The 57,671-nt window shown below is 63.7% G+C and carries 46 protein-coding genes (1 of these 46 running past the window's edge); 19 read left to right on the top strand and 27 right to left on the bottom strand.

The window, feature by feature from the left end; all coding sequences use genetic code 11:
- The 3 genes from ACN0T5_RS10195 to ACN0T5_RS10185 all read left to right on the top strand — a co-directional run.
- Positions 1-5, top strand: partial view of a saccharopine dehydrogenase NADP-binding domain-containing protein gene (locus ACN0T5_RS10195; protein WP_417768523.1) — the 3' portion only. It extends 1,120 nt beyond the left edge of the window; the window shows 5 of its 1,125 coding nt (coding positions 1,121-1,125); the start codon falls outside the window, past its left edge; the stop codon is at positions 3-5.
- Positions 6-164: 159 nt separating this feature from the next.
- Positions 165-2,213: a potassium/proton antiporter gene (locus ACN0T5_RS10190; protein ID WP_417768522.1), complete on the top strand. Its 2,049-nt coding sequence runs from the start codon at positions 165-167 to the stop codon at positions 2,211-2,213.
- Between the two features lie 177 nt (positions 2,214-2,390).
- Positions 2,391-2,762: a hypothetical protein gene (locus tag ACN0T5_RS10185; protein WP_417768521.1), complete on the top strand. Its 372-nt coding sequence runs from the start codon at positions 2,391-2,393 to the stop codon at positions 2,760-2,762.
- Positions 2,763-2,791: 29 nt separating this feature from the next.
- Here the strand turns inward: ACN0T5_RS10185 and ACN0T5_RS10180 are convergent, their stop codons facing one another.
- Positions 2,792-3,922, bottom strand: coding sequence for a helix-turn-helix transcriptional regulator (locus ACN0T5_RS10180; RefSeq protein WP_417768520.1), 1,131 nt, complete (start codon positions 3,920-3,922; stop codon positions 2,792-2,794).
- A gap of 402 nt (positions 3,923-4,324) precedes the next feature.
- On the opposite strand from ACN0T5_RS10180, the gene ACN0T5_RS10175 reads away from it, so the two are divergent.
- Positions 4,325-4,687, top strand: a complete 363-nt coding sequence (locus ACN0T5_RS10175; RefSeq protein ID WP_417768519.1) for a hypothetical protein — start codon at positions 4,325-4,327, stop codon at positions 4,685-4,687.
- 39 nt (positions 4,688-4,726) lie between these two features.
- Here the strand turns inward: ACN0T5_RS10175 and ACN0T5_RS10170 are convergent, their stop codons facing one another.
- The 3 genes from ACN0T5_RS10170 to ACN0T5_RS10160 form a co-directional block, all read right to left on the bottom strand.
- Positions 4,727-5,731 carry a ChaN family lipoprotein gene (locus tag ACN0T5_RS10170; protein ID WP_417768518.1) on the bottom strand — a complete coding sequence of 335 codons (1,005 nt, stop codon included), beginning with the start codon at positions 5,729-5,731 and terminating at the stop codon, positions 4,727-4,729.
- A 124-nt stretch (positions 5,732-5,855) separates the two neighbouring features.
- Positions 5,856-7,049: an acetyl-CoA C-acyltransferase family protein gene (locus tag ACN0T5_RS10165; RefSeq protein WP_417768517.1), complete on the bottom strand. Its 1,194-nt coding sequence runs from the start codon at positions 7,047-7,049 to the stop codon at positions 5,856-5,858.
- A gap of 216 nt (positions 7,050-7,265) precedes the next feature.
- Positions 7,266-7,775 (bottom strand): winged helix-turn-helix transcriptional regulator, encoded by a 510-nt coding sequence (locus ACN0T5_RS10160; protein WP_417768516.1) that lies wholly within the window; start codon positions 7,773-7,775, stop codon positions 7,266-7,268.
- A 96-nt stretch (positions 7,776-7,871) separates the two neighbouring features.
- Between ACN0T5_RS10160 and ACN0T5_RS10155 the strand changes: the two genes are divergently transcribed.
- Entirely contained in the window at positions 7,872-8,537 is a 666-nt protein-coding gene (locus ACN0T5_RS10155; RefSeq protein ID WP_417768515.1) for a dihydrofolate reductase family protein, read from the top strand.
- A gap of 64 nt (positions 8,538-8,601) precedes the next feature.
- Here the strand turns inward: ACN0T5_RS10155 and ACN0T5_RS10150 are convergent, their stop codons facing one another.
- Positions 8,602-8,991, bottom strand: a complete 390-nt coding sequence (locus ACN0T5_RS10150; protein ID WP_417768514.1) for a VOC family protein — start codon at positions 8,989-8,991, stop codon at positions 8,602-8,604.
- A gap of 173 nt (positions 8,992-9,164) precedes the next feature.
- On the opposite strand from ACN0T5_RS10150, the gene ACN0T5_RS10145 reads away from it, so the two are divergent.
- Both ACN0T5_RS10145 and ACN0T5_RS10140 read left to right on the top strand, forming a co-directional pair.
- The gene (locus tag ACN0T5_RS10145; RefSeq protein WP_417768513.1) at positions 9,165-10,100 is read left to right on the top strand and encodes an AraC family transcriptional regulator; all 936 of its coding nucleotides are present in this window, start codon (positions 9,165-9,167) and stop codon (positions 10,098-10,100) included.
- A gap of 177 nt (positions 10,101-10,277) precedes the next feature.
- Complete coding sequence (locus tag ACN0T5_RS10140; protein ID WP_417768512.1) at positions 10,278-10,820, top strand: carboxymuconolactone decarboxylase family protein; 543 nt, start codon at positions 10,278-10,280, stop codon at positions 10,818-10,820.
- 111 nt (positions 10,821-10,931) lie between these two features.
- Here the strand turns inward: ACN0T5_RS10140 and ACN0T5_RS10135 are convergent, their stop codons facing one another.
- Entirely contained in the window at positions 10,932-12,431 is a 1,500-nt protein-coding gene (locus ACN0T5_RS10135) for a CoA-acylating methylmalonate-semialdehyde dehydrogenase (RefSeq protein WP_417768511.1), read from the bottom strand.
- 231 nt (positions 12,432-12,662) lie between these two features.
- On the opposite strand from ACN0T5_RS10135, the gene ACN0T5_RS10130 reads away from it, so the two are divergent.
- Positions 12,663-13,544, top strand: a complete 882-nt coding sequence (locus ACN0T5_RS10130; RefSeq protein ID WP_417768510.1) for a LysR family transcriptional regulator — start codon at positions 12,663-12,665, stop codon at positions 13,542-13,544.
- A gap of 31 nt (positions 13,545-13,575) precedes the next feature.
- Here ACN0T5_RS10130 and ACN0T5_RS10125 read toward each other — a convergent pair whose 3' ends face one another.
- The gene (locus ACN0T5_RS10125) at positions 13,576-14,703 is read right to left on the bottom strand and encodes a Gfo/Idh/MocA family protein (protein WP_417768509.1); all 1,128 of its coding nucleotides are present in this window, start codon (positions 14,701-14,703) and stop codon (positions 13,576-13,578) included.
- Positions 14,704-14,880: 177 nt separating this feature from the next.
- Between ACN0T5_RS10125 and iolG the strand changes: the two genes are divergently transcribed.
- A complete protein-coding gene (gene iolG, locus ACN0T5_RS10120; RefSeq protein ID WP_417768508.1) occupies positions 14,881-15,879 on the top strand; it encodes an inositol 2-dehydrogenase in 999 nt (332 codons plus the stop codon).
- Between the two features lie 91 nt (positions 15,880-15,970).
- Here the strand turns inward: iolG and ileS are convergent, their stop codons facing one another.
- From ileS to ACN0T5_RS10090, 6 genes are all read right to left on the bottom strand, one after another.
- Positions 15,971-19,108 (bottom strand): isoleucine--tRNA ligase, encoded by a 3,138-nt coding sequence (ileS, locus tag ACN0T5_RS10115; protein ID WP_417768507.1) that lies wholly within the window; start codon positions 19,106-19,108, stop codon positions 15,971-15,973.
- A 162-nt stretch (positions 19,109-19,270) separates the two neighbouring features.
- A complete protein-coding gene (locus tag ACN0T5_RS10110) occupies positions 19,271-20,584 on the bottom strand; it encodes a nucleotide sugar dehydrogenase (protein WP_417768506.1) in 1,314 nt (437 codons plus the stop codon).
- A gap of 110 nt (positions 20,585-20,694) precedes the next feature.
- The gene (locus tag ACN0T5_RS10105; protein WP_417768505.1) at positions 20,695-21,894 is read right to left on the bottom strand and encodes an AGE family epimerase/isomerase; all 1,200 of its coding nucleotides are present in this window, start codon (positions 21,892-21,894) and stop codon (positions 20,695-20,697) included.
- 69 nt (positions 21,895-21,963) lie between these two features.
- A complete protein-coding gene (locus ACN0T5_RS10100) occupies positions 21,964-23,463 on the bottom strand; it encodes a phosphomannomutase/phosphoglucomutase (protein WP_417768504.1) in 1,500 nt (499 codons plus the stop codon).
- Between the two features lie 66 nt (positions 23,464-23,529).
- Positions 23,530-24,960, bottom strand: coding sequence for a mannose-1-phosphate guanylyltransferase/mannose-6-phosphate isomerase (locus tag ACN0T5_RS10095; RefSeq protein ID WP_417768503.1), 1,431 nt, complete (start codon positions 24,958-24,960; stop codon positions 23,530-23,532).
- Between the two features lie 117 nt (positions 24,961-25,077).
- Positions 25,078-26,223, bottom strand: coding sequence for a hypothetical protein (locus ACN0T5_RS10090; protein ID WP_417768502.1), 1,146 nt, complete (start codon positions 26,221-26,223; stop codon positions 25,078-25,080).
- Between the two features lie 265 nt (positions 26,224-26,488).
- Between ACN0T5_RS10090 and ACN0T5_RS10085 the strand changes: the two genes are divergently transcribed.
- A complete protein-coding gene (locus tag ACN0T5_RS10085; protein WP_417768501.1) occupies positions 26,489-31,702 on the top strand; it encodes a glycoside hydrolase family 99-like domain-containing protein in 5,214 nt (1,737 codons plus the stop codon).
- Positions 31,703-31,775: 73 nt separating this feature from the next.
- Here the strand turns inward: ACN0T5_RS10085 and ACN0T5_RS10080 are convergent, their stop codons facing one another.
- The 6 genes from ACN0T5_RS10080 to rfbC form a co-directional block, all read right to left on the bottom strand.
- Entirely contained in the window at positions 31,776-32,501 is a 726-nt protein-coding gene (locus ACN0T5_RS10080) for a class I SAM-dependent methyltransferase (protein ID WP_417768500.1), read from the bottom strand.
- Positions 32,502-32,526: 25 nt separating this feature from the next.
- The gene (locus tag ACN0T5_RS10075; protein ID WP_417768499.1) at positions 32,527-33,636 is read right to left on the bottom strand and encodes a rhamnan synthesis F family protein; all 1,110 of its coding nucleotides are present in this window, start codon (positions 33,634-33,636) and stop codon (positions 32,527-32,529) included.
- A gap of 40 nt (positions 33,637-33,676) precedes the next feature.
- Positions 33,677-34,546, bottom strand: coding sequence for a glucose-1-phosphate thymidylyltransferase RfbA (rfbA, locus tag ACN0T5_RS10070; RefSeq protein ID WP_417768498.1), 870 nt, complete (start codon positions 34,544-34,546; stop codon positions 33,677-33,679).
- A 131-nt stretch (positions 34,547-34,677) separates the two neighbouring features.
- Positions 34,678-35,553 (bottom strand): dTDP-4-dehydrorhamnose reductase, encoded by an 876-nt coding sequence (rfbD, locus tag ACN0T5_RS10065; protein WP_417768497.1) that lies wholly within the window; start codon positions 35,551-35,553, stop codon positions 34,678-34,680.
- A gap of 8 nt (positions 35,554-35,561) precedes the next feature.
- A complete protein-coding gene (locus tag ACN0T5_RS10060; protein ID WP_417768496.1) occupies positions 35,562-36,584 on the bottom strand; it encodes an NAD-dependent epimerase/dehydratase family protein in 1,023 nt (340 codons plus the stop codon).
- A 64-nt stretch (positions 36,585-36,648) separates the two neighbouring features.
- Positions 36,649-37,206 (bottom strand): dTDP-4-dehydrorhamnose 3,5-epimerase, encoded by a 558-nt coding sequence (gene rfbC / locus ACN0T5_RS10055; RefSeq protein ID WP_417768495.1) that lies wholly within the window; start codon positions 37,204-37,206, stop codon positions 36,649-36,651.
- A 297-nt stretch (positions 37,207-37,503) separates the two neighbouring features.
- Between rfbC and ACN0T5_RS10050 the strand changes: the two genes are divergently transcribed.
- The 6 genes from ACN0T5_RS10050 (at position 37,504) to ACN0T5_RS10025 (ending at position 43,980) form a co-directional block, all read left to right on the top strand.
- Positions 37,504-38,604: an NAD(P)/FAD-dependent oxidoreductase gene (locus ACN0T5_RS10050; protein ID WP_417768494.1), complete on the top strand. Its 1,101-nt coding sequence runs from the start codon at positions 37,504-37,506 to the stop codon at positions 38,602-38,604.
- A 156-nt stretch (positions 38,605-38,760) separates the two neighbouring features.
- Positions 38,761-39,546 (top strand): ABC transporter permease, encoded by a 786-nt coding sequence (locus ACN0T5_RS10045; protein ID WP_417768493.1) that lies wholly within the window; start codon positions 38,761-38,763, stop codon positions 39,544-39,546.
- Positions 39,543-40,196 (top strand): ABC transporter ATP-binding protein, encoded by a 654-nt coding sequence (locus ACN0T5_RS10040; protein WP_417768492.1) that lies wholly within the window; start codon positions 39,543-39,545, stop codon positions 40,194-40,196. Before ACN0T5_RS10045 ends, ACN0T5_RS10040 begins: the two co-directional genes overlap by 4 nt.
- Before the next feature lie 18 nt (positions 40,197-40,214).
- Complete coding sequence (locus tag ACN0T5_RS10035) at positions 40,215-41,480, top strand: hypothetical protein (protein WP_417768491.1); 1,266 nt, start codon at positions 40,215-40,217, stop codon at positions 41,478-41,480.
- 43 nt (positions 41,481-41,523) lie between these two features.
- Positions 41,524-42,873 carry a hypothetical protein gene (locus tag ACN0T5_RS10030; protein WP_417768490.1) on the top strand — a complete coding sequence of 450 codons (1,350 nt, stop codon included), beginning with the start codon at positions 41,524-41,526 and terminating at the stop codon, positions 42,871-42,873.
- A gap of 63 nt (positions 42,874-42,936) precedes the next feature.
- The gene (locus tag ACN0T5_RS10025; protein WP_417768489.1) at positions 42,937-43,980 is read left to right on the top strand and encodes a hypothetical protein; all 1,044 of its coding nucleotides are present in this window, start codon (positions 42,937-42,939) and stop codon (positions 43,978-43,980) included.
- Positions 43,981-44,016: 36 nt separating this feature from the next.
- Here ACN0T5_RS10025 and ACN0T5_RS10020 read toward each other — a convergent pair whose 3' ends face one another.
- Entirely contained in the window at positions 44,017-44,853 is an 837-nt protein-coding gene (locus ACN0T5_RS10020; protein ID WP_417768488.1) for a class I SAM-dependent methyltransferase, read from the bottom strand.
- A gap of 182 nt (positions 44,854-45,035) precedes the next feature.
- Between ACN0T5_RS10020 and ACN0T5_RS10015 the strand changes: the two genes are divergently transcribed.
- Positions 45,036-46,268, top strand: coding sequence for a DUF2793 domain-containing protein (locus ACN0T5_RS10015; protein ID WP_417768487.1), 1,233 nt, complete (start codon positions 45,036-45,038; stop codon positions 46,266-46,268).
- A gap of 27 nt (positions 46,269-46,295) precedes the next feature.
- Here the strand turns inward: ACN0T5_RS10015 and ACN0T5_RS10010 are convergent, their stop codons facing one another.
- The 7 genes from ACN0T5_RS10010 to ACN0T5_RS09980 form a co-directional block, all read right to left on the bottom strand.
- On the bottom strand, positions 46,296-47,060 hold the full coding sequence (locus ACN0T5_RS10010) for an ABC transporter permease (protein WP_417768486.1): 765 nt from the start codon (positions 47,058-47,060) through the stop codon (positions 46,296-46,298).
- Positions 47,057-47,848 carry an ABC transporter ATP-binding protein gene (locus tag ACN0T5_RS10005; protein ID WP_417768485.1) on the bottom strand — a complete coding sequence of 264 codons (792 nt, stop codon included), beginning with the start codon at positions 47,846-47,848 and terminating at the stop codon, positions 47,057-47,059. Before ACN0T5_RS10005 ends, ACN0T5_RS10010 begins: the two co-directional genes overlap by 4 nt.
- Before the next feature lie 132 nt (positions 47,849-47,980).
- The gene (locus ACN0T5_RS10000; protein WP_417768484.1) at positions 47,981-48,991 is read right to left on the bottom strand and encodes an ABC transporter substrate-binding protein; all 1,011 of its coding nucleotides are present in this window, start codon (positions 48,989-48,991) and stop codon (positions 47,981-47,983) included.
- 157 nt (positions 48,992-49,148) lie between these two features.
- Positions 49,149-51,035 carry a sulfate adenylyltransferase subunit CysN gene (cysN, locus tag ACN0T5_RS09995; RefSeq protein WP_417768483.1) on the bottom strand — a complete coding sequence of 629 codons (1,887 nt, stop codon included), beginning with the start codon at positions 51,033-51,035 and terminating at the stop codon, positions 49,149-49,151.
- A gap of 10 nt (positions 51,036-51,045) precedes the next feature.
- A complete protein-coding gene (gene cysD, locus ACN0T5_RS09990) occupies positions 51,046-51,951 on the bottom strand; it encodes a sulfate adenylyltransferase subunit CysD (protein WP_417768482.1) in 906 nt (301 codons plus the stop codon).
- 182 nt (positions 51,952-52,133) lie between these two features.
- The gene (gene cysQ, locus ACN0T5_RS09985; protein ID WP_417768481.1) at positions 52,134-52,988 is read right to left on the bottom strand and encodes a 3'(2'),5'-bisphosphate nucleotidase CysQ; all 855 of its coding nucleotides are present in this window, start codon (positions 52,986-52,988) and stop codon (positions 52,134-52,136) included.
- 56 nt (positions 52,989-53,044) lie between these two features.
- Positions 53,045-54,364, bottom strand: coding sequence for a UDP-glucose dehydrogenase family protein (locus tag ACN0T5_RS09980; RefSeq protein WP_417768480.1), 1,320 nt, complete (start codon positions 54,362-54,364; stop codon positions 53,045-53,047).
- 312 nt (positions 54,365-54,676) lie between these two features.
- On the opposite strand from ACN0T5_RS09980, the gene galE reads away from it, so the two are divergent.
- Complete coding sequence (gene galE, locus ACN0T5_RS09975; protein WP_417768479.1) at positions 54,677-55,675, top strand: UDP-glucose 4-epimerase GalE; 999 nt, start codon at positions 54,677-54,679, stop codon at positions 55,673-55,675.
- Positions 55,676-56,007: 332 nt separating this feature from the next.
- Positions 56,008-57,671: type I polyketide synthase (locus tag ACN0T5_RS09970; protein ID WP_417768478.1), on the top strand; the 1,664-nt coding region annotated here is incomplete at its 3' end.

Here is a 57,671-nt window from a genome sequence, read left to right as displayed (position 1 = left end):
CCTGACCCGCGAGCCGGCATCCGGACAGGGCGGTGACAGCGCCCGCCCTGTCATTTTTTCGCGAACCGGCACGCGCCCCGGTTCGGACCCGATTGCCCTATAATCAGAAGGACGACACGATTCCCGGATGACGCGGGGCCGCCCGCGTCCGGAGGCGCGACTGCATGCTCGAAACACTGAACCTGGTGATCCTGATCGCTGCCGGCCTCGTCGCCGTGTCGGTGTTCACATCGCTGGTCAGCTTTCGGGTCGGTGCGCCCTTGCTGCTCGTCTTCCTGCTGGTCGGCCTTGCCGCCGGCGAGGACGGGCCCGGCGGCATCGCCTTTTCAGACACACGCACGGCCTATTTCATCGGCTCGATCGCGCTGGCGATCATCCTTTTCGACAGCGGTTTCCGCACGAGGCTCGCGACCTTCCGGCTCGCCGCCGCGCCGGCGCTGGCGCTGGCGACGCTCGGCGTCGCGATAACGGCAGGCGTCGTCGGCGCCGGCGCGCATTACCTGTTCGGCTGGGCCTGGACGGACGGGCTGTTGCTGGGCGCCATTGTCGGCTCGACCGACGCGGCCGCCGTGTTCTTCCTGCTGCGCGTCGGCGGGGTAAACCTGCGCGAAATGATCTCCGCGACGCTGGAAGTGGAATCCGGCTCGAACGATCCGATGGCGATCTTCCTGACGATGACGCTGGTCGGCATGATTACCGCCGGCGCGGTGGAGGCGGATGTCGCCGCAGGTGCGGACCTTGCGCTCGAACTTGTCCAGCAGATGGGACTCGGCCTCATCGCCGGCCTTGCCGGCGGTTATGCCATCGTGCAGATCGTCAACCGGGTCAACCTGGAGCCGGCGCTCTACCCGATCGTCGTTCTGGCGCTGGCGCTGGCGCTTTCCGGGGCCACCTCGCTCGTCGGAGGCAGCGGCTTCCTCGCCGTCTATGTCGCCGGCATCGTGTGCGGCAACGTGCGCATCCGCCAGCAACCGGCCCTGAAGAATTTCCAGGGCGGCATGACCTGGCTCGGACAGATCGGCATGTTCGTGACGCTCGGCCTGCTTGCGACGCCCTCGCAGTTCGGCGAGTTCGCACTGGAGGGCTTTGCCCTTGCCGCCGTACTGATCTTCGTGGCCCGGCCGTTTGCGGTATGGCTCTGCCTGCTGCCCTTCGGCTTCACCCGCAGCGAGATCGCCTTCGTCTCCTGGGTGGGACTGCGCGGCGCGGTCTCCATCCTGCTTGCCATCCTGCCGCTGATCTACGGCCTGCCCAACGCCCAGGAAATCTTCAACGTCACATTCATGATCGTGCTCACCTCGCTGGTGCTGCAAGGCTGGACCATACGCCCGATGGCGCAATGGCTGAAGCTGACGGTGCCGGCGCGCATGGGGCCGGTGGAGCGGATAGAACTGGAACTGCCCGGCGGACAGGACCATGAACTGGTCGGCTATACGGTGCATCCGGCGAGCGCGGTCGCCCATGGCGAGCGCATCCCCCGCTGGGCCCGGCCGGTGCTGATCCTGCGCGACGGACATGCCGTGCGGCTGCAAAAGGCCGGCAAGCCGCAGCCCGGAGACCGGATGTATATTCTCGCGACCGCCCGGCAGGTGCCGGTGCTCGATGCCCTCTTCGCCGGCGCAACGGCACAGGAACACGATCCGGCCCTGTTCGGCGATTTCGACCTCGACCCGGACGCAAGGCTCGCCGATCTCGGCGCGATCTACGGGTTCCGTGTCGAGAAGGGCGATGCGGGCCTGACCGTACGCGCCTTCCTCGCCCGGGAACTGGGCGACGACATCGAACCGACCGACCGGGTCGCCTATGGCGATATCGACCTCGTCGTGCGCGACATCGACGAGGATCACGGCATCACCGCCGTGGGACTGGCGGTGGAACATGTGGAGCCGGCCGAACCGGCCTTGCCGTTCTTCTTTTCGCGCGAGGACTTTTCCCGGGCCGGGCGGCGGATCGTCAACAAGGTGCGACGGCGGCGGGCACGGGCCAAGGTGCTGGCGCGGCGGCGCGCCGCCTATGACAAGCAGGAACCGGCACCGGAGGACGATACGCCCGGCGCGGGGGACGACGAGACGAGGGCGGACGCGGACTCCGCCGACACGCAACAGGGCGGCGATCCCCCGGACGAGGCTCCAGAACATGACGCGGCCAGGGACGGGAAGCCGGATGGGGAGCCGGACGGAAAGTCCGACATCTATCGCGGTCCGCTGTCTTGAGTGGCACATTTCGCGACGGGTTCAATCTCCGACCACGCAGACGGTTCTTGATCCACCCCGGCAGTAACCCCTCAAATGGGGGGTGATGTTTCCCGGATCTTTTCCCAATCTGGGGCCACTCAACCGTGAGCTGCCGTGACACTGGCGCCCCGGGGAGTCTAGACGGGAGGTTGACAAATGAAGCATTCGGGAATTTTTGCGGCCGCCGTATTCTGCGCCGCCTTGTTGGCCGGGTCGGCAACCGCGACCGCCGCCGGCCTCGGCGCGGACGAGTTCAAACAGGAACTCGTCGGCAAGACGATCACCTGGCACGGGGAAAAGAACCCTTCGGTCGGCGGCAAAGCCGTGTTCACCAACGACGGCGTCCAGAAGATTTTCGATCTCAAGGGCATCAAGGGCATGACGGAAGACACCGGCAAATGGTGGTTTGAGGGAAACAAGATCTGCAATCAGTTCAAGAAGATACGAAAAGGCAAGAAAGCCTGCCAGGACGTCACGAGTTTGGGCGGCGGGAAATACCGGATGGGTTCTTCCATCTTGCAGAAATAACCGAATACTTCAGGCGTTTCATTAAAACTTCAGGGCGTCAGCCAGCGATCGAGCAGTCGAACCAGTTCTGACTGACGCCCGACATTCATTTTTGCGAAGATCTGCTTGAGTGTCGACCGGCCGGTTTCGTAGGTCCACGACAACTCCTCGGCCGCCAAGGACACGGTCAGCCCGAGGGACAGCTTCTCGCAAAGCCGTTGCTCCGCTCCCGTCAAACCGTAGGCGGACGCCAGACCGCCGAGACCTGCAGAATGCGCCACCGCGGTCATTTTCCTGAAACGGACAAGCACCAGTCGGTCGAACAGGATCGGCACCGCGCTATCAGAACCGGGCAGGCGCGTGTAACTCACGGCCCAGGCTCCGCCGGACCCGACAACGCAGGAGCGCTCGACATCGACAGCGGGAGATCTCGCCAGACGCTTCACATCCCGCCGCATCCTCGCGCAGGCACCGCTTTCCCGAATGCCGATCATCCCCTTGAAACAAAAGAGAAATTCTCCGTCACGCAACAGGTCTTGGCCGGCTGTATTCGCATCCATCACCCGGCAGTCGGCATTGACCACAAAAGACGGCTCCGACCCGCATGCCGAAAGGGCACTCGACATGGACAGGTTCTGCATGGTCCGGACCTGAAGACGCGCGCTACGGAGGGCCCTTGAGACGACCGGACCCAAGTGCCGCGTGACCTCATAGACCTGCCGGTCATACTGCCCCGAAAGGCTGTTCGGGTAGTGGACGGCGAGATGCACGAGTTCGCCGTCGGTCGATCCCGCTTTCAGCCCGACGGCACTGTCGAAATCCCCGGCGCATCGCAACCAGTCTTGATAGAATTCAGTATGTTCTATCGTTGATGTCGGGAAAGTATTATTACAGACATGACAAGCACCCGTCTGCATGTGGAGCCAGTGCGGGTTCCAAGGGTTTATCCCAGAATAATAGTCCGCATAACTCTTCATGTAGGACCGGTCCAGGCCGGCATGAACCACGTTAAACGCCCTGTTCTCACCAAGATCATGCGTGATGATGGCAGCGAAGCTTCCAGCAAAAACATCCGTGTAAATTCTTGTTACCTCGTCCCACGAGCGAATGCCGTACGCGGCATCCTCGATCGCGTCCGCGAGTTCTCTTCTTGTCATATCAATGTCTATAGCATTTGACATGAGCACCGACCACTCACGAGGAAATCGAAACAGAGATAACGACCAAGAATTGCAATCAGAAGTTACTCCTGTCAAGAACAGGTTGTGACGAGCTCGCGACACAAATACTGTTCCCCTTCCCCGTCGACGTCACTTGCGCTGGAGGCAACCGAGATCAACCGAACGGGACATATGCGACATCGGCCTCGTCGCAAGCGATATCGACGAGGACCATGGCAGCACGGGTGCCAGGCTGGCGGCGGAGCACGTGACGCCGGACGGCAAATCGCGGCCCTCTCACCTGAGGTCCGGAGCTGAAAAGCGCTGGATATCGGCCAATTGCAAGATGACAGGCGCGCAACCGAAAACTACTCTGGATTGCGGTTCGATCCGAAGTTCAACAGTCCGGAGATGCTCTTGCCCATGACGCGTTCCCTGCCCCTTCTTGTCGTCGGCCTCGCGCTTCTTGCAGGCGCCTGCCGCTCCACCAACGCGTATGACACCATTCCCGGCGAGTTTCTCATTCTGAGCCAGTGCTCCTCGGAAGTCACCGACAACCGCTTCCTGTTCTCCGTCAAGACGACGACCGGCACTGTCGATCCGTCCAACCCGGTGCCGTTCGACGAGTTGATCTTCACCAGGGAAGAGCTGCGCCCGAGCGAGACCCCCGCAGCCGGCGGCGCAACGCCCGAGCAGGAACTGGCCGAGGCGAAGGAGAAGGTGAAACAGTGCTACACGGCCAAGCGGGCGAGCGGAGACTACCGGAAGCGCCCGAAGGCCTCTTGAGGCGGGCGGGCACACCGGCGGGCTGACGCGGGACACGCCTTATCGGGCGTTCTCGAACCTCTTTTCCAGCTCCGCGCAAGGGTTCGTGCGATCCTTGCGCGCGGTGAACCAGAGATAATCGTAGGGCGCGGGCACCCCGGCTGTCCCGCCGACATAAGTCGCCGGATCGCTCTCGCCCTCGGCCACCTCGACCAGGGCAACCGCAACGACGGTGGCATCGGGTTGCCGCCAGCGCAGGTAGCGCGGCACGCCGAAATCGGTTCGTGCATGACCGGCTCCGGCGATCAGGACCGCGCCGTCCGCGCCATTTTCAACGGCCGAGACCATCGCGTCCGCAAGCGTTGCATCGCGTAGTCGCTGGACGCCGACCAGCGGCATCAGCCCCGCACGCGGCATCATTCCGCAATGCCCTTCGAACAGCGTGTCGAGCAGGCCGGTGTCCGCCGTCTCGCCGAGCGGTTCGTCGAGTTGCAGCGCCTTACGGCGGGCCTTGCCGAGAACGCCGACCCCGCCGCGCGCAACGCCTCGCCGCTCGTCCCTTGGCGTGTCTCCGGCGACAACCGGCAGCGATGCGGCGAGCGCCACATCGAGGATCGGCCGGTAGATCGCATAGTCGGGCCAGCCGAGATCACGCCAGCCGAGCGCCGCACCGAACCCGTCCGCCGTTGCCCCTGCACCGCCCAGATAGGCGTCGACACGCGGCTGCAGGTCGCGAGGCAGCATCTCCAGCACCACGGCCGGTGCGCGCCCGGCCGCGACGGATGCCGCGAGCAAATGCGCCTGCAACGTGTGGTGACGGGGATTGTCGTGAATTTCGCCAAGAAGCGCGAAACGGGCGGCGGCAATTGCCGCACGAACCGCGTCCGGATCGACAAAAGCGCCGTCGGCGACGGACCAGACCCGCTCGTCGAGCGGATGCCGGCCTGCCGCCTCCCCCTCGACGCTCGCCGCTCCGGAGGCACGCAAGGAGGTGCTGCCGGTCAGGACACCTGCGAGGAGACAGGTGCAAAGGGCTGCCGCGAGAAGACCTGCGCTGCGAAACATGCGGCATCACTCCCTGCTGGCCCGACACGAAAAAGGCCGAACCCGTCGCGTCCGGCCCTTGCCCGTCATGGCGCTGGTCCATCACGCCCCGCCACCATGACGATCCGGTCCGGAAGGGTCGGTGTCAGACCGCGTTGAGGTTCTCGATCGCCAGGGCGATGCCCTGCCCGCCGCCGATGCACATCGTGACCAAGCCGTAGCGGCCGCCGGTGCGCTCGAGTTCATAGAGCGCCTTGACGGTGATGATGCAGCCGGTGGCGCCCACCGGATGACCGAGAGCGATGGCGCCGCCATTCGGGTTCACCCTGTTGGACGGGAAGCCCAGTTCCCGCATCACCGCGCAGGCCTGCGCGGCGAAGGCCTCGTTGGATTCAATCACATCGAAATCCGCTGCCGTCAATCCGGTGCGCTCGAACAGCTTCTGCACGGCCGGGATCGGACCGATGCCCATCACGTCGGGCGCGACACCGGCATGAGCATAACCGACGAGGCGGGCCATCGGCTTGAGGCCCCGCGCTTCGGCCAGCGCCCGGTCGGCGAGCACGACGGCGGCGGCGCCGTCATTGATGCCGGAGGAGTTTCCGGCGGTGACCGAACCGTCCTTGCGGAAGACGGGCTTCAGACCGCTCAGCGCCGAGATCGACGTATCGGCACGAACATGCTCGTCGGTGTCGAAAACGCTGACGTTCCGTCCGGCCTGCACCTCGATCGGCAGGATCTGCTCGACAAAACGCCCGTCACGGATCGCAAGGCCTGCCCGGTGCTGGCTGTCGACGGCGAGCGAGTCCTGCGCCTCGCGGCTGATGTTGTGACGCTCGGCGACATTCTCCGCCGTGATGCCCATGTGGCCGCCGCCGAAGGGATCGTTGAGCGCGCCGAGCATCATGTCATGCATGACCGCGTCGCCCATCTTGACGCCGAAGCGCGCGCCGGGGCTGGCAAAGGGAGCCCGGCTCATGGATTCCGCACCGCCGGCAAGGGCGTAATCGGCATCGCCAAGCAGGATCGACTGGGCCGCGCTGACAATCGCCTGGGCGCCGGAGCCGCACAGGCGGTTCAGCGTCAGGGCCGGCGTCTCCACCGGAATGCCCGCCTCCACCGCCGCGACGCGGGCAAGATACATGTCCTTGGGTTCGGTGTTGATCACGTGGCCGAAGACGACATGCCCGACTTCCTGTGCGTCAATCCCGGAACGGCGGACCGCCTCGGCGGCGACCTTTGCGCCCAGTTCCGTCGGGGGAACGGACTTCAACGCCCCTCCGAAGGCCCCGATGGCCGTGCGGACACCCGACAGGAAAACGACCTCGCGCTGCGTCATGAAAACCCCTTTTGCCCATCAAGCTGTAGTACAGGAAACCGGCGGGAACCGTATTGCGGGTTCCTGCAGGTGGCAAAGAAAATTTCAGATTTTCGCAATTTTCTTCATGCGCCAACAATCCCGGCAATGTTGGTCGCCTCAGGGTTACGCAAGGACACCTCGGCGACAACTTGATCGTGGCTCCGGACCTGACCCGCTGCCCCCCCGGTCGCACGCCTATGCCTGCCTTTGGCGCACGTCCTCATAGGCGGCGGTCAGGCGCGCCAGCACGGCGGACGCATGCGCGCCCTGCGCGCCTCCGACCGGGTCCTGGACATGCGTCACGCGCAGTTCCTGCATGAAAGCCTCCCACATCGGCTGCCCGCCCTCTTCCAGCAGCCGCGCGCGAATGCTCAGCTCCTCGCTGACGGGGAGATGCTCGCACCCCCAGGCTCCGATCGCGGCAAGAACCGGAACCAGCCGGATTGCCGGCTCGGTGAGGCTGTAGATCGCCTTCTGGGCATGGCTTGGATCGTCAGTCTTGCTCACCAGGCCGAGCGCAACGAGCCGCTTCAGCCGGGCGGCCAGAATATTGGAGGCGATCCTCTCCTTCGAGCCGGTCAGAAGGTCGCGGAAATGCCGCCGGTTGCCAAACATCATGTCGCGAACGACCACAAGGCTCCACCTGTCGCCCAGCACTTCCATCGTCAGGTTGATGGGGCATCCGGATCGCCGCTCGATCTGCAAGTCTTCACCTCCCGAACAAAACCGGTTGCAACATAGGATCGGCTATGCAACACAACAACCGGTTTCAATCTGCAATCGGAAATACGGAGCCCGACCATGGCCAAGACCCGCGTATCCTGTATCAGCCTGTCCATGGACGGTTTCGGCGCCGGCCCGGGCCAGGACCTTGAAAATCCCGGCGGCATCGGCGGAATTGCCCTTCACGACTGGGCTTTCGCGACCCGCTCGTTCCGGGAGCGGGTGCTTGGCGAGACCGGCAGCGCGAACAGGGGCGAGACCGGCATCGACAATGATTTCATCGAGCGCAGCCTGACCGGCTTCGGCGCCTGGATCATCGGTCGCAACATGTTCGGGCCGGTCCGGGGCGAATGGCCGGACGACACCTGGAAGGGCTGGTGGGGCGACAATCCCCCCTACCACACGGATGTCTTCGTGCTCACCCATCACGCGCGCGCGCCCATCGAGATGGAAGGCGGCACCACCTTCCACTTTGTGACCGACGGCATCCATGCCGCGCTGAAGCGGGCCAAGGCTGCCGCAGGAGAGCGGGACCTCCGCATCGGCGGTGGTGTCAACACGATCCGGCAGTATCTCGAGGCCGGCCTCGTCGACGAGATGCATCTCGCCGTGAGCCCGATCGTGATGGGCAAGGGCGAGAACCTGCTTGCCGGCATCGACCTGCGGGCCTGCGGCCTGACCTGGGTCGAGCGGACGGTCTCGCCAAGGGTGACGCATTACGTCCTGTCGCGCGATCAGTCGTAAGACGGCGCGGCACCGCTCCGGGCGTCAGGCAACGTTCGCAGCGGTGCCGTCAGAGCGGAGACGGTCAGGCGGAAAAGCCCTTGTGAATGACCTCGAGCTTGTTGCCGAAGGGGTCCCGGACATAGCCGGTATAGACGTCGGGAACCGGATAGGCCGCACGCGGCCCCGGCGCGCCCTCGTCCGTGCCTCCGGCCGCAAGCGCTGCCTGCCAGCCGGCATCCACCGCCTCGCGCGAGGGCGCTGCCAGCGCCACATGGGTGCCGTTGCCGCCCGTGGGCGTGCCGCCGTCGAACGGCTTCAGCAAAAGGAACTCCACACGGGCGTCGCCATAGGCGGCAAACCCCTCGCCATCGGCGAGGCAGCGGGCACCCACGGCCGCCATCAGCGGATCGTAGAAGCGGCGGCCGGCGGCAATATCCGGCACGCCGACGCTGACATGATCGATAACAGGCATTGCAATCTCCTTGCGTATCCGACGCCAGCCACAAAGGCGGAACGTCCGCTCCCCGCCGGCATCGGCGACAGAAAGACACGCGACGAGCGGACCGTGAATTCCAGAACGTTCGCAAAATATCTCAGATCGTTCGGGATCATGGACGACCTGACAGGATGCGCTAGAATGCGGCCATGCTCGACCTGCTCAGCGACATCCTCACCCGTCTCTCCCTCAAGGGGACGCTTTATTTCCGCACCAGCTTCACCCCGCCCTGGGGCGTGCAGGTGCCGCAACTCGACAATGTCTGCCGCTTCCACTTCGCCCACCGGGGCGACTGCATGCTGCGGATCCAGGCAACCGGCGAGACCGTCCTGGTGGCGCAGGGCGACCTGGTGCTCATCCCGCATGGCGCGGCCCATGCCCTCTACTGCCAGCACACCGGCCCGGCCGAGACCCTGCCGCTGGACGAGGTTTTCGAGAAAACCGGCTATCGCGGCGAAGGCGTTCTGGTCCATGGCGGCGACGACACCACGCGCAGCACTCAGATGATCTGCGGCCATTTCTCCTTCGCCGAAGGCTCCCGGCACCTGATCTTCGACCGGCTGCCCTCCTGCATCCATGTCAGGGACTACGGGGCGGAAAGCGGCGCGTGGATGGAGGCGACGCTGCGGGTGATCGGCGGCGAGGCGGGATCGACCCGGCTCGGCGGCGACCTGATCGCGCTGAAGATGTCGGAGGCGATCTTCGCGCAGGCCATCCGCACCTGGCTGGAACGGCAGGCCGACGACGGCCACAACCTCGCCGGCTTCGCCGATCCGCAGATCTCCCGGGCGCTGACGGCCTTCCACCGCGATCCGGCCGGCAGCTGGAGCGTGGAAAGCCTGGCGCGCGCCGCGGGACTGTCGCGCACCAGCTTCGCCCAGCATTTCGCGCGCAAGATGGGCGTGACGCCCATGCAATACGTGACCGACTGGCGGATGCAGATCGCCCGCCAGGGGCTGGCCGAGCGCAAGCTGAACGTCTCCGAGGCCGCCGCGCTGGCCGGCTATGCTTCAGACTCCGCCTTCTCCCGCGTCTTCAAGAAGGAAGTCGGTGTCTCTCCGGCGAGCTTTCGAACCGCGCGCTGACAAAGGCCGGTTCACACAAACCTCTCAGATCATCCGTTTTTCGTGATCGGAACCGAACGATCTGCAAGATTTTTCGATGCATCTGAAATAGATGAAACGCGGAGACACTCCCATCTTCCCTTCATCGGCGCCACGGAGGCGCCCGGTTCCCGAACGAACCAACGAAGGAGACAGAACATGGCACGCATTACGCATCTCACCGATACCGAGGCCTCGGGCCGCACCGCCGAACTGTTCGGCGCAATCAGGTCGAAGCTCGGCATGGTCCCGAACCTTTACCGCACTGCCGGGAAGCGGCCGGCGGTGCTGGAGGCGATGCTCGGCCTTGGCGAGACGCTCAGTGGGGGGAGTTTCGACACAAAGACCCGCGAGGCGATTGCGCTGGCGGTTGCCGGCGCCAATTCCTGCGACTACTGCACCTCGGCTCACGGCGCGATCTCGCGCAGCCTGAAGGTTGACGATGCGACCATCGACGCGCATCTGGCCGGACGCGCCGACCAACCCCGGCTCGCCGCCATCCTGCGACTGTCGCTGGCCATCGTCGAGACGCGCGGCCTGGTGTCGGACGCCGACATCGACCAGGCCCGCCGCGCCGGTCTGGACGACGGCGACATCATCGAAACGACGGCCAACGTGGTCGCCAACATCCTGACCAACTACCTGAACCATGTCGCCGGTACGGAGATCGACTTCCCTGCCCGCCGCGCCCGCGCCGCCTGAACGGAACCGCATCCGATCCGGACACGAAAAAGCCCGCCCCGGAGGTACCGGGGCGGGCTTTCAGGTTCAAAGGCAGGGATCAACGCCCTTCGGCGTGACCCTGTACCCAACCTACTTCATGGTCGGAATGACGAACTCGGCGCCGTCCTTCAGGCCCGACGGCCAGCGCGAGGTGACCGTCTTGGTCCGCGTGTAGAAGCGGAACGCGTCCGGGCCGTGCTGGTTGAGATCGCCGAAGCCGGAGCGCTTCCAGCCGCCGAACGTGTGATAGGCGAGCGGCACCGGGATCGGCACGTTGATGCCGACCATGCCGATGTTGATGCGGCTGGCGAAGTCGCGGGCCGTGTCGCCGTCGCGGGTGAAGATCGCCGTGCCGTTGCCGTATTCGTGGCTCATCGGCAGGTCGAGCGCCTCGTCATAGTCCTTGGCGCGCACGACCGAGAGGACCGGGCCGAAGATCTCTTCCTTGTAGATCGACATGTCCTTGGTGACATTGTCGAACAGGCAACCGCCCATGAAGTAGCCGTTCTCGTAGCCCTGCATGGTGAAGTCGCGGCCGTCGACGGCGAGCGTCGCGCCGTCCTTGACGCCCTGCTCGACGAGACCGAGCACGCGGTCGCGGGCCTGGGCCGTGACGAGCGGGCCGAAGTCGACGTCATTGCCGGCCGTGTAAGGCCCGATCTTCAGGCTCTCGACGCGCGGGATCAAGCGCTCCATCAGCGCGTTGGCGGCAGCCTCGCCAACCGGAACCGCAACCGAGATCGCCATGCAGCGCTCGCCGGCGGCACCATAGCCGGCACCGATCAGCGCGTCGGCGGCCTGGTCCATGTCGGCATCCGGCATGATGATCATGTGGTTCTTGGCGCCGCCGAAGCACTGCGCGCGCTTTCCGTTGGCGGTGGCACGCGTATAGACGTATTCGGCAATCGCGGTGGAGCCGACGAAGCCGACCGCCATGATGTCCGGATCGTCGAGAACGCCGTCGACGGCTTCCTTGTCGCCATTGACGACATTGAGGATGCCGGCCGGCAGGCCCGCCTCGATCATCAGCTCGGCGAGCATCATCGGCACGGAGGGATCGCGCTCGGACGGCTTCAGGATGAAGGCGTTGCCGGCGGCGATCGCCGGGCAGAACTTCCACATCGGGATCATGGCCGGGAAGTTGAACGGCGTGATGCCGGCAACGACGCCGAGCGGCTGGCGCATCGAGTACATGTCGATGCCGGGGCCGGCGCCTTCGGTGAACTCGCCCTTCAGAAGGTGCGGCGCACCGATGCAGAATTCAGCGACCTCGAGGCCGCGAATGACGTCGCCCTTGGCGTCCGGAATGGTCTTGCCGTGCTCGCGCGACAGGGCCTCGGCGAGCTTGTCCATGTCACGGTGCAGAAGATCGACGAACTTCATCAGGACGCGGGCGCGCTTCTGCGGGTTCTGGGCCGCCCATGCGGGCTGGGCTGCGGCACCATTCTCGACGGCGGCACGCAGTTCGGACTGGCTCGCCAGTGCGACCTTGGCCTGAACTTCGCCGGTCGCCGGATTGTAGACGTCTGCGAAGCGGCCGGACGTGCCCTCCACGTGCTTGCCGCCAATGAAATGTCCGATGGTCTGCATGGTCGTTTTCTCCCTTGTTCGGCCGGAAAACCGGTCCGAGGCAGTCTTGTGGCCGGCCGGGCCGGCAAAAAGCTCCCCGCCGGGCGCGCCGGCGCGGATCCGATAAAACCTTCGCCCCTGTCTTGCCTTCGTTTTTTGTCAGGCGCAATAGGCGCAAAACCGCATCCGTTGTGCAAAAATAGAAGTCGTATAGGATGAAGGCCAACCGCGCGAACCGAAGACAGGCCACTGATGAACTGGGACGATACACGGATTTTCCTCGCGGTGGCCCGTTCCGGGCAACTGCTTTCGGCGGCGCGGGCGCTTGGCGTCAACCACGCCACCGTCGCGCGCCGGCTGTCGGCGCTGGAGACCGATCTCGGCGTCAAGCTGGTCGACCGGCGCACGACCGGCTCGACACTCACGGCCGCCGGCGAACGGCTGCTGGAAACGGCGGAGCGGATCGAGGCCGAAGTGCTGGCGGCGCGGGCGGAGATCGGCGGCGCGGATGTCGCCGTTTCCGGCACGGTCCGGATCGGCGCGCCGGACGGTTTCGGCGTCGCCTATCTGGCGCCGCGGCTGGGTGTGCTGACCGAGCGCCACCCTTCGCTGACGCTGCAACTCGTGCCGGCGCCGCGCGCGGTGTCGCTGTCGCGGCGCGAGGCCGACATCGCCATCACCGTGGAACGGCCGGACCATGGCCGGCTGGTGGCGCGCAGGCTCGTCGACTACCGTCTCGGCCTTTATGCCTCGCGGACCTATCTCGCCCGTGCCGGCATGCCGGAGACCGCGCAGGACCTGAAGGACCACGCCACTGTCGGCTATGTGGAAGACCTCGTCTATTCCACCGCGCTTGCCTATGCGGAGGAGATCGACCGGGCGTTCCAGCCGCGTTTCGAGATCGCTTCGGCGCTGGGGCAGACCGAGGCCGTGCGCTCGGGCGCCGGCATCGGCATCCTGCATGCCTTCATTGCCCGCCAGGACCGCAATCTGGTGCAGGTGCTGCCCGAGCACACCATCGCGCGCAGCTACTGGCTGGTGCTACATGAAAGCGTCCGCGACCTCGGCCGGGTGCGGGTCGTCGCCGATTTCATCTCGGAAACCGTGGCCGGCGAACGGGCGATCTTCGCCTGACCGCCCTTGCCGGCCCCGTTCGGCGCGAGGCTCAGTCGACCGGGACCCAGCCGCCTGTCTCGTGCGACCGCGCCGCCGCATGCACGGTGCGCTCGATCTCGAGCCCCTCCTCGAAGGTGATCGCGGTGGCCGGCTCGCCGGCGACAAGGCGCAGGAGTTCGCGGCATTCCACAACCTTGAGGTCGTTGAAGCCGAGACCGTGGCCGGGCGCGGGAATGAAACGGTCATAGGGCGGATGGGCGGGCCCGGCGAGAATGCGGGTGTAGCCCTGGCGCGCCGCCGGACCGTCCGCCCGATAGAGCTCGACCTCGTTCATCCGTTCCTGGTCGTAGAGGATGGAGCCTTTCGAACCGAAGACCTGCAACGCGATGCGGCTCTTGCGCCCCCATGCGGAACGGTTGACCAGGAGGCTTGCCTGAAGCCCGCCGGGAAAGCGCAACAGGAGGTTGGCCATGTCGTGGGTCTCGACAGCGCGGCGGCCGCCCTCCGCCAGCGGACGGTCGGGATAGGGCTTCGCCATGTCGCAGAAGACACGCTCGGCCTTGCCGAAAAGCCGGTGAACCAGCGACAACGGATGGACGGCGAAATCGTCGAGCGCGCCATAGCCCGATGTCGCGGCGCTCTTCCAGGAGAAGGGGTCGCCGGGATCGGCCATGAAGTCCTCGTCCATCTCGGCACGAAGCTGGAACGGCTCGCCAATGGCGCCGTCCGCGATCATCCTGCCGATCTCGCGGAAGACGGGGTTCTGGATGTAATTGTAGCCGAGGATGGCGACCCGGCCACTGGCGCGCGCCGCCTCGCGCATGGCTTGCGCATCCTTGAAGTCCGGCGCCATCGGCTTTTCGCACCACACATGCTTTCCGGCCCGAAGCGCCGCGATCGCCATTTCGGGGTGGAACCGGTTCGGCGTGGTGATCGACACGACATCCACCGCCGGGTCCCCGACAAGCGCCCGCCAGTCGGCGGTGGCCCGGGCAAAGCCGAAGCCCGAGGCGCGCTCGCGGGCAAGATCCTCGCTGACCTCGCAAAGAAGCTCCAGGCGCGGCCGCGCGACATCGCCGAAGACGGACCGCACGGCGTTCCAGGCCAGCGCATGGCACTTGCCCATGTAACCGGTGCCGATGAGGCCGACGCCCAGGGAGGAAGGGGTGGAGGTCATGAAACGTGTCCTTGAAGGCGGGACCGGGGGAGAAAACCCCGGCACGCGAGATGTACGCATCGGTGTATAATCACCCGGTGCGGGCGCTTGCCGCCCGGGTTCGGCCTTGCGTGAATGAAACGCAAATTCTATGATTTCGTCAATGTGGAACAGACATTCTCAAAAAGGAACCCGACCTTGCTTTCAGTCACAGTGATCGGTGCGGGACGGATTGGCCAGATCCACGCCGCCAACCTCGCCGCGCGGGCGGCGGAAACCGGCGACGTGCGACTGGCCGGCATTTGCGATGCCATGCCGGAAGCGGCCGAGCGGCTGGCCGGACGGCTCGGCGCCCCGGTCGTCTCCCTGGACGAGGCGCTGGAGGGCCGCAGCTCCAACGCCGTGCTGGTCGCCTCGCCGACGGACACCCATTCGGACTTCATCGAGCGTGCGGCGCGGGCCGGCAAGGCCGTGTTCTGCGAGAAGCCGGTCGACATGTCGGCCGACCGCATCGAGGGCGTTCTGGATGTCGTCGAGACGGCCGGCGTGCCGCTTTTCATCGGCTTCAACCGCCGCTTCGATCCGAATTTCGCCTCGCTCAAGGCGCGTATCGACGAGGGACGCATCGGCGATGTCGAGCTTGTCACGATCCTGTCGCGCGACCCCTCCCCGCCGCCGGTCTCCTATATCGAGCGCTCGGGCGGCCTCTTCCGCGACATGATGATCCACGATTTCGACATGGCGCGTTTCCTCCTCGGCGAGGAGCCGGTGGAAGTGCATGCGGTCGGCTCCAGCCTCGTCAATCCGGAAATCGGCAAGGCCGGCGATGTCGACACGGCCGCGGTGATGCTGAAGACGGCGAGCGGCAGGATCTGCCAGATCTCCAACTCGCGCCGCGCCACCTATGGCTACGACCAGCGGATCGAGGTGCATGGCTCGCTCGGCCTGCTGCGGGCGGGCAACCAGCACGAGACGACGGTGGAACTGGCGACGGGCGCGGGCTTCACCGCCGACCCGGCCCAGAACTTCTTCCTGGAACGCTATGCCCGCGCCTACCGCCTGCAGCTCGACGCCTTTGTCGCCTGCGCGCGCGGCGAGGCTGCCCCCTCGCCCGACGGCCGCGACGGGCTGATGGCGCAGCGTCTGGCGGATGCCGCAACGCTGGCGGCGCAAAGCGGGCAGCCGATCCGGCTCTGACGCCAACGCGATGTTCCAAAGACAAAGGGCGGAGGACCTTCCGGTTCTCCGCCCTTTTTCATGTCCCGATACCACCGCAGGGCCGAAGGCGTCAGCCCTCGATGCGCGCGACCTCGATGGAGACCTCGGCGCCGCCCACCTCGTGCGTGGCACGGAAGGCGCCGTCCAGCGTCCCTCCGATGGAAAGCTCCAGCGCCAGCGTGTCCTGGGCGATGCGGGTGCGATGCTCCTCCACCGCCTGGACGAGCGCGTCCGGCACCACGAGGTTGAGGCGGATGCGGTCGGTCACCTGTAGCCCGCCATCCTTGCGCGTCTGCTGGATGAGGCGGACGATGTCGCGGGCGTATCCCTCGCGCTCCAGTTCCGGATAGACGCGGGTATCCATGACGACGACGCCGCGGCTGGCATCGAAGAGCCCCGTGTCAGAGCCTTCCGGCGCCATCACGCGCATCGTGTAGTCCTCGGACGTCAGCTCGACGCCGGCAAGCTCGACGATGCCGTCGGGGCGCAGCGTCCAGTTGCCGGTCTTGGAGGCGATCATCACCTCCTTCATCTTCTGCCCCAGCCGCTTGCCGATCTGCGGCTTGACGACAAGGCTGTGCTCGCCGACCGAGAGCGGATCGGCCTCCAGCACCAGGTCCTTGACGTTGACCTCGTCGGCGATGAGCTGCGCGTAGGGGCGCAGGTCCTCGATATCGACATGGGCGACGGTCAGCGTCTTCAGCGGCAGGCGGGCGCGCAGGCGCTTGGTCTCGCGCAGCGACATGACCGAGGCGCAGACGTCACGGAGCAGGTCCATGCGGCGGACGAGATCGGGATCGTGCGGCAGCTTCGCCGCCTCCGGCCAGTCGGCCAGATGCACGGAAAGCTCGCCGGTCAGCCCCTTGTAGATGCGCTCGGCGACGAAGGGCATCATCGGCGCCAGGGTGCGCATCAGATGGGTCAGAACCGTGTAGAGCGTATCGAGTGCGTCACGCTTGTCGTCGTTCAGTTCCTCGCCCCAGAAGCGGGCGCGCGAGCGGCGGATGTACCAGTTGTTGAGCGCGTCGATATAGCCCGGCACATGATTGTAGGCCGAGGGAATGTCATAGGCGTCGAGCGAGCCCTCGACCTTCTCGATCAGCTCGCGCGTCTTGGCGAGAATGTAGCGGTCGAGCAGGTTCTGCTGGTCGAAGCGCAGGCGTGCCTTGTACTGGTCCGCATTGGCGTAGAGCGTGAAGAAGTAATAGGCGCTCCAGATCGGGATGATCGCCTGGCGCAGCGACTGGGCGATGCCGCGACCGTCCTTGGCAACCGCAAGGTCGCCGCCGACCAGAAGCGGCGAGGACAGCATGTACCAGCGCAGCGCGTCGGCACCGTAGGTGTCGAAGACGCCGACGGGATCGGGATAGTTCATCAGCCGCTTGGAGAGCTTCTGCTTGTTCTCGTCGAGCACGACGCCGTGGCAGACCGCGTTGCGGAAGGGCGCGCGGTCGAAGATCGCGGTCGAAAGCACCATCAGCGTGTAGAACCAGCCGCGCGTCTGGGCGACATATTCGACGATGAAATCGGCCGGGAAGTTCCGCTCGAAATGCTCCTTGTTCTCGAACGGATAATGCTGCTGGGCAAACGGCATCGAGCCGGAATCGAACCACACGTCGAGCACTTCCGGTACGCGGCGCATCATCGACTTGCCGGTCGGGTCGTCCGGGTTCGGGCGGACCAGCTCGTCGATCATCGGACGGTGCAGGTTGTCGACCGTGACGCCGAAATCGCGCTCCAGCTCCTCGATGGAGCCGTAGACATCGGTGCGCGGGTATTCGGGGTTGTCGCTGATCCAGACCGGGATCGGGCAGCCCCAGAAGCGGTTGCGCGAGATGTTCCAGTCGCGGGCGTTCTCCAGCCACTTGCCGAACTGGCCGTCGCGCACATGCGAGGGAACCCAGTCGATCTCGCGGTTGAGCTCGACCATGCGGTCCTTGAACTGCGACACCGCGACGTACCAGGCGTCGATCGCCTTGTAGATCAGCGGCGTGTCGGTGCGCCAGCAATGCGGATAGTCGTGCAGGTAGGTCTCGTGGCGGTAGACGACATGGCCGCGCGCCTTGAGGTCGCGGATGATGTCCTTGTTGGCCTCGATGACATTCTGCCCGGCATAATCCGCGACCTCGGCAGTGAAGTTGCCGGCCTCGTCGACCGGCACGACGAGCGGGATGTTGCGTTCGCGGGCAAGCTCGAAATCGTCCTCGCCGAAGCCCGGCGCGATATGGACGCAGCCCGTGCCGTCGCCCGCCTCGACGAAGTCGGCGGCAAGCACGGCAAAGGCGTTCTCGGTCCTGGCAAAGTAGGGAAAGAGCGGCTCGTAGGAGGTGCCGGCAAGCGCGGAGCCCTTGAGGCTGTCGACCTTCGTCCACTCGCCGAACTCGCGCTCGTAGCGCTCAAGCGCGGCTTCCGCCAGCACGACGCGCACGCCGTCCTTTTCCAGCACGGCGTAGTCAAGGTCGGGCGAGACGGCGAGCGCAAGGTTCGACGGCAGTGTCCAGGGCGTCGTCGTCCAGGCCAGAAGCCGCGTCGGCATGTCGGCGAAGCGGTCCCCCTTCAGCAGGAAGCCGACGGTGAGCGCCGGGTCCTGGCGCTCGCGATAGGAATTGTCGAGCCGCGTCTCGAAGTTGGAGAGCGGCGTCTGCACCGCCCAGGAATAGGGAACGACCCGGTAGCCGCGATAGACGAGATCCTTGTTCCAGAGCTGCTTGAAGCCCCAGATCACGCTCTCCATGAAGGAGAGGTTCATGGTCTTGTAGTCGTTCTCGAAATCGACCCAGCGGCCCTGCCGCTCGACATAGTAGCGCCACTCGTTGGTGAAGCGCATGACCGAGACCGAGCAGTGCTCGTTGAACTTGCCGATGCCGTATTCGAGGATCTCGTTGCGCCCCGAGATGCCGAGTTCCTTCTCCGACGTCAGTTCCGCCGGCAGGCCGTGGCAATCCCAGCCGAACCGGCGCACGACGCAGTCGCCGCGCATGGTGCGGTAGCGCGGGATCAGGTCCTTGACGAAACCGGTGGCCAGATGCCCGTAATGCGGCAGGCCGTTGGCGAAGGGGGGGCCGTCATAGAAGACATATTCGCCCGAGCCGTCCGCCTTGCGCCGGTTCTCCACCGAAGCCTCGAAAATCCGGTTCTCTTCCCAGAACTTGAGGATGTCTTCCTCGAGCTTGGGGAAATTGGGATTTGGATCGATGGCTTCGTACATCACGAATGTCCCGTTGTTCTTGTCCGCCCGGTTCGGGCAAGGAATGCGACCGCGTCCGGTCGAACGGTGGGTTAGCCGACCGGCGGGCAAAATACAATCACCGGAGCGCAAGAGCCGCGCCCGGCGCCCTCTTGCCGGCCGTCCACCCGGAGCCCCCTGCCCTCAGGCGCGGGTCACTTTCGGGTCGCTTGCCGGATAGCGGCCGCGCGTGTCGACGATCAGCGGCGCGGCACGGGCGATCATCTGGTAGTCGAAGGCGTCATGGTCGGTGGCGATGATGACCGCGTCCTGTGCGGCAATGGTCGCCTCGTCGGCGACGACGCTTTCAAGGCGCGTGCCGCCCTCCAGCACCAGCGCGGGCACGAAGGGATCGGCATAGGAGAGCAACCCGCCGCGCTTGGCGATGCCCTCCATCACCATCAGGCTCGGCGACTCGCGAATGTCGTCGATGTTCTTCTTGAAGGCGGCGCCGAGGACGAGCACGCGGGACCCGTTCAGCGCCTTGCGATGTCCGTTCAGCGCGTCCATCAGCTTCTCGACGATGAAGTCCGGCATGTAGCGGTTGATCTCGCCGGCCAGCTCGATGAAGCGGGTGTGGAGCCCGTATTCGCGCGCCTTCCAGGTGAGGTAGAACGGATCGACCGGGATGCAGTGCCCCCCGACGCCCGGCCCCGGGTAAAAGGCGGTGAAGCCGAAGGGCTTGGTCGCGGCGGCGCGGATCACGTCGAAGATGTCGATGCCCATGCGGTCGGCCAGCGTCTTCATCTCGTTGACGAGGCCGATATTGACCGCCCGGTGGATGTTCTCCAGCAGCTTGGTCATCTCCGCGACGCGGGTCGAGGCGACCGGCACAAGCGTGTCGACCGCCCCGCCATAGAGCGCCATCGCCGCCGCAAGACAGTTTTCCGTGACGCCGCTCACCACCTTGGGGATCTGGCGGATGCCGAAGCTGGCATTGCCCGGGTCCTCGCGCTCCGGCGAATAGACGACAAAGACGTCCTCGCCGACGACAAGGTCGTCGCGCGCCATCTCGGGCAGCATGTCGTCCTCGGTGGTGCCGGGATAGGTGGTCGATTCCAGCGCCACCACCTGACCGGGGCGCAGATGCGGGCGGATGCGCCGCGCCGCATCGAGAATGTAGCCGATATCGGGATCGTGAAACCGGCCGAGCGGCGTCGGCACGCAGATGATCAGCGCATCGCATCCGGCGGCGCGGGCAAAGTCGTCCGTCGCCTCGAAGGCGCTGGCGAAGCGGACCTCCTCGCGGGTCTTGCCGACATAGCGGCGAAAGCCGCGATCGGCATTGAGCTCGGCGATCTTGGCCGTGTCGACATCGAAGCCGACAACCGGGTGGCCGAGTTCGGAAAAGCGCAGGGCGAGCGGAAGACCGACATAGCCAAGGCCGATGACGCCGATCACGGCGGTGCGGTCATCAAGGCGCTGGCGCAGGTCGGTGAGTGCCTGTGGTGCGGTCATTTCGGCTGCCATCGGTGAAAGTTCAGGGTCGGAACCTGCCGTGTCGCACAGGCGGGGCGCGGCGGCAAGGGCGATGCAAACAGGCGGGAGAAAACGGCCCCGCCACGGTCTCAGGGCGTGGTGTCGCGCACCACCCGGTCAAGCTCGGAGATGGCGCAGACGATGTGATAGAGCGAGCTTGCCGGCGCCGGCTCCTCGACGAAGGTGCCGTCCGCGCGCAGCTTGTCGCGCCACAGGCCCGGCGGACCGACGGCAAGATAGGCTTCCAGCGCGGCAACCGCCTTCAGCGCGTCGGCGGCACGGGCCTGCCGTGTCTCGTCGTCGCGCGCCTCCTCCATCATCACGAGCGCGGCCTTCAGCCATTCCGTCTGGGCCCAGAGGCGGGCAAGCGGATCGAGCGGGGAGAAATCGTCGCGCAGCTGCATGATCGCAACGCCCCGGTCCGGGCAGATGCCGTGGCCCGCGGCGACCGTGAAAAGCCCGGACGCGGCGGCCAGCCCCTCCGGGCGGTTGCGGGAGCGCCCCCACATGGTGAGCAGCCAGCACCATTCGAACTGGTGGCCGGGCTCGACGATGCGCCCCTCCTCGCCCGGGGCCGGACGCCAGTCGGCGGCGAAGAATTCCCGCAAGGCCCCTGTCCCGGGATCGATGAAACGGGCGAGCGCCAGTTCCGCGATGCCGTCGGCCATGGCCCGCCAGCGCGGGTCGTCGGACACGTGTTCCCAGGCGAGCGCCGCCTCGAAAAGGTGCATGTGCGGGTTGGCGCGGAGCGGCAGGCGATGCGGCTCATCCTCCTGGAACCCGCCCGAGGGATGGGCAAGGCGGGCGACAAGCCCGTCGCGCAGGCGCGAGGCTTCCAGAGAGAGGCGCTGGCGCATGCCGTCGACGCGGTCCGCCACATGCGCATAGGCAACGAGCGCGAAAGCCTGATCATAGAGATCGAAGGGACGCGGCCCGCCTTCGCCATCCGGTGACGGCGGGCGGAGCGTGGCGTCGCCGCAACGGAAATCGGCATGGAAGGCGGCAAGCCCGCGCCTGGCGATGCCGGCCGCATCGCCCTGCCAGCCGAGCCGCGCGCCTTCGAGAAAGGCATAGATCTGCCGGGGCGGCACGCGCGGGCGCGCCGGGGCATCGCCCGGACGGGCCGTGCCGAGGGCAAGGCTTTCGGCGAACCGCCCGCTGGGCGCATCGACACCGGCCCGCGCCCACACGGGCAGCGACGCATCGATCAGCCAGCCGGCCAGCCGGTCGCGGGCCGCCGCAAGCGCGGCATGCGGACCCTGCGAGGCTGGTTGCAAGGTTGGTGTCACCTGATGCCTCTCTCCTCGTGCGCGCGGCACCGCGACGCCGGCCGAAACGCCGGCGCCGGCTGGTCGGCCCTACAGGGTCTGGTTGTACGCGCCCACTTCCGGGTTTTCGCGCAGGATGGCGTCGACCGCCTTGAACATCTCCCGCAGGCGGGCATCCGATACCGGGCTCTCGATGACGACGACAAGTTCCGGCTTGTTCGAGGAGGCCCGCACAAGCCCCCAGGTGCCGTCCTCGCAGGAGACGCGCACGCCGTTCACGGTCACCAGATCGGTGATGGGATGGCCGGCGAGCGTCTCGCCTTTCTCGTGCATCGCCTTGAAGCGGGCGATGACGCGCTCGACAACCTCGTATTTGATCTCGTCCGCGCAATGCGGCGACATGGTCGGCGAGCCCCAGGTCTTGGGCAGGGCACGGCGCAGGTCCGCCATGCTCTTGTCCGGGTTGCGGTCGAGCATGTCGAGGATGGTAAGCGCCGAAACGAGACCGTCGTCATAGCCCCGGCCGATCGGCGCGTTGAAGAAGTAGTGGCCCGACTTCTCGAAACCGACCAGCGCGCCGATCTCGTTGACCCGGCGCTTCATGTAGGAATGGCCGGTCTTCCAGTATTCGGTGACCGCGCCGTTGCCGAGCAGCACCGGATCGGTGTTGAAGAGCCCCGTCGACTTGACGTCGACGACAAAACGGGCGCCGGGATGCAGGGCGGACAGGTCGCGGGCCAGCATGACACCGACCTTGTCGGCGAAGATCTCCTCGCCCTCATCGTCGACGACGCCGCAGCGATCGCCGTCGCCATCGAAACCGAGGCCGACCTCCGCGCCCGTTTCCAGCACCTTGTCGCGCAGGGCATGAAGCATCTTCATGTCCTCGGGATTCGGATTGTAATTGGGGAAGGTGTGGTCGAGTTCGCAGTCGAGCGGGATCACCTCTGCGCCGATCGCTTCCAGCACGCGCGGAGCGAAGGCACCGGCCGTGCCATTGCCGCAGGCGGCGACGACGCGGATCGGGCGCGACAGCTTCGGCCGGTCGGTCAGATCGGCGATGTAGCGCTCCGGGAAGCCCTCGACGAAGCGGTAGCCGCCCCCCGTTCCTTCCCGGAACGCGGCGGTCAGGACGATCTCCTTGAGCCGGCCCATCTCGTCCGGCCCGAAGGTCAGCGGACGGTCGATGCCCATCTTCACACCGGTCCAGCCATTGTCGTTGTGGGAGGCCGTGACCATGGCCACCGCCGGCACGTCGAGGGCGAACTGGGCGAAATAGGCCATCGGCGACAGGGCAAGACCGATGTCGTGGACGCGGACGCCGCCGGCCATCAGGCCGGCGATCAGCGCCATCTTGATCGAGGCCGAATAGCCCCGGAAATCGTGGGCAACGACGATATCGGGCCGGGTGCCGCGCTCATGCATCAAGGTGGCGATGCCCATGCCGAGCGCCTGGATCCCCATCAGGTTGATTTCTTTTTCAAACAACCAGCGCGCGTCATACTCGCGAAACCCGGTGGCCTTGACCATCGGCTGGGATTCGTAGGCGTAGGTGTTCGGCTTCAGCTCGGCAACGGGGACTGGCAGCATGAATTGTCCTCAAGGTCTGGGCGTGCGGGTGTCGGGGCTCCCGCACATCTTTCAAAAACTCGTCATTCAATCCGGCGAAACAGGGGCGGCGCTGTCCGAATAGCGGACGATATCGTCATCCCCTATATAGGCGCCGGACTGGATCTCGATGACACGGGCCGGGACCCTGCCCGGATTGGCGAGCCGGTGGCGCGCGCCCACCGGCACATAGGCCGACTGGTTCTCCGTCATCAGCCGCGTCGTGCCGTCGATCTCGATGGCCAGCGTACCCGACACGACGACCCAGTGCTCGGCGCGATTGACATGGCTTTGCAGCGACATGCTCTCGCCCGGCTTGATCTCGATCTCCTGCACCTGGAAGCGCGTTCCCTTGGCAATCTCCTCGCGCCAGCCCCAGGGCCGGTAGAGACGGCGATGCTCGCGGGTCTCGCGCCGGCCTTCCGCCTGCAGCCCTTCGACAACCGCCTTGACGTCCTGGGCATGCCCCTTCTCGGCGACCAGCACCGCATCCTTGGTGGCGACGACCATGACATGGTCGAGGCCAACGACGGAGACGAGCGCGGCATCGCTGACCACGAGATTGTCCCGCGCCTTGACGAAGCGCGCCTCGCCAAGGACGCTGTTTCCGTCCTCTCCCTTGTCCAGCGCTTCCCAGACAGCCGACCAGGAGCCCAGGTCGCTCCAGCCCGGATCGGTCGGCACGCAGGCGATGCGGTCGGACTTCTCCATGATCGCGTAGTCGATGGAAATGTTCGGGACAGCCGCGAACAGGTCCGCATCGAGGCGGAGGAAATCGAGATCGCGGACCGCGCCGCCAAGCGCCGCGCGCACGGCGGCAAGCACGTCCGGTGCATGACGCTCGAACTCGGCGATCATGGTGGCAGCCGAGAACAGGAAAATGCCTGCATTCCACACATGCGCACCGCCCTCGACGAAGGCGCGGGCGCGCTCAAGGTCCGGCTTCTCGACGAACGCCTCCACCGGGATGACGCCAGCCTCGCCGTCGACGCCGCCTTCGGCCAGCCGGATATAGCCGTAGCCCGTGTTCGGCTCGGACGGGCGAATCCCGAAGGTGACGATCCGTCCGGCGCGCGCGGCCGGCGCGGCAAGTTCAACGGCGCGGGAAAACGCTGCAACGTCGCGCACCAGATGGTCGGACGGGGCCAGCAGCACAAGCGCATCCTTGTCCCGCGCCTGCGCGACAAGGGCTGCGATCGCGGCCGGAGCGGCGGTGTTGCGGCCGACAGGCTCCAGCACGATCGTCGCCTCGGCAAGCGGCGCGCCGACCTCCTCCATCTGCTCGCCGACAAGAAACCGGTGCTCGGCATTGGTAATGACGATGGGGGCTGCGTAGGCACTGCCGTGAAACCGGCCGAGCGTCTTCTGGAACAGGCTCTCGCCCTCGAAGATCGGCAGGAACTGCTTGGGCCGCGCCGAGCGCGACAGCGGCCAAAGCCGCGAGCCGGACCCGCCGGACAGGATACAGGGGATGATCACGCGCGCTCTCTCGTCGACGGAAGCAGGCCAGGAAAAGGCATGCCGTGCAGTGTTGTGCCAAACCCAGCACTGACAGGAGGTTAACCCGAAAGGCAGGCGTTGCAAAACAGCGCCGGATCAGGCCTCGCCGCGCGCGATCCGTCCCCAGAACCGGGCAACGCAGCCGCGTTCTCCCAGCCGGCGGCTGTTGGCGATACCGGCCTCGGCGATCGCGCGCGCGGCCTGCCTGTCGCGGGCAAGCCGAAGCACCGCGTCGCGAAAGGCGAACGGTCCGTGCTCGGCAATGAGGCCGTTGACGCCGTCCTCGACCACCGGCGAGAAGACGGCCGTCGGCGTGTAGATCCCGGCGGCCCCGGCAACGGCGTGCTGGTGCAGCTTGATGATCGAACGGCCGTTGTTGACCGGATTGACCGCGTAGGGAGCCAGCGCCACGTGAAAGCGGGCGCGATCGAGCCAGGGCTGGAACTCGTCGAGGACCATCGGCGCGAGATGGGTGACACGGGCCGAAGCGGGAAGAACCGCCGCGCCCGCCCGCCCCAGGAAGGTGGAGAGACGCAGGGACGGCTCGATGGCAAGCGCCTCGGCAAGACCCGGAGCGACGGCGGCGAAATCGGCGAGATGCGTCGCCGTGCCGATGAAAAGCACGCGAGTCTCCTCTTCCGCACCTCCACCACCGTCGAAGTGGGACAGATCGCCCGACGGCGCCAGGTCCGCCGGATGCAGGAAGGCGCCGGGCAATGGCGCCATCCGCTCGAGCAGGCGCGCGTTGGGCGCAACGGCAATGTCGGCGAGATCGCGCAAGGCATTGAAATGACCGTCCAGGAACCGGGCGATGCGCGATCTGTAGCGCGGGTCGAGCCGCGTGTCGGCGGCCATCGCCCAGAGGTCGTCGTCGAGGAGATAGGCGATACGCCCGCCCCGCTCTTTGAAAGCCTCAAGCAGCCGAAGATCGCGGGCGGTCGTGTAGCGGACGGCGATCGCAAGGCCGGGGCGGTCGGCCCCGCCGCGCCGGCCATGCTCGCCATGGCTGCTTTCCCTATTGCCGCGCGCGCCCTCTTCGCTTCGCGTCTCGGCGTCGCTCCCGCCAGTGACAGCGCCAAGGGTCAGCAACAGGCCGTGCTGGCCGATTCGGCCGAGCGTGAGCCCCTCGTCCGCCAGTTCGCGTGCGCAGATTTCCACATAGTGATAGCGTGTGGGATAGGCTGTCTTGGGCCGCCCCGTGAAATGATCGAACGCGGTGAGAAGGGCGGCTTTCCTGAGCATGCTGGGACTATTCTCCTCGCCCGATCAAGCGGCTCGGGACAGTGAGTGTTTTTGGCGGCAAGTAGGAGAGGCTCGCAGCCCGGCGGCAGCAAACATTGAGGACCACACCGCGATTGCCTCGTGTTTCCCCTATATGCTAGCAAATTTGATGCAGCGCAAAGTGAACGGGTAACGCAGCGCAGCGACGAACCCGGTTGATCGAGTACACTGGTGAGGATGATGCACAGCAACAGGTCATCCGGCCTAAACGGCGAGCGTTCCACGAATGCATGATACCGCTCTCGATACCGGCAGGCTTTTCTTCGAGCTCTACTGGCGCGACACCTACAAGCGCATCCTCGACGTCGGCTCGATGAACGTGAACGGAACGCTGCGTGATGTGGCGCCAGCCAATTGCGACTACGTCGGAACCGACATCGCGCCTGGCCCGGCAGTCGACGTCATAACCAACACGGCAGAAGCAGGCCTTCCGTTCGCGGACGACAGTTTCGACATCGTCGTGTCGACGTCCTGTTTTGAACATGACCAGATGTTCTGGCAGACCTTCCTGGAACTGTTGAGGGTCGTGCGCCCGAACGGCTTCGTCTACATCAACGCGCCATCCAACGGACCGTATCACGGCTACCCATACGACAACTGGCGCTTCTACCCCGACAGCGGCCGCGCGCTTCAGGCCTGGGCCGAAAAATCCGGTTTCAAAGGCTACCGGATGGTCGAGTCCCTGACTGTGCTCCGCAAGGGCGACATCTGGAACGACTTCGCGCTGGTCTTCGCTGGACCGCAGGCCGTGCTGCCCGAGACGCTTCTGCAGGACCGCGACACGAACATCTACAACGCGCGGAACTGGAAGTCGGACGAGATACATGTCTTCGCCGACAAGACGGAAGACATGCGGCTGATCGACCGCTTCGCGTCAGAGAACGACGAATTGCGGCAGGAGTTAGCGAGGAAGAACGAGGAAGCCGCGAACGGCCGGCAAGAAATCGCGACGCTGAGGGGCAAACTCGAGCAGAATCCGCTGATCCCGGTGGTTCACAACCTCAACCAGGACCTGCGCGAGATGCGCGCCAGGAACGAGACGCAGGCCGGCCAACTGGCTTCGGCAGAGCAGGCGCTTGCCGTTACGGCGGCAGAACAGCGACTGACGCTTGCGGCGCTGGAAGAGGCTCGCGGTGAAAGCAGGAACCTGTCGGCCAAACTGGCAGCCAGCAACGCGCAGGCATCGTCGCTAACACAGGAAAATGCGCGCCTCCAGACCGACAACGCCCTCCTGCAAAACGGAAACGCCGCCTTGCAAGCGCATATAGCCGAACTGCAGGCGCGCGCCACGAGCGAGGAAGACACGAGAAAGTCCCTTGAGGTGTCGCTCGCAGGCCGTACCGCCGAATTGCAACAATCGGACAGCGCTCTGCAGCAAGCGAAAACGGAGTTGTCAGGCGTTCTCGAACTGGCCGCGGCAGCGCTTCCGGGAGCGCTGGAGCCCGACACCAAGCCTTCTCCTCTTTCGGCGGTGGCTGCCCTGCGCGACGAGATCGTCTCGCTTTGCGAGCGGGTCGCACGCCTGTCCGAGAAAGAACATCAAATGGAAGCTCAGATTTCAAACCTCCAAAGGTCACCCATGCGATCTTCTATCAAGAGAATTGGCACCCTCCTTCACGGAAACTCTGAAATTTCAGAAAAAATCGACTTCATAAGAAAATCAAGAGCCTTTGAATTCAAATTTTACAAACAACAAAATCGCATCTGGGGATCGAGAAGCAGTTGCATCAAACACTACATGCGCGCCCCTGATTTTCGAGTTTTGAGACCTACACCTCTTTTTGACGGCGTATACTATACATCCACCTATCAGGACGTTGCCGATTCACGTGTAAATCCATTTTATCATTATCTTCGTTTCGGCGTCTCTGAAGGGCGCAACCCCAATCCGCTGTTCAGCACGAGCTGGTATCTCGAACGCAATCCGGACGTTTCCAAGGGCGCGATGAACCCGTTGGTGCACTACCTGAGACACGGCGCCAAGGAAGGTCGCGACCCTCATCCGCTGTTCTCAACGAACTGGTATCTTGCCCAATATCCGGATGTTGCGAAAGCGGGAGCAAACCCACTTGCCCACTTCCTTCTCCATGGAGCCCAGGAAGGGCGCAATCCGAATCCCTACTTCGACAGCATGTGGTATCTGGAGCGCAATCCCGACGTCCAGGACGCCGGGGAGATCGCAGTCTATCACTATCTGAAAGCAGGTCACCGGGAGGGCCGCGACCCCTCGCCCCGGTTTTCGGTGAATGCCTACCGACAACGTCACCTCGACGGCAATCCGGATGTCGATCCCCTGTCGCATTTCCTGTCGTCCGGTCGCAGCGGCGCCGACCTGGAAATTGCTCCGTCAGCGCCCCGTCCCACACCGCAGTCGGCATCGACCGTAGCATCGCAGGAAGGCAGGTCCCGGACCGCGTCCCACGAGACTGGCGCAATTGACCTTCAACAGTGGCGAACCCCCTTTGCCGGCAACCCCGGGATACCCGCTTCCGACGCCGAGATTGGCGTGTTCCTCCACATCTACTATCCTGACCTGACTGGCGAGCTACTGCACGCGATTGAGAAGATCAAACGCCCGTACCGCCTGTACATCTCGACGGACACAGACGAGAAGAAGGTCCAAATCGTCCAGGAACTGGAGAAGCACGGCCTGACAAGCCAGGCCGTGGTCAAGATCATATCGAACATCGGCCGCGACTTCGGCTCACTGATCCTCGGGTTCACCGACGAAATCCGCCGCCACGACATCTGCCTGCGCATTCACTCCAAGAAGTCGACGCACAATTCCGCAGAATTCGGCGAACGCTGGAGACGCTACCTGATCGACGAGTTGCTCGGGACGGACGTGCGCGCACGGGAGATCATCGGCGCCTTCGAAGCCGACCCGGATCTTGGGCTCGTGATCCCGCACCACTGGCCGTCAATCGCGAACTGGGTAACCATCGGCGACAACCATGCTCAGCTTTCCGCCCTGCTCCAACGCGTCGGGCTGTCGATCGGACCGAGCGATCCGATCGAGTTTCCCAGCGGCGCCATGTTCTGGTTTCGCAGCAACGCCCTTGCGCCTCTTCTCGACCTCAACCTGCAGGAGGAGGATTTCCGTCCGGCCAAGGGCGAGGACCGCGACGCGACAATTGCCCATGCAATCGAGCGCGGCCTCGTCTTCTTCAGTTGTCTCGCGGGCTACAAGTGGGCCAAAGTGCCTCGCCTGCATAGTCTTGAGAAACTGGACCTTCCAACGGTGATGCATCTGGTCGGCGAAAGCGGGCTGTTCGACACCGACTTTTATTTTTCCAAGTATCCAGACGTGAAGGCGGCTCGTGCGAACGCGCTGAAGCATTATTGCGAAGCGGGCTACCGCGAAGATCGCGACCCGTCAGCCCTGATGGACACGAAATTCTATCGCCGCCTTGCCGATATCCGCGACCGGAACATCAATCCGATCATCCACTATCTGCTGGAAGGGCAACCCGCCGGTCTGGCACTGAAACGTCCAACCGTGCGGCCCGCCACCGTTCAGGTCGATGACCTCTACGCAGCCTACAAGCGCCTTGGCAGCAATCCGGAGTATGTCGGCGAGACGAAGCCGCTTCTGAGGCAAAGCACAGTAAAGCCCATTGCCTTCTACCTGCCCCAATTCCATCCGTTCGCGGAGAACGACCGGTTCTGGGGCCGCGGCTTCACCGAATGGACCAATACGTCAAAAGCACCTCAGTTGTTCGCCGGCCACTATCAGCCCCGTCTTCCGGGCGAGCTCGGCTTTTACGACACACGTTTAAAGGAAGTCCTCGCCCGGCAAATGGAACTCGCCCGGCAGTATGGCATTCACGGGTTTTGCCTTCATCACTATTTCTTCGACGGCAAACCAATCATGCGAGCGCCCTACAATCATATCCTGGAGAATCCCGATCTGGACTTGCCGTTCTGCCTTCACTGGGCCAACGAGCCCTGGACAGCGACATGGGATGGCCTGGCCACACGTGGCGGCACGCTTCTGCCCCAAACCCATTCCCCCAAGGACGATATCGCATTCTTCGAGGACATCGCCCCCGCAATCCGCGACCCGCGATACATCACCGTTGACGGCCGACCGCTTCTGGTCATCTACAGGCCGCGCCTCTTCCCCGACATGGCAGCCACGATCGAGCGCTGGCGGGAATGCTGCCATAAACTGGGTCTTCCCGATCTCTATCTGACAGTCATGCAGACAGGCTTCGAAGGGCGCGTGAATCCCAGAAAATACGGCTTTGATGCCGCGATCGAGTATCCGCCGCATAATTTCCCCTTGCAGGAAATTTCCGAGCAGATCGATCTGTATGACCCATTCTTCACTGGCAGAATCCATGACTACCGGGAAGCGAAGGCAGCTGCGCTTGCGCGAAAGAAGGAAAAGTACAAGCTTTTCCGGGGGATTATAACTGACTGGGACTGCACTGCCCGACGCGGCAATCCGGACATCCTGATCAACTCCACACCGGAAGACTATGGCGACTGGATGCGCCAGCTTTGCGAGCAGACCGCACTAAATCTGCCGGAAAGCGAGCAGTTCATCTTCATAAATGCCTGGAACGAATGGGCCGAGGGCGCCTATCTCGAACCGGACCGCAAGTTCGGCTACGCCTATCTTGACGCGAATGCCCGGGCGATGAACAGCTACGAGCGACCGAAGGAACGCAAGACGGCGTCAAGCATCCTGGTAGGCGCGCACCTCTACTACACCGACCTCCTTGACGAATTTGCGGAGCAATTCGCCAACGTGCCGGGAAAGTTCTCGCTTCATGTGACGACATGCAGCGACGACACAGACGGCATCGCGTCACGGCTTCAGGAACGCCTCGGAAACCGGTTGCTTTCCGTCGAAGTCCTGCGTGTCGAAAATGTTGGCCGGGACATGGGGCCCTTCATCATGACGATGCTGCCCAAGGCCCAGAACCATGACCTGTGCTGCTGGGTCCATTCCAAGAAGAGCGTCTACGAGCCGAACTATGCGACCTGGAGAGGCTATCTGCTCGACAACCTCCTCGGCTCCCCCGACCAGGTGAAGGCCGTCATCGAGGCATTCGAGAGCGATGCAAAGCTGGGCCTGGTCTATCCTGAGGCCTTTCCGCCGATCGCCGACCGGGTGGAGTGGGGGTCAAACTTCCCCATGACCAGAAAGCTCCTGAAGCAGCTGAAGGTGACGATCAAGGAAGAACAGGTGCCTGAATTTCCGGCGGGCGGCATGTACTGGTTCCGCCCCAGGGCGCTTGCTCCGCTCATCGACCTCAAGCTGGACTGGAAAGATTTCGAGCAACATTCCGGCGGTGCGGTAGACCCCGACACCGGAGCGATCACCGACGGGACTTTGACCCACGCGCTCGAGCGCATGATAACCTATGTCGCGCGCAAGGCCGGCTTCCACGAGAAGGAAGTCCTGTTCAAGGCGTGGAAACGCCCCTGAGCTTGCGCCCTGGAAACAAATCGGCCCGGCACCTCGTCGGTTCCGGGCCGAATAGCGAGCGTAGTTTGTATCGCTACCGCTTCTTCATGATGTAGATTTCTGTGAATTCACCAATAATGCCGTATCTGTGATCATGATAGCGGCGCACCTCGATATCGCAGCCGGACCAAGCTTTCAACAGCTCATAAAAATCGTAGCCGTAGCGCCAGGTCACCAATGACCCGCCTGCCGGGTCGGTCGGGTTGCCATGGTACTCGGGCGGATAGGTCAGGAAATCGACGGAACCGTCCTCGAACACCACTGACCGACGATGGCTGTGCAGTTCTTCCTTGTGGGTGGGGGCGGAGAAGATGTGCACACCGCCGGGTTTCAACGTCCGGGCGATTTCCGCCGCCGCCAGGTTGGGCCTGTTCAGGTGCTCGAACACATCCTGGGTAATGACGACATCGAACTCTTCGTTCCGGAACGTCTGGCTCTCCAGGTTTTCGACCCGGAGCCCCCCTTTCTTGCTCCCCCATTTCTCACCAGGAAGATAGTGGGAGGCGACATAGTTCTTGCAGTTCTCCTTCATGATTCTCGAACCGCCACGATCGGCGGGCGAACTCTCGTGAATACGCAACTCCTGCCAATCGCTCGAATAATCCCGGAGAACCAGCATGACCGCTCGCTCGCGAGGCAGGGAATCGCAATGCTGGCAACGCAGCGTATCCCGGAACCAGGCATTCTCCGCAACGAAGGTCGTTTCCTGGTTGCAAGCCGGGCAGAAGCCGTCGAGCCGCATATAGGCTGCCTCGTTCATTCCATTCTCCACATAGCTTGAGATTTCATATCGACCCGAACCGGAAGAGGATCCGACTGATCCACGAAGTGTGACGCCGGCGCTGGTGGATCTCCTGTTGCTGCAACAGCATCGGCAGATCCAAACCCAGAATACCGGATATGTCTTTCAGGCGCTCCGGGGAATAGACCCCGCGAGCGACGATATCTCTCTTGAACAATGGAGAGATCGCGTAGCGCGTCAACAAGAATGCCCCGACATGTATCTGGTTCTTCTCTCCAAAAACGGACAGAACATAGGGGACCGGGTTGGTGGACTGATATGCGGCAGGAGCGAAACGGTCCGGAAGCAGCGCCGGGATGTTATCGGTCTTTTCATCGTTCTCCAGTGCCACTTTCAACCGCTCGAGCGACGCAACGAGTTTCGGTCTAAATCCGCAATCCAGCATCATTCTGGTCAGGCCGACCTCTCCCTTGTGGATCGACCAACGACGCGTGCCGATGGGGATGTAACGCCGCCAGTAGTTGAGGAAGCGCGGGTCGCGAAGCACCGATGCTCCGAAAGACATCAGGAACGATTGGACGTGATAGTGACGGTCATGAACCTCCGTCAGCCCCGCGTAATCATTGTCGCCCAAAAACTGGCGGAACATCTCATCCAGCCCGTCCAGAAGATAAACGACGCTGTCGTTCAGGAGAACAAGCCTCTGAATTTCCTCTTTCGTTTCCCGCAGGACGCTGAAGCCGTCCTTGTAAGCACCAAAGTCTCGGCCGATATTGTCGCGAATAACGACATATCGACACCGAGAGCGGAGTTTTTCCTGTACAGCCTCCGTCAATACCGTGTTGCTGACAAGGATGATATTGACCTTCAGCCGATTGAGGGAGTCGATCGCCGACAAGGTATAGGGGGACAATTCACCTTCGCGAAACATCGCAAATACGGCATAGGTGCCGCCATGATGGCTGACACTGCCCTCCAGTTTCGCTCTGACCCGACGTCGATACGACCACGTCCGCGGGTTGAGGAGCGCCGTAACGCGCCAAAATCCCTCCGCCGGATAAACAATGAAGATGAGCTGCAAATTGTACCAGGCAAGCCAGAGCGCCCGCCTTGCGACATACGCTATCGTGCCGACGAAAGCCGGTTGGTTCAACAGCTCACCTTTCCGGGCACGCCTGCGGTCAAGACGTGGCCTATTTCTGCTTCACCAGACCAATCAGATATTGGCCATAATTTGTTTTCTGGAGGGGTTTTGCGAGCTCGATCACATCGCCTTGGCTGATCCAGCCATTGGTATAGGCGATCTCTTCCAGGCAGGCGACCTTAAGCCCCTGGCGGTGCTCGATCGCGCGAATGAACTCGGATGCTTCCATCAGCGATTCATGCGTTCCGGTGTCGAGCCAGGCATAGCCGCGGCCAAGCTTTTCGACACTGAGCCGGCCCTCCTCGAGGTAACGCCGGTTGATGTCCGTGATTTCCAGTTCGCCTCGCCAGGACGGTTTGACCTCCCGCGCGAAGCGCACGACATCGTTGTCATAGAAATAGAGGCCGGACACCGCCCAGTTCGATTTCGGTGCCTCCGGCTTCTCCTCCAGGGAAATCGCCTTGCCGCCCGCGTCGAACTCGACCACGCCGTAGCGTTCCGGATCCTGCACATGATAGGCGAAGACGCGCCCTCCCGAGGTCAGCCCGGCGGCATTGACGAGCAGTTCCGACAGGCCGTGGCCGTAAAAAATGTTGTCACCCAGAACCAGCGCGCAAGGATCGTCGCCAATGAAATCCTCGCCCAGGATAAAGGCCTCCGCCAGTCCGTTCGGCTCGGCCTGAACCACATAGGAAAGTTTCAGACCCCATTGCGATCCGTCCCCGAGTAAGGCCTCGTAAGAAGGAAGGTCGCGCGCCGTCGAGATGATCAGCACCTCGCGGATGCCGGCGAGCATCAGGATCGACAGCGGATAGTAGATCATCGGCTTGTCATAGACCGGCAACAGCTGCTTGCTGGTCACAAGCGTCAGGGGATAGAGGCGCGTCCCCGATCCTCCGGCAAGGATGATACCTTTCATGCTGGCCCGTCTCCCGTCAATTGTCACAAGCGCTGTACGAGCGATGCAATCGCCCGCTTCGATGACACGCAGATGAACCCCGTCCGGTCACCCGCGGCAACCGCCGGCGAAGAGGGCGTCAGCGCCCCGTGCTAGCCGACATGCCCTTTTTCACGCAGATACTCGTCCAGCGCCTCTCGCCAGGGGCGCTGCGCGCCGATGGCCGAACCCAGCTTCGCATTCGACAGAACGCTGTAGGCGGGGCGCCGCGCCGGCGTCGGAAACTCCGACGACGGGATCGGCTCCACATCGGCAGCGACCCCTGCCCGGGCGATGATCTCGGCCGCGAATTCGTGCCAGGTGGCCGCGTCCGAGTTGACCACATGCCAGATGCCGGGACCAACGCCCTGCCCCAGCATGGCGACGATCGCCCGGGCGATGTCCTTGGTCGAGGTCGGCGACATGTGCTGGTCGGCGACGACTTTCAGCTTGCCGCGCTCACGTCCGAAACGAAGCATCGTCTCGACGAAGTTGCCGCCCTTGCCGCTGGCACCCGCCACGCCGAACAGCGAAGCGACGCGCAACACCAGCGTGTCGTCGCAGGCAAGCCGGGCCAGATCCTCGCCCATCGCCTTGGTCGCGCCATAGACATTGACCGGCGCACGGGCATCCGTCTCGTCGAGCGGGGCGCGCTTGTCCTGCCCGCCAAAGACGTAGTCGGTCGACACATGGACGAAGCGGGCCTTCTTCGCAGCGGAAATCTCCGCCAGCAGGCCGACAAGATGGGCGTTGATCGTCACGCCCGTCTGCGCATTGGCCTCGACCTCGTCGGTCTTGTGATAGCTGGAGCAGTTGACCAGGGCATCGAAGTCGAGCGAGCCGAGAACCTCGCGGACACGATCGAAATCGGTCAGCTCCAGACGGGCACGGTCGACAGCCACGATGTCCAGCGGCGCGCCGGCCGCCTCGTTGACGCGGACAAGGTCCGTACCGAGCTGGCCGTTCGGGCCAAGCAGGAGAATCTTCATGATGCGCCTCAGATCCTCAGCATTCCGCCATTGACCTCAAGGTCCTTCACCCGGCGGTGCCAATCGATCAGCTCCTTGTACCAGGCAAGGGTGATCGTCCTGGTGGTCTTGTCGATGCGCCCTTCCGACAGAGCCGCGTGCACGTCGCGCGCACCATCCTCGGCCGTCAGTTCGGCCTTGTAGCCAAGCGCCTCGATCTTGTCGAAACCGACCCGGTAGGAACGATGGTCGGGATCGCCATACCAGTCGATCTTGACCTCGTTGGGCAGCGCCTTCGCAACGATCTCGGCAAGCGGACCAAGCTGGTAGTTGTTGGCGTCCGAACCGACATTGAAGATCTGGCCGTTCACCTTGTCCGCCGGCGCGGTCAGCATGAAGGCCTGCGCCCGGGCGGTATCGCGCACATGCACCATCGGCCGCCACTGGGTGCCGTCCCGCATCAGGGGCAACACGCCTGTCTTCCAGGCTCCATAGACCATACCGTTGATGGCAAGGTCGAAACGCATGCGCGGACTGAAGCCGTAAACCGTCGCCTGGCGCAGGACGACCACCGTGAAAGCGTCATCGGCAAGCGGCAGAACGCCGTGCTCGGCCAGCTCGTTCGCCTTGGCATAGGTGGTCAGCGGATTGGTCGGCGTGGTTTCGTCGGCGATCACGCCCGGCTCCTGGAAGCCGTAGAGGCTGCAGGAGGACGGGAGGATGTAGCGCTTGACGCCGGCGGCCTTGGCGAGTTCCGCCGTCTTGACGCGCGAGAGATGGTTGATCGCGTAGGTCTCGTCGCTGAATTCCTCGCCCGAGGGATCGTTCGAGATCGCAACGAGATCGATGACATGATCGACGCCGGCGAACAGGGAAGGATCCAGCAACCGCGTGTCCTGCTGCACGATCTCGAGATTCTCGTGCTCGGGCAGCAGTTCGCGGCCGAAGAAATAGCGATCCACCGCCTTCACGGCGTAGCCCTTGCCGAGCAGCATGGGCACGAGGGTGGTGCCGATGTAGCCACCCGCCCCGGTTACCAGAACCTTTTCCATTCACACTCTCCCAGAGAGGTTGCAATTCATCGATCAGACCGCCGCGGACACCCCGGGCCGTCACTCAAAACCAGTGGACAACATCCTTGAAGAGGGGCTGCGTCTTGTCCTTGTCGGACAGGGTCACATCGCTCTCCGCCATTCCCCAGTCGATTCCCAGGTCGGGATCGTTCCAGCGAATCCCGAAATCATGAGTCGGCGCGTAGTAATTGGTCACCTTGTAGATGATCTCGGTATCCGGCTCGAGCGTCAGAATCGCGTGAGCAAAACCGACGGGTACGAGGATCTGGTTCCACTCCTGCGCCGAAATCTCGGCCGAAACCCATTTTCCGAAGGTCGGCGAAGCCTTGCGGATATCGACCGCGACGTCGAGAATTCGCCCTCGCACACAGCGCACGAGCTTGTCCTGAGCAAACTCGCCACCCTGATAGTGGAGCCCTCTCAAGGTCCCCGCCTGCGCCGAATAAGACTGGTTATCCTGAATGAAATCGAGGTCAATTCCGTGGTCTGAAAAAATTTTCTTGTTATATACTTCAGAGAAAAACCCGCGATGGTCGCCGTGCTTCTTGGGTTTAATAATCTTAACGTCCGGAATTGCAAGGCTCTGCACATCTACAGTCATAAAACTTCCTCGCGTCACGTGAGAAGAATTCAAGAAGCGCATCAGAGTCGACGGCGTTTATAGTGGCCAGCGCAAAGGCGCACAAGACCAATCAAACCGCAACACTGCACATTTCAGCATCAGCAAATCTCACCAGCCCATCCGGTTTGACACCCTTCTGTTCTGCGCAATTGCATCGAAGTGTGGCCACGGCAGGGCGACAGTGGAACGACAGTATCCCCGCTTGTGGGGAAAGCCCGAATACCGTATGCGGAAGCCTTCGACCTCACCTGCCCATCGGTAACCGGGACATGCAGCGTGGCAGATATTGAAACCATCGTTGTCGGCGCGGGCGTCGTCGGCCTGGCAAGCGCCAGGGCACTGGCGAGGGCCGGTCACGAAGTCATGGTGATCGAACGCCACGGGCTGATCGGCTCGGAGACAAGCGCCCGCAACAGCGAGGTGATCCACGCCGGAATCTATTACCCCCAGGGCAGCCTGAAGGCGCGCGCCTGTGTCGAGGGAAAGAAACGGCTCTATGATTTCTGCGCCTCACGCGGGGTTCCCCACCGGCGACTGGGCAAGTTGATCGTCGCAACGTCTCCCGAGCAGATCGAAACGCTCTCCGGGATCGAGCGCAAGGCGGCGGCAAACGGGGTCGACGACCTGAGAAGGCTCTCCCGTGCCGAGGCACTGGAACTCGAGCCGGCGCTGTCTTGCGAGGGCGCCCTTCTCTCCCCTTCCACGGGCATCATCGACAGCCATGCCCTGATGCTCGCCCTGCAGGGCGAATGCGAGGCATCGGGCGGGCAGGTTGTTCTCAACACGGCGGTGACGCGGATCACCACGGCGGCGGATGGCACCCACCGGCTTGAAACGGACAATGAGGGCGAAGGGTTTTCCATCACCTGCCGCAACCTTGTTGTCTCGGCCGGTCATGGCGCCATCCCGCTGCTCTCGACCCTCGACGGCTTCTCACCGCCAAAGCGCTATTTTGCACGTGGCTGCTATTTCTCCACCTCCTCGCGCACGCCCTTTTCCCGCCTGATCTATCCGGTGCCAGAACCTGGCGGGCTGGGTGTTCACCTGACACTCGATCTTGGCGGAAATGCGCGTTTCGGACCCGATGTCGAGTGGATCGAGGAACTCGATCACAGCGTCGATCCCCGCCGCGCGGACAAATTCTACGCCGAGATCCGGCGCTACTGGCCAGGGCTTGCCGACGACAGCCTCAAGCCGGATTATGCCGGCGTGCGCCCCAAGATCTCAGGCCCCGGCGAAACGGCGGCCGATTTCCGGATCGACGGCCCCTCCGTGCACGGGCGGACAGGGCTGGTGGCGCTCTACGGAATAGAGTCCCCCGGCCTGACATCGTGCCTTGCCCTGGCGGAGATCGTCACCTCCGAGCTTGCCACCTGACACCGCGCCGGCATGTCGGTTAAGGTCGCGTGCCATCGAATCGTCGTGTTGACGTAGCATGAAGCGCTCGTGTGGCTGCCGGGGCGCAGGGCTATTGCCCCGAACGGCGGCCATGCTTCCGTCTTGCCGGGCGAACCGGCGAATGAGGATTGAGGCGTGCAGGCAGGGTTCAGGGACGCACTCGCACAGCAGCGATCGGTGCTTGGCGCACTGATCCTGCGCGACATGCGCACGCGCTTCGGGCGCACAGCGCTCGGCTTCGCCATTGCCGTCGCCTGGCCGCTTACTCATCTGCTCGTGATGGTGGCCGTCGCCGATGCCATCGGACGCGTGGTGCCGCTCGGTACCAACAGCACCCTCTTCTTCGCCACCGGAATCATGCCTTACATTCTTTGCCTCTACCCGGGGCGAATGATGATGCTGTCCATCGAGCAGAACAAACCGATGCTTCTTTTTCCTGTCGTGAAGGTTATCGACATCATTTTGGCTCGGGCATTCCTGGAAACGATCACTGCAATGTGCGTGCTTATCCTTTTCTGCACCGTGCTGTTTGTAGTCGGTATCGAGTTTTCTCCTCGCGCTCCCGAAATCGCGGTTATGGCCGTAGCGCTGACGATCTTGTACGGTGTCGCGTTCGGGCTCCTGAGCTGCGTACTGATCGTACTGTTCCCGATGTGGATTGCAGCATTCTTTGCATTGATGATTTTGCAGTGGCTTACATCCGGCGCCATGCAACTCCCGTCGCTGCTTCCGACATGGGCACTGGAGTATATTGTCTACAATCCACTGTTCCACTGTATCAGCCTGCTGAGGAGTGCCTTTTATGACGGTTATGCCGATGGATACATCGACCCGCTCTACGTGGTGAATGTGTCCCTGATATTGCTCCTGGTCGGATTAGCCGGAGAGCGTGCGGCACGCGGCAAGCTCCTGATGCAATGATTACGTTCGACAACGTCTTCAAGTTCTACCGAACGCCCAAGACTCTCAAGATCGTCCTCGATCACCTGTCGTTCAAGCTGAACAAGGGAACAAGCTACGGCATTCTGGGCGTCAACGGGGCCGGCAAGTCGACGCTGATGCGGCTGATGGCGGGAACCGAGATGCCGAATTCCGGGCGCATCCACCGCAATGTCCGGGTGTCGTGGCCGCTCGGCTTTGCCGGGGGGCTTCATCATGCGCTGACCGGCCGTGAAAACGTGCAGTTCGTCGCTCGGGTCTACCGGCAGGATATTCGCAAGGCGGTGCGGTTCGTCGACGACTTCGCCGAGATCGGGGCGTATATCGACGCCCCGTTCGGCACCTATTCGTCGGGCATGCAGCAGCGCCTCGCCTTCGGGTTGTCTATGGCGATCGACTTCGACTGCTATCTGATCGACGAGGTCATGGCGGTTGGCGATTCCCGCTTCCAGAAACGATGCCAGGACGAATTCGACAAGCGAAAGCAATATGCCGACGTCGTCATGATTTCTCATGTCACCGACCAGATCCAGAACTACTGTGATCGCGGTGTGGTTCTGGCCGACGGAAAGATGTATTTTTTCGATGCTATCGATGAGGCCATCGAGATGTACAAGCAGCTGAACATGTAGGGCTGAGTGGAGACTGGCTTGTCCGACTCTCTGATAGACGTTGTTCTCGGTGGAGAAAATCAGGAGATCACGTCCGGTTCGCGCCGGACGGAGGCGATCTCCCATGCGCTCCGGGAAGCGAGCCGGCAGATCCGTTCCAACCGCCGCGTCGTCGGCGGGGGCGGTTTCAAGCGGCGGCGCGGCGAACGGCTCTTCGCTCTCGGCATCATTGCCAGCGCAATCGCCCTCGTGATCCTGCCGGTCTTGTTCGCCTCGATCTATTTCGGGCTGATTGCCAGCGACCGGTATCAGTCCGAGATGCAGTTTTCCCTGCGCAACTACGAGAGTTCTGGTGCGAGCACGCTGCTCTCGCTCACCGGCCTGCCAACCGGCAACCTGATGCAGGAGGCGAAGGTCGTGGAGAGCTTCATCAAGAGCCGGGCAATGGTGGACTTCCTCAACGAGAAGCTCGACCTTTTCGCGCTCTACAACGGGAACCATATCGACTATCTCTCCAGGTTCCAGGCCGACGAACCGGTCGAGGAATTCATGGAGTACTGGGACAAGAGGGCCAGCGTAGGTGTCGACAGCCTGTCCGGCATCGTTCGTGTCCGGGTTCAGGCGTTCTCCGCAGAGGATGCTCACCGGATCAACGCGTTGATGCTCGATGCGGTGGAACAGGTGGTCAACGATCTCTCGGCTCGGGCCCGGGCGGACCTTCTGGGCCGTAACGAAAAGACTTTGCAATCCGCGCAAGACAAGCTTGTCCGGCTCGGCGAGAGCCTCGCCGAACTTCGCAACGACACCGGCCTAATCGACCCGGAGCTTTATGCCAAGGCGATCACCTCGGTCGCGACGGAACTCGACGTCAAACTCTCAGAAATGCGCGTGCGGCGCAGCACGCTGCTGGCCTCCGTTGACGCCGATAGCCCCCAGATGCAGTTCCTGACGCGGCAGATCGAAACGCTGGAAGCGGAAGTGAAGCGTCTGCGCCAGGAAATCGCATCGCCAGGTTCCACTGATGGCTCACTCTCCACCACCAAGACCACATTCGACCGCTTCCTGCTGGAACAGGAGATCGCGCGCAAGCAATATGCCCAGGCGAGTCTCGAGTACGAAAAAGCGCGGATAGACGCCGACCGCAGACAGATCTACGCCGCCATCCTCCTGAAACCCACGCTGCCCGAAGACGCCGAGTACCCCAAACGCTTCTGGTCCTGGTCGGTCGTGCTGGCAATTTGCCTCGCAGGTTGGGGGGCTCTCGTTGGCGTGGCCGTTCTCGTCCGCAACCACCTTGCCGTCTGATGATTAGCGCAAACCACGTATGCGGAAAGACGATCGGACGCAGATGAAAGAGAAACTTCGACAGATGGTTCCAAGGCTGAAACCGATGAGGACGCCTCAGGACGCCGCTGATCGCTCCTCGTCGGTGGCGCAGATCCAAGGCAACGCCAGATCCGGCCCTGCACCCCATCAGCCACATACCGGCGAAGCAACAACGACCGCGCACACGGGCGGCGTACTGACGATGGTGCGCCACTTCTTCCGTGATGCAAGATCCGACCTCACCGGCACCGCCACATCGGAAACCGGATCAGGAGGCGGTTCGCTGCTGCGCAGCTTCGCTTTTTTCGTCGCCATCCCGACCGTGTTGACCATGGCGTATTTCGTCTTTCTGGCGGCAGACATCTACGCTTCGGAAACGCGCTTCATGGTGCGCGGCGCAGACAGCCAAGAAAAGATCGGCAGTGGCGCGCTGGCTCTGGTGTCAAAAGTCACCGGTGTTTCAGGCACCTCCCCTGACAGCTTTGCCGTGCTCAACTACATCAAGAGCCGTGCCATCATCGAGGACATCGGCGGAAAGCCGATGGTGCAACGGCTTTTCGCACCCGACCGGGGGGACATGCTCACCACGCTTGCCGAGGACGAGGCCTGGGAAGATATCATCAAGTACTGGCGGAGACGCGTAACCCCTTCGATCGACACGCAGTCCGGCATCATCACCGTGGAAGCGACCGCCTTCTCGGCCGAGGATGCGAACTGGCTGGCGACGCAGATCGTGGAAAAAAGCGAGGCACTGGTCAACGAGATTTCCCGGCGCAGCCGCGAAGAGACGCTGGAGGTGGCGCTCGCCGACGTCGACCTGGCAAGAGGCGATCTTGCCAGCGCCCGTGAAACCCTGCGCCAGTACCGCAACACGCGGGAAACGCTGGACCCGGAACTTACCGCCGAGTCGATCGGAGAGGTTCTTTCGAAGCTGATGCTGAGGCGGATCGAGCTTGAAGCGCGGCTTGGAACGATGCAGGGCGTCATCGACGAGAATTTTGCCCCCCGCAGGGTTCTCCAGCGCGAACTGGAGGAGACACGTGCGCAGATCGCGGCCCAGGAGGCCTTGCTGGCGTCCCGTGGCAGCGAAGCCGGAACCGTCTCGGACGTCATCTCCGGGTTCGAGAACTTGCGGTTGGAGGAGGAGTTTGCGGAAAAACGATACTCCATCGCCGTGAACGCCTATGAGGCGGCCCGACAGGACGTGGAGAAACAACAACTTTATCTGGTCGAGATCGTTCGCCCGACGCCGGCGGACACCGCGATATATCCAAAGAAGGTTGCCGGCACATTCATGATCTTCTTCGGAGCGTTCGTGCTGTGGTCAATCGGATCACTTATAACAGCATCGATCAGGGACCACGCCATATGACCAGGTGCCGAGCCCGAGATATGGCACATATGCGCACTCCCAGAGCTCGCAAGGATCGCTGACGTGCAATTTAACATCGACCACGACGGCGGCGACTGCGTTGCGGGCTGGATTGTACCGAACAACCCTAACGCCACTCCGAGCGTCAAGATCGTGATAAACGGCGAGGAAGTTGCCGTTATCGTCGCCAACGTAAACCGCAGCGACATCAAGGACCTTGGCCTGCACTCGACCGGTTTGATCGGGTTCCATTTGGACGAGGACAACTTACCCGGGATTGCAACCGCTGTTGATTTGCAGATCATCGACCAAGAGACGGGGGTACTCGTCCATCGGCGCAGCCCTGTTCCCTTTTTGATCGAGGAACGGGTGATGTTTTTCAACCTTTGCGTCGTTCCGCAGATCAGGATGAGAAACGACGCGGCCAATCTCTTTGCACTGTCCTATGCAAACAGCGAGCGGATCAACTACGAGACGCTCTACAGCATCCTGCGCAATCACCACGCCCAGTCGGTTTTTGTCATGGGGCGAACCAATCACAACCGCATCTCCGAAGCTCTCTCGAGCAGCGGCTTCAAGCGAATGGCGCTCTTGCGCGAACCTCTCGTCGAGCTTGCCGAGCGCCTGATCCTGATCAAGCAGATTTCCCGCTCGACAAAGCGAAGCATGCTGGAGAGCCTGGTGTTCGGTGTCGAGAACCTTTTCAGCTTCGTCGAAACAGTTGACCTTGAGGCCGAGGCATCCCTGCAAGACGCCTTCCGCCAGATGCGACCGCAGCAGGTTCGCGCCATCGCCGATCCGTTCCTGAGTGCGATCGTATGCGATGCCGGCGACGAGCCGGAAGAGCGGCATATCAGCCTTGCGCTTGACCGTCTCGCGGAGTTCGATGTTGTCGGCGTCGAGGAACGCATGGATGCGTTCAACATCTGTGTCGAGGAGGCCATCGGGCGCAACATGTTCGCCGCCTACGATGCGTACCAGTTGCCGGGAACCCTCGAACTTGTGGATCGCCTGCGAAACATCGACAAGGTGGCGGAATACCTTGAATACGATACGGCCCTCTATCGCGAGGTGAGAGGCGTCATCGACCGGGAATTCGCCGTTTAATCACGGGCAGCACTCCTGAAGCCGTCGGCGGCGGCTTCAGATGCGCTCGCACACCACCGCATAGTCGAGGCGCCTGCCGTCGACATATTCCTGATAGCGCATGGTTCCCGGCATGTCGGCCCAATCCAGCGCATATCCCCGGAAAGGGGCTGGAACACGGTCTATCAGGGCCTTGCGCCGCGGCACGTCCTCGGCAATCGCGGCAAAGACGTTCTCGGTGATGTCGACGACATGCTGCACCCGCAGGCCGTTTTCCTCGGCCAGCGCCTTGGCGATGCCTATCTGATCGGCGAACGCCTTGTCTGTATACCCAACCGAGAAACTGAGCGTCCCGCCAGGGCGCAACACCCGCGACGCCTCGGCCATGAAGGCGGGCATGCCCACATAACTGGCCGCACCGACGCTGAAGATCATGTCGAAGCTTGCATCCGCAAATGACAATGCCCGCGCATTGCCTTGTTCCACGGTCAGGTTGGGAAACGCCTGCAACCGCTTCCGGCAGACTTTCACGGCGCTTCCATTGACATCGACACCGGTTATGCGCGCGTCCGGAAACCGGCGCGCGGCGACCTGCATGCCGCCACCCAGTCCGCAACCGATATCGAGAATATCGTTCCAGTCACGCTTTCCAGCATCCCGCGTCAGTGACCACAGGACCTGATCGTAAAGCGTTGCCTGCAACGGCTCCTGATCGAAGGGAGGCAGCGCGCTCAGCGCCTCGTCGGCAGGTGAGAACCCGCTGTTGAAGAAATTCTGGTGCCGTGCAGGGGACAAGCGGTAGAGAGCGAAATAGATCGCCTCCTGAAACTTGCGCTGCAGCGGCTTGGGAAGATTGCGCTGAAAGCGCCGCTTTAGAACATAGAGAAACGACATGGACGGCTCCGGCGGGAAGGATCGTCCCCCCTGATAATCCCTCTCGCCCCGCTTGCCTACACCTGCAAGGCAAAACCGGCCCGGCCCTGACCGGTAGAGGACGGGTTCTTGGCCAGGAAATCCCCGTCTGTCACCTCGCCCTTATCCTGTTGCCGTCAACCCCGCCGGAACGAGGACGGATCATGGACGAGACCGCAAATCACAAACTGCCCCTGATCCGCGCAAGTCAGGCGCAGAAACACGTCACGCACAACGAGGCACTGCTGAGGCTGGATGCAATCATGCAGCTCTCCGTGCTGAGCCGTACGCAATCCACGCCGCCGGCGGCAAGCGAAGGCGAGCGATACCTGGTTCCGGTGGGTGGATCGGGCGCCTGGGCGGCGAACGACGGCCGGATTGCCATCTGGCAAGGCGGTGTCTGGCGCTTCCTCGAACCGGGACGCGGCTGGATCTGCCATGTCGAGGACGAGGAGCTCTTTCTGGTGAGGACGGCGGACGGCTGGGAAGAGCTGACGGCGGCAAGCCGTGACCCCGTGCTTGCCGGCAAGGCAGGGATCAACGCCACACCCGACGATACCAACCGCCTGGCCGTCTCCTCGGAGAGTTCGCTTTTCACCCATGCAGGTGGCAGTCATCGGTTGAAGATCGACAAGAGCAGTCCTTCGGAGACGGCAAGCGCCGTGTTCCAGAGCGGACTTTCAGGGCGTGCCGAAATCGGGCTTGCCGGGAACGACGATCTGTCGATCAAGGTCAGTGCGGACGGGAGCAGCTGGAAGAACGCGATCATAATCGATGGAGACACAAGCGCGGTTGGCATCGGGACAGTCCCCTTCAACGATGTCCTCGATGTGAATGGCGGCATTGTCAGTAGAGCCCAGGCACCGGCTTTTTCGTTTCTAGGTGACATAGACGGCGCCAAATGGATCACCGGCCTGGGTGGATACTTCCTGTCCTTCATGAGCGACAACGGCAACTCACAGGCCATTCCCGAGCGATCAAGCATTACTTGCTATGGCCGCACCTTTCGGCCGAAGATCGCGTTCACCACCACCGGAAGCCTCCTGGCGGCCGGTGCGCTCAAGGCACAGGGCTATCGGTCGGGCGAGATCGAACTTGCCGACGATGCCAGCGCCGCCATCGCCCCCCTCGACAAGGCGGGCTTCCTGCTCGTCTCCGTCGATCCGGCTGCCGACCACCCTCCCCTTTCGGCATTCGGCATTGCCGCCTACGACAGTGGCACCTCACCGGAAGCCCTCAAGCTGGCCGGCGGAGCGCTGTTCGATGCCGTCTCGAGCGACGTCACCGGGACGTCAGGAATTGACGGGCATGTCACGATAGGGGTTGTCGCCGGTTCCCTGAGGATCGAGAACCGGCTCGGGGCAATGGCAACACTGCGCTACACATTTCTCGGCTGAGGGGACCAGAGCCAGCCGGCCGCAGCACTACTGGCGGCCGGAGCGATGAGCCCAGCCGGTCATGCGCATCTCGAGCCAGGCCATCATCGCATACATGACGATGCCGAGCACCGCGAGCGCGACAAGCCCCGCCCAGACGAGCGGCACGTTGAATTGCGACTGCGCCGCCAGCATCATGTGGCCGATGCCGGCATTGGCTGCCACCGTCTCGGAGATCACCGAACCGACAAAGGCGAGCGTGATCGCGACCTTGAGCGAGCCGAAGAAATACGGCATCGAACGCGGAATGCCGACCTTCAGCATGATATCCATCTTCTTCGCGCCCAGTGCCCGCAGCACGTCCTCCATCTCCGGCTCGATCGTGGCAAGGCCGGTGGCAACATTCACGACAATCGGGAAAAAGGCGATCAGGAAGGCGGTCAGCACTGCGGGAACCGTCCCGATGCCGAACCAGATCACAAGGATCGGAACGACGGCGACCTTGGGGATCGAGTTGAAACCGACCATCAGGGGATAGAGCCCGGCATAGACCGCCCGGCTCCAGCCGATGGCAAGCCCCAGCGCCAGTCCGCCGACAACAGCCAGCAGGAAGCCAACCGTCGTGGTGAAAAGCGTCTGCAGGGAATCCTTCCAGATCACCGGCCAGTATTTGACGAGAGCAACCCAGATATCGGTCGGCGCGGGGAGAATGAACACGGCGATGTCGAACATCTTCACCGTCGCTTCCCACACCACGAACAGTCCGATCGTCCACAGCCATGGAGCGGCCTTGATCCAGTGTTCGTTGGTCATGCCGCCGCCCTCGCTTCCGCGATATGCCCGCGCAACTCGTGGACAATGTCGTTGAATTCCGCCTCATAGGTGAGATCGATCGGTCGCGGGCGGGCGAAACCGACGTCCTGCTCGACGATGATGCGGCCCGGCCGGGCGCTCATGACAAACACCCGGTCGGCCAGGAACACGGCCTCGCGCAGGTCATGGGTGACGAGAATGACGGTGAACCCCTTCTCTGCATGCAGGTCGCGCATCACCTGCCACAATTCCTCGCGGGTGAACGCGTCGAGCGCCCCGAAAGGCTCGTCGAGCATGAGAAGCGCCGGGTCGTGGATCAGCGCCCGGCACAGGTTGGCGCGCTGCTGCATGCCGCCGGACAGTTCCCAGGGGAACTTGTCGCCGAACCCCTTCAGCCCGACAATCTCCAGAAGTTCCTCGGCGCGCGCGACGTAGCTCTCGTGCTCGCGCTTCAACTGACGGCGATGCGGCTGGACGATTTCCAGCGGCAGCATCACGTTTTTCAGCGTGGTGCGCCAGGGCAGCATGGACGGGTTCTGGAAGGCCATGCCGGCAATCGACACGGGGCCGTCGACTTCCTTGCCGGCAACCTCCACCGTACCCGCCTGCGGGCGGATCAGGCCGGTGGCGAGCTTCATGAGGGTCGACTTGCCACAGCCCGACGGGCCGACAACCGCGGCGAACTCACCGCGCTTCACGGCCATGGTCAGCCCGTCAAGCGCCAACGTACCATCGCCGCCAGGCCCATAGGCCAGACGAATGTCGTTCAGATCAACAAAACCGGTCACGGAACAGTCTGGCTCCAGCATTGGGTGAAAGGCGCCCGGCCCGATGGGCACACGGCAGATCGCAGCCTCGCACGGAAAGACAGGGGCGGCCGCGGGCTGATACCGCGGCGACCGCCCCCAACGTCCCCGGGGTTACTTGACCATGCGCTCCGCGGCGGGCGGCAGGTAGGACGGATCAAAGACCCGCTCAGGCGCCGGCGGCGTGTCGCTGACGCCCATCGACGCCTTCAGGTACTCCATCGACTTGGCAAGCTTTGCCATGTCGACGCCGCCAAATCCGTTGGCCCTGACCGCAGGCGTGGCAATGGAGCCGGCAACCGCCATCTTGATGCGATCGACTTCCGTCGCCTCGTCCAGCACGCCGTTACGCTTGAGCACGTAGGGAACGGACGCCTCGGGTTCGGCGATCGTGTCGAGGAACCCGCGCACGAGGGCCCTGATGAAGCCCTTCACCGCATCCGGATTTGCCTCGGCGAAATCGGTGTTGACCATCACCACGTTGCCGTAGAGATCGAGGCCATTCTCGCCCATCAGGATGGTGGCGATGTCATCCTCCGGAACGCCCTGGGCCTTCAGGTTGATGACGGAGGAGAAGGAGAAACCGAAGATCGCGTCCACCTGCCCCTGGGCGAGCATCGGCTCGCGGACGGGAAAGCCGACATTCTCGATCTTGATGGCGGAGGTATCGATACCGGCGACGTCGACAAAGGCCGGCCACTGGCCGAAGGCGGCATCGGGCGGCGGCGCGCCGAGCGTCTTGCCTTCAAGCGACTTGGGGTCTTCCGTCACGCCCTTGCTCTTGCGGCCGATGATCGCGAAGGGCGGGCGCTCATAGGCCATCATCACGGCCTTGACCTTCAGGTCCGGCTGGTCGTCCATCAGCTTGATCAGGGCGTTGATGTCGCCGAAGCCCATATCATAGGCGCCGGTCGCCACGCGCGGGATCGATTCGCGGGAGCCGGCACCGGTGTCGATGGTGACGTTGAGCCCCTCTTCGGCGAAATAGCCCTTGTCCTGCGCAATGAAGAAGGGCGCGGCCGGGGCTTCGAACTTCCAGTCGAGGGTGAACTTGATGTCGGTGTCGGCCATCGCCGCCGGAGCGGCAAGGGACAAGGCAAATGCAATTCCGAAAAGCTTCCGCATGAGGAACCCCACTGGCGATATTGTTATTATCGCCACGAGACTGCCTCGCAATTGCTCAAGGATCAAGCAGATTTAGGCCTCGATTAAATTTGAGGCACGCACGCCCGATGCTGAGGCAACCGGCCCGGAGATATCCTCCGGGCCGGCCATGTTCATGTCAAAGGCCAAGATAGCGAATGACCTCGTCAGCCAGTTCCTCGGCGGAACGGGCAACCGTGTCGAGCACGAGTTCCGCCTGCTCCGGCGCCTCGTAGGGGCTGTCGATGCCCGTGAAGTTGCGGATCTCCCCTGCCCTTGCCTTGCGATAGAGCCCCTTCGGGTCGCGGGTCTCGGCAATCTCCAGCGGCGCATGAACGTGGATCTCGACGAATTCGCCCGGGGCAAACAGGTCGCGGGCCATCTGCCGGTCCGACCGGAACGGCGAGATGAACGAGACGAGCGTGATCAGCCCGGCTTCGGTGAAGAGCTTGGCGACCTCGCCGACCCGGCGGATGTTTTCCACACGGTCGGCTTCGGCAAACCCGAGATCCTTGTTCAGCCCGTGGCGGACATTGTCTCCGTCCAGCAGGAACGTCAGACGTCCTTCCGCGTGCAGGCGCTGCTCGACCATGTTGGCGATGGTCGACTTGCCCGCCCCCGAAAGACCGGTGAACCACAGCACGCGCGGGGTCTGGCCCGTGAGCGCGGCGCGCGCCGTCCTGTCGATGTCGAAGGCCTGGCGATGGATGTTGTCCGCCTTGCGCAGGCTCGACCAGATCAACCCGGCGCCAACCGTCTGGTTGGTCAGCGGATCGATCAGCACGAACGACCCCATGTCGCGATTGACTTCATAGGGGTCGAAGGCGACGGGCGCCCCCAACTGGATCTCGCAAAAGCCGATCTCGTTCAGCGCCAGCGTCTCCGCCGGCAGGTGCTTCAGCGAATTGACGTCGATGCCGTGCTCGATATGCCTGACCACGCCCGTGGTGGTGCGTTTGCCGGCCTTGATCATGTAGTTGCGGTTGGTGCGAAGGGCCTGGTCGCCCATCCAGATCACGTGGGCATTGAGGCGGTCCGAAACCTCCGGCCGCTGGTCCGGGAGACTGAGAACGTCGCCACGGGAAATGTCGACCTCTTCCTCAAGCGTGATGGTGACGGCGTCGCCGGCCACAGCCTCTTCCAGGTCGCCGCTCATGGTGGCAATGCGCGACACTGTCGCGACACGTCCCGACGCTGCCACCGCCACCTTGTCGCCAGGGCGGATGCTGCCGCTGACGACCGTGCCGGCATAGCCGCGAAAGTCGAGATTGGGCCGGTTGACCCACTGCACCGGCATGCGGAACGGGCCGAGGCGATCGTCGCTGGCGACATCGATGCTCTCGATATGCTCGAGCAGCGTCGGCCCGTCATACCAGGGCATGGCCTCGCTTTGCACGGTGACGTTCTCGCCGGTCAGGGCGGACATCGGGATCACCTGGAGCGTCTCGAAACCGAAGCCTTCCGCGAAGGCCCGGTAGTCGCTTTCGATGGCATCGAGAACGGCGCGGTCATGGTCGACGAGATCCATCTTGTTGACCGCGACGACGACATGCCGGATGCCGAGCAGCGAGACGATGAACGAGTGCCGCCGCGTCTGCTGCAGGACGCCCTTGCGCGCGTCGATGAGGATCACCGCCAGATCGGAGTTGGAGGCGCCCGTCGCCATGTTGCGGGTGTACTGCTCGTGGCCGGGCGTGTCGGCGACGATGAACTTGCGTCCCTCGGTGGCGAAGAAACGGTAGGCGACATCGATGGTGATGCCCTGTTCGCGCTCGGCTTCGAGACCGTCGACAAGCAGGGCAAAATCCAGTTCCTCGCCCTGGGTGCCGTATTTGCGCGAATCCTTGCGGAGCGCCGCCTCCTGATCCTCGAACACCCGCTTGGTGTCATGCAGAAGCCGGCCGATCAGCGTCGACTTGCCGTCGTCGACGCTGCCGCAGGTGAGAAAGCGAAGGAGCCCCTTCTGGTCGTGCTCGCCGAGAAAGTCGACCACGGGCGGGGCAATGGAAGGCATAGCCTGGTTCATGACGGGATCCTCAGAAATAGCCTTCGCGCTTCTTCTTTTCCATCGAGGCCGCCTCGTCATGGTCGATCAGCCGGCCCGAACGCTCGGAGGTACGGGCGATCAGCATCTCCGTGACGATCTGGTCGAGCGTGTCGGCGTTCGATTCCACGGCGGAGGTCAGCGGATAGCACCCCAGTGTGCGGAAGCGGATGCGGCGCATCTGAGGGGTCTCGCCGGGCCGGAGCGGCAGGCGGTCATCGTCGACCATGACAAGCGCCCCGTCGCGCTCCACCACAGGCCGTTCGGCCGCGTAATAGAGCGGCACGATCGGAATGTTTTCGGCGCGGATGTACTGCCAGATATCGAGCTCGGTCCAGTTCGACAGCGGAAAGACGCGCAAGGACTCGCCCGGCCGCACACGGGTGTTGAAGATCGACCAGAGCTCCGGCCGCTGGTTCTTCGGGTCCCAGCCATGGGCGGCCGAACGGAACGAGAAGACCCGCTCCTTGGAGCGCGACTTCTCCTCGTCGCGGCGTGCGCCGCCGAACGCGGCATCAAAGCCGTGGGCGGACAAGGCCTGCTTCAAGGCGTCCGTCTTCATCACCTGCGTGTAATAGGACGAGCCGTGGTCGAAGGGATTGACGTTGTCCGCAAGTCCCTGGGCGTTCGTGTAGGTGATCAGCTCCATGCCCGCTTCCGCAGCCATCCGGTCGCGGAAGGCGATCATTTCCCGGAACTTCCAGGTGGTGTCGATGTGCAGCAGCGGAAAGGGCGGCGGAGCCGGGTAGAAGGCCTTTCGCGCAAGGTGCAGCATGACGCTGGAATCCTTGCCGATGGAGTACATCATCACCGGGCGCGACATCTCGGCCACGACTTCACGGATGATCTCTATGGATTGCGCCTCAAGGTGACGCAGATGGCTTCCCCGGTTGGACACGGGCCTCTCCTCGTGATCTCGGCCGCGAGAGAAGAACAGCGATGACGACACAGGGTTGAACACCCGCCTCGAGACATCGTTCGTCAATCTCTCTGCAGCTCATGGGTCACGAGTTAAGCAGCATCATGGCAATGCGCGAGAAACAGGATTGCCGACAAAGGGCGCTCCTTAAAAAATCTCTGTCATTCGGCGGTATTTGCCAATGCTCCGGAGACTGCGGCGGCAGCCGATGCGATCAAGGCCTCGCCGCCGGCGGCCAGAAAGCCCGGATTGGCGAAGTCCGCGTCGTCGGGCAGGTTCCGCTTGCCATAGATGAAAGGACCGCCGTCGAGCCCCCGCACATGGCCGCCGGCGGCAACAAGGACAGCGTGGCCGGCAGCCGTGTCCCATTCCATGGTCCGACCGAAACGCGGGTAGAAATCGGCCTCTCCCCGGGCGACCAGGCAGAATTTCAGCGAGGATCCGACACTCACTGTATCGGCCATGCCGAGGGCTTTCAGGAGACCGTCTGTCCTGGCGTCGCGATGCGAACGGCTGGCGACGGCGACAGGAAGGGCGTCCTGCAGGTTCCGCACCCGGAGCGGTCGGGCCGGGCCGGTTGCGTTGCCGGCCTGGTCGAACTCCTGCTCGAATGCCCCCCGGCCCAGCGCGCCGGTGAAGAACGATCCGCGCAGGGGCGCGAAGACGGCCCCCAGAACCGGCACGCCCTTCTCGACGAGCGCGATGTTGACCGTGAAATCGCCGTTTCCGGAGATGAATTCGCGTGTTCCGTCAAGCGGATCGACGAGAAAGAAGCGGTCGCCGATCTCCGGCTGCAGCCCTCCCGCCATGGCTTCCTCGGCGATCACCGGAACACCGGGAAAGAGCCGCGCAAGTCCGGCCAGGATGACGGCCTCGGCACGCCTGTCAGCCTCGGTCACCGGGCTTTCGTCGGCCTTGCTCTCGACCGTGACGCCAGCATGGAAGCATGTGAGCAGAACCTGCCCCGCCTGGAGGCACAGGTCGCGCAGCGCCAGCATGTCGTCCGTCATCGGCATCAGCCTTTCTCCAGTCTCGGCATCCAGTTCCGGCCAGAGGCCGTCCGGGACCCTGCTCAGCCTGCCTTGTGCGCCGGCTTGCCGATCCCCTGATAGTCGAGGCCGGCAGCGACGACATCGGCCGCCTGCCAGATGTTGCGCATGTCGACCACGTTGCGGCCGCTCATGCGCCGCGCGATTTCGGCGAGGTCCAGGCCGCGATAGGCATTCCACTCGGTGACGACGGCCAGCACATCCACACCGTCCGCCACGTCATAGGGATTGTCGCGCCAGACAAGTCCGGGAAGCAGAGGCTCCGCCTGTCCCCGCGCCTCCGGATCATGGGCGACCACCTCGACACCGGCGGCCTGCAGCGCCGGCACGATCACCAGCGAGGGCGCGTCGCGGACATCGTCGGTGTTCGGCTTGAAGGCGATCCCCAGAATGCCGACGCGCTTGCCCGCAACCTGCGGGCCGAGTGCCGCCAGCACGCGAGCCGCCATGTCGCGCTTGCGGGCCTCGTTGACCTCGATGGTGGTCTCCACCAGACGCAAGGGTGCTCCGTGTCGCTGGCCTGTCGCCGCCAGCGCTGTCGTGTCCTTGGGAAAGCAGGAGCCGCCGAAGCCGGGCCCCGCATGGAGAAACTTTCCGCCAATGCGATTGTCGAGGCCAATACCGCTTGCGACCTTCTGCACGTCCGCCCCGACCTTCTCGCAAAGGTTGGCGATCTCGTTGATGAAGGTGATCTTCAGCGCCAGGAAGGCATTGGCGGCATATTTGGTCAGTTCGGCGTTCTCGAGCGAGGTGACCAGTATCGGCGTCTCGCGCAGGTAGAGCGGCCGGTAGAGGCGGGGCAGCGCGGCTTCCGCGCGCTCGTCCTCGGCCCCCGTCACCACCCGGTCGGGACGCATGAAATCCTCGATCGCGGATCCTTCGCGCAGGAACTCAGGGTTGGAGGCAATGGAGAAGTCGACGCCCGGCCGCTCCTCGCGAATGATCTCGGCAACCTTGCGACAGGTTCCGACCACGACCGTCGACTTGATCACCACGACCGTGCCCGGGCGCATCGCCTTGGCGACCTGCCGAGCGGCGGCGAACACATAGGTGAGGTCGGCCTCGCCGTCGCCGCGCCGCGACGGCGTGCCCACGGCGATGAACACCACATTGGCGGCGGCAACGGCGGCCTCCAGGTCGGTTGTGAAGGAGAGCCGCTTCTCCTCCAGGTTCCGCTCGATCAGTGCATCGAGACCTGGCTCGTAAATCGGAACCTCGCCGGCATTGAGCCGCCCGATCTTCGCCGCATCGATATCGACGCAGGTGACATCGAAGCCGAACTCGGAAAAGCAGACGCCGGAAACCAGACCGACATAGCCGGTGCCAATCATTGCAATGCGCATGTGTGCTCCTGGAATCTGCCCCGGGGGCTGGAACGTGCAGGACTCTATAAGGGTGCGACGAGCGCGCGGACCGCCGCCAATTGCAGGAAACTCGTCTTGCTGCTGCTCGCAGGATGGCCGGCCGCCATCCCGGGACGGGCACGGGCCGGCACGCCCTTCCATGGAGGCGAGGCGCGGACCGGGATCGCGTCCTTCCGGCAGCGTTCCTGTTCGCTTGCCACCGGTTTGTCAACCCGCTAACACCACGAAGCCCGGGCAACGGACATCCGCCCTGCGACCGGCGAGCGAGACGAACGGCAAGGGAGCGAGCGCATGGCAGTTCTGGTGACCGGCGGCGCCGGTTATATCGGCAGCCACATGGCCTGGCACCTGCTCGACGCTGGCGAGGACGTCGTGGTTCTCGACAGTCTCGTCACCGGGCACCAGTGGTCCGTCCCCGGTTCCGCCCGCTTCGTCCGGGGTGAGGTCGGCGACCCGGACGCGCTTCGCCAGGTGCTGTCCCTTGCGCCCGTGGATGCAGTGATCCATTTCGCAGGCTCCGTGTCGGTCCCGGAATCGCTGGAAGACCCGGCGAAGTACTATCGCAACAACACCTGCGCGACGCTGGCCCTCATCGAGAACTGCCTCGCCGCCGGGATCGAGACGGTGATCTTCTCCTCCACCGCCGCCGTCTATGGCGAGGTCGACGCGAGTCCCGTTTCGGAAACCACCCCCGCGCTGCCGACAACGCCCTATGGCGCGTCCAAGCTGATGACGGAGACCATGCTGCGGGACATTTCCGCCGCCGGCCCGCTGCGCCATGCAGCGCTGCGCTATTTCAACGTCGCGGGCGCGGACCCGCAGGGGCGCACCGGCCATTCCACGCGTGGCGCCACCCATCTTCTGAAAGTCGCGTGCGAGGCGGCGCTGGGCGCCCGCAAGGGCATGACCGTCTTCGGCACCGATTACGCCACCCGCGACGGAACGGCCGAACGCGACTTCATCCATGTCGGCGACCTTGTCGAGGCCCACTATCTGGCGCTCAAGCGACTGCGGGCCAACCCGGAAAGCTTCACACTCAATTGCGGCTATGGCAGGGGATATACGGTGCTGGAGACCATCGAGGCGGTCATGCGCGCCGCGGGCTCCCGGTTTTCTGTGGACTACGCCCCCCGCCGGCCGGGCGACCTCGGCAGCGTCGTTGCCGACAGCGCCGCCATCCGGGACCTGCTCGGCTGGCAGCCGGCGCTGAACGATATCGACGTGATCGCACGCCACGCGATCGAATGGGAACGGCACCTCCTGCGACGCAACGCGGCCCCTGACGCCTGAGGACAGAAACACTCGTCGATTTCAACAATAAGCTGAAAACGCGGCGGCAACCCCTTGTTGAAACGTCTGCTGCAGTGCACAATTGCCATATTGTGGACGCTTTGCCCAGCGTCTCGTTTACGCTAGAACCGGAACAAGGGCCAACGCCTCCCTTCAGGCGCCATGTCCCGGTAAACTGTCATGGGAATCGGCCGTCTCGCGGCATGAAGGCAGTACGACCCGGAATTTCCGGGAACCGTGTCGCCCGGATCGCCAGGCAGACGCCGCCGCTTTGCCGGTACGAGTCCGGTCTCCGTCCGGATTTTCGGGCGCCGCTACGGAAGAAACGCTGAATGTCGTTGCTTGCACGGAACACGGTCATCACGGGATATGCCGCTCGCCTGCCTGGCGCGGCCTCCGTGAGCGACTTCTGGCAATTGCTTGAGACCGGCACATGCGCCGTCACCCAGGTCGGCCACGATCGTTTCGATCCACGCAGTTTCTACCATCCGCGGCCGAACACGTCGGGCCGCAGCCATACCTTCGCCGCCGGCCAGATCGACAATGTCTGGGGCTTCGACGCCGCCTTTTTCGGCATTTCCCCGCGAGAGGCCGCGCAGATCGATCCGCAGCAACGCCTGCTGCTGCAGGTGGTGTGGGAGGCGATCGAGAATGCCGGCTTGCGGCCGTCGGACCTGGCCGGCAGCCAGACGGGCGTCTATGTCGGCGCGTCGGGCCTCGACTACCACCAGAGGCTGCTGTTCGATCTGCCCGCCGTCGACATGCAGACAATGACCGGCAACACGCTGTCGATCATTTCCAACCGTGTCTCCTACATCTTCGACCTGCGCGGGCCGAGCTTCACGCTGGACACCGCCTGTTCCTCCTCGCTGGTGGCCTTGCACCAGGCGATCAGCGCCATCGAAAACGGGCAGATCGACACCGCCATCGTCGCCGGTGTCAATCTGCTGCTCAGCCCGTTCTCCTTCATCGGCTTCTCTCGCGCCTCGATGCTTTCGCCGCAGGGCCTGTGCCGGGCGTTCGACGCGTCCGGTGACGGCTACGTGCGCTCGGAAGGGGCGGTCGCCATCGTCTTGCAAAGAGACAGCACCGCGCGCGAACCCCGGGCCCGCATCATGGCCAGCGGCATCAATGCCGACGGCCGCACGGCCGGACTGTCGCTGCCCTCCTCCCCGGCCCAGGCAACCCTGCTGCGCACGATCTACGGCGACCTCGACATCTCGCCGGACGACCTTGCCTTCGTCGAAGCGCACGGTACGGGAACGCAGGTGGGAGACCCGGCCGAGGCGACGGCGCTCGGCACGGAGATCGGCCAGCGCCGGAGCGCGCCGCTGCCGATCGGATCGGTGAAGACCAATGTCGGCCACCTGGAGCCGGTCTCCGGACTGGTCGGCATCCTCAAGTCGATCCTGGCCCTGCAGAACGGCCTCCTGCCGAAGTCCCTGCATTTCGACACGCCGAACCCGAATATCGACTTCGAGGCCCTCAACCTGGCGGTCGCCGCGCAGGCGGTGGAACTTCCCCGCGGCACGGGCCGGCGTCTTGCCGGCATCAATTCCTTCGGCTTCGGCGGCACCAACGCCCACACGGTGATCGGCGACGTCGAGGCGGCACCCCTCCCGCAAAGCACGGTTCCCGACACGGCTCCGCTGATCATCTCCGCCCGCTCGCAAGCCGCGCTGAAGGAGCTTGCCAGAGGTTATGCGGACCTGCTCGGGCAGGAGAGCGCCCCCCCGGCGGGGGCGATCGCGGACGCGGCCGTTCGCCGAAGGGACCTGCACGACCACCGGCTCGTCGTTCTCGGCGACCCGGCCGCCAAACAGGCCGCGCTCGCCGCCTTTGCCGAGGGCGGCAGCGCACCGGCGGCGATCGAGGGCAAGACCGCGCCGCGCACACGCGGCATCGCCTTCGCCTTTTCCGGCAACGGTTCGCAATGGGCGGGCATGGGACAGTTCGCCTATTCCGGAGATCCCGGCTTCCGCAAGGCGCTGGAGGG

This window comes from Stappia sp. (genome assembly GCF_048261845.1).
Taxonomy (GTDB): domain Bacteria; phylum Pseudomonadota; class Alphaproteobacteria; order Rhizobiales; family Stappiaceae; genus Stappia.
Note: the sequence above shows the minus strand (reverse complement) of the source record. Positions and strands in the feature narration are given on the sequence as shown.

Coding starts and splice junctions, on each gene's coding strand:
- ACN0T5_RS10085 (WP_417768501.1), top strand. CDS start 26,489: ATGCATGATACCGCTCTCGATACCGGCAGGCTTTTCTTCGAGCTCTAC.
- ACN0T5_RS10185 (WP_417768521.1), top strand. CDS start 2,391: ATGAAGCATTCGGGAATTTTTGCGGCCGCCGTATTCTGCGCCGCCTTG.
- rfbA (WP_417768498.1), bottom strand. CDS start 34,546: ATGAAAGGTATCATCCTTGCCGGAGGATCGGGGACGCGCCTCTATCCC.
- ACN0T5_RS10100 (WP_417768504.1), bottom strand. CDS start 23,463: ATGCTGCCAGTCCCCGTTGCCGAGCTGAAGCCGAACACCTACGCCTAC.
- ACN0T5_RS10110 (WP_417768506.1), bottom strand. CDS start 20,584: ATGACCGCACCACAGGCACTCACCGACCTGCGCCAGCGCCTTGATGAC.
- ACN0T5_RS10130 (WP_417768510.1), top strand. CDS start 12,663: ATGAACTGGGACGATACACGGATTTTCCTCGCGGTGGCCCGTTCCGGG.
- galE (WP_417768479.1), top strand. CDS start 54,677: ATGGCAGTTCTGGTGACCGGCGGCGCCGGTTATATCGGCAGCCACATG.
- rfbD (WP_417768497.1), bottom strand. CDS start 35,553: ATGAAGATTCTCCTGCTTGGCCCGAACGGCCAGCTCGGTACGGACCTT.
- ACN0T5_RS10015 (WP_417768487.1), top strand. CDS start 45,036: ATGGACGAGACCGCAAATCACAAACTGCCCCTGATCCGCGCAAGTCAG.
- ACN0T5_RS10150 (WP_417768514.1), bottom strand. CDS start 8,991: ATGCCTGTTATCGATCATGTCAGCGTCGGCGTGCCGGATATTGCCGCC.
- ACN0T5_RS10180 (WP_417768520.1), bottom strand. CDS start 3,922: ATGTCAAATGCTATAGACATTGATATGACAAGAAGAGAACTCGCGGAC.
- ACN0T5_RS10020 (WP_417768488.1), bottom strand. CDS start 44,853: ATGTCGTTTCTCTATGTTCTAAAGCGGCGCTTTCAGCGCAATCTTCCC.
- ACN0T5_RS10165 (WP_417768517.1), bottom strand. CDS start 7,049: ATGACGCAGCGCGAGGTCGTTTTCCTGTCGGGTGTCCGCACGGCCATC.
- ACN0T5_RS09980 (WP_417768480.1), bottom strand. CDS start 54,364: ATGCGCATTGCAATGATTGGCACCGGCTATGTCGGTCTGGTTTCCGGC.
- ACN0T5_RS10000 (WP_417768484.1), bottom strand. CDS start 48,991: ATGCGGAAGCTTTTCGGAATTGCATTTGCCTTGTCCCTTGCCGCTCCG.
- ACN0T5_RS10135 (WP_417768511.1), bottom strand. CDS start 12,431: ATGCAGACCATCGGACATTTCATTGGCGGCAAGCACGTGGAGGGCACG.
- ACN0T5_RS10145 (WP_417768513.1), top strand. CDS start 9,165: ATGCTCGACCTGCTCAGCGACATCCTCACCCGTCTCTCCCTCAAGGGG.
- ACN0T5_RS10190 (WP_417768522.1), top strand. CDS start 165: ATGCTCGAAACACTGAACCTGGTGATCCTGATCGCTGCCGGCCTCGTC.
- ACN0T5_RS10170 (WP_417768518.1), bottom strand. CDS start 5,731: ATGTTTCGCAGCGCAGGTCTTCTCGCGGCAGCCCTTTGCACCTGTCTC.
- cysQ (WP_417768481.1), bottom strand. CDS start 52,988: ATGCCGATGACGGACGACATGCTGGCGCTGCGCGACCTGTGCCTCCAG.
- ACN0T5_RS10155 (WP_417768515.1), top strand. CDS start 7,872: ATGGCCAAGACCCGCGTATCCTGTATCAGCCTGTCCATGGACGGTTTC.
- ileS (WP_417768507.1), bottom strand. CDS start 19,108: ATGTACGAAGCCATCGATCCAAATCCCAATTTCCCCAAGCTCGAGGAA.
- ACN0T5_RS10175 (WP_417768519.1), top strand. CDS start 4,325: ATGACGCGTTCCCTGCCCCTTCTTGTCGTCGGCCTCGCGCTTCTTGCA.
- rfbC (WP_417768495.1), bottom strand. CDS start 37,206: ATGACTGTAGATGTGCAGAGCCTTGCAATTCCGGACGTTAAGATTATT.
- ACN0T5_RS10010 (WP_417768486.1), bottom strand. CDS start 47,060: ATGACCAACGAACACTGGATCAAGGCCGCTCCATGGCTGTGGACGATC.
- ACN0T5_RS10030 (WP_417768490.1), top strand. CDS start 41,524: ATGAAAGAGAAACTTCGACAGATGGTTCCAAGGCTGAAACCGATGAGG.
- ACN0T5_RS10060 (WP_417768496.1), bottom strand. CDS start 36,584: ATGGAAAAGGTTCTGGTAACCGGGGCGGGTGGCTACATCGGCACCACC.
- ACN0T5_RS10080 (WP_417768500.1), bottom strand. CDS start 32,501: ATGAACGAGGCAGCCTATATGCGGCTCGACGGCTTCTGCCCGGCTTGC.
- ACN0T5_RS10090 (WP_417768502.1), bottom strand. CDS start 26,223: ATGCTCAGGAAAGCCGCCCTTCTCACCGCGTTCGATCATTTCACGGGG.
- ACN0T5_RS10040 (WP_417768492.1), top strand. CDS start 39,543: ATGATTACGTTCGACAACGTCTTCAAGTTCTACCGAACGCCCAAGACT.
- cysN (WP_417768483.1), bottom strand. CDS start 51,035: ATGAACCAGGCTATGCCTTCCATTGCCCCGCCCGTGGTCGACTTTCTC.
- ACN0T5_RS10140 (WP_417768512.1), top strand. CDS start 10,278: ATGGCACGCATTACGCATCTCACCGATACCGAGGCCTCGGGCCGCACC.
- ACN0T5_RS10125 (WP_417768509.1), bottom strand. CDS start 14,703: ATGACCTCCACCCCTTCCTCCCTGGGCGTCGGCCTCATCGGCACCGGT.